A 55,204-nucleotide genomic window follows, 5' to 3' on the forward strand; every position below is an offset into this window, starting at 1 on the left:
GAGGTCGCGCCGCGCCTGCTGGCCGGGGCGGCGCTGGCGCTCAGCCAGGACCGCGTGGCGGCGGTGGCGCGCATGGTGATCGGTGAGGCCCGCACCTTCCCGGACCTGGCGCGCGTCTGGCACGACCAGGTCGTCGGGCCGCTGCTCTCGGCGGTCGCCGCCCGCATCGCCCGCGCCCAGGCGGCCGGCGAGGTGCGTCCCGGGAGCCCACGCACCCATGCCTTCTCCCTGGTCGGCCCGCTCTTGATGGCGACCCTCTACCGCCAGGTGTTCGCCGGCGTCGACGCCGACCCGCCGGACCTCGCCCAGGTCGCCGCCCAGCATGCCCAGAGCCTGCTTCAGGGCCTCATTCTCCCCGCAACGCCGCCCGCCAAGGAGCTTCCGGATGACTGACAAACAGGTGCTGATCGCCGGCGCCGGCCCCACGGGCCTGGTCCTGGCCCTGTGGCTCACCAAGCTGGGCGTTCCAGTGCGGATCGTCGACAAGCTGCCGGCCCCCTCGACCACCTCGCGGGCGCTGGCCGTGCACGCCCGCACGCTGGAGCTCTACCGCCAGTTGGACCTCACCGACGCCGTGATCGCCAAGGGCTACAAGACCCCGGGGGTGCGCTTGTGGGTCGCCGGCGAGGAGCGGACCTCGCTGTCGTTCGACCGCGTGGGCGATGGCTTGACGCCCTATCCCTTCATGCACTGCTACCCGCAGGACGAGCACGAGCGCCTGCTGATCTCGCGGCTGGAGGCGATGGGCGTGCGCGTCGAACGCGGAGCCGAGGTGATCGGCTTCGCCGAGACGGTAGAGGGCCTGACCGTGCGGCTCAGGGGACCGGACGGCGCGGAGACGACAAGCGGCGCCGCCTACCTGTGCGGCTGCGACGGCGCGCGCTCGGCGGTGCGCCACGGCATGGACGCCGGCTATCCGGGCGGAACCTACCGCCAGGTGTTCTACGTCGCCGATGTGGAGGCCAAGGGCCCGCCGATGAACGGCGACCTCAACATCGACCTGGAATCGGCCGACTTCCTGGCGGTCTTTCCCCTGGACGGCGGGCGCCGCGCGCGGCTCATCGGCACTGTGCGCGAAGGCGAGGGGACCGATCCCGACAACCTGAAGTTCGAGGACGTCAGCGACCGGGCGATCCGTGACTTGAAGATCGAGGTCGAGGCGGTCAACTGGTTCTCCACCTACCGGGTGCACCACCGGGTGACTGACCGCTTCCGCAGCGGCCGCGCTTTCCTGCTGGGCGACGCCGCCCACATCCACAGCCCGGCCGGCGGCCAGGGGATGAACACCGGCATCGGCGACGCCATCAACCTGGCCTGGAAACTGGCGGTGGTGCTGGACGGGCGCGCGCCCGACGCCCTCTTGAACAGCTACGAGGCCGAGCGGCGGGCCTTCGCGCTTCGCCTGGTGGAGTCCACCGATCGGGGCTTCTCATTCGTCACGGCCGAGGGACCGGTCGCTGACCTGGTGCGCACCCGCCTGGTCCCGCTGCTGCTGCCGGCGGCCGCGCACGTCGAGGCCTTCCGTGAGTTCGCCTTCCGCACGGTGTCGCAGATCACGCTCAACTACCGCGACATGCCGATCAGCGTGGGCAAGGCCGGCGAGGTCTGCGGCGGCGACCGGCTGCCGTGGATCGCCGCGGACGGGCGCGATAACTACGATAGCCTCAGCCGCATCGGCTGGCAGGTCCACGTCTACGGCGAGGCGCACCCCGGGCTCGTCGCCTGGTGTGTGGATCGCGGCCTGCCGCTGGAAGTCTTCGCCTGGTCACAGGCCTGCGCCGAGCGGGGGCTGCAGTCGGGCGCGGCCTATCTGCTGCGTCCGGACACCTATGTGGCGCTGGCCGATCCGTCGGGGTCGCCGCAGGCGCTGGAGGCCTATTTCGCGCGGACCGGCGTTACGCCCTGAGACGCGTCCTTCGGTCGTGAGGCCGTCCTACTTGGCGGGCGGGCCGCCGGCCTTGGTGTCGGTCTTTTCCTGCGCCGCGCCTGGGCCGTTGCCGGCCGGGCCGCCCGCGCCCGTCGCCGGGGTGGCGGTCGAGCCGGTGGCGGCGGGCTTGGCCGCGCCGGCCGCGCCAGGCGCCGCCGTCGAGCCGCCGACGCCGGGCGCCACGGTGGGTGCGGTCGGGGCCGGAGCCGCCGCCGCGGCGGCCGCCTTCGGGTTCGGCGCCGGGATCGGCAGGGTCGCGCCCTGGGTGTGCAGGTAGGCGATCAGGTTGATCCGGTCCTGCGGCTGCTTCAGGCCGACGAAGGTCATCTTGGTGCCGTTGATGTAGGCCTGCGGACCCTTCAGGAACATGTAGATGTGGTCGTAGTCCCACACCGATTGCTTCGCGCCGAAGGCCTTCATGGCGTCGGAATAGGCGAAACCGGCCTCGGTGGCGGGGTGGCGGCCCTCGACGCCCATCAGGTCCGGGCCGGTGCCGTTGGCGGTCAGGCTGTGGCAGGACTGACACTTGGCGAAGACAGCCTGGCCGGCGGCGACGTCGGCCTTGGGCAGCACGGTGCCCCAGTCGGGCGGCACGTCGGCCGCCGCGGCCGCGCCCCCGGTGTCCTCGACCACATCGACCTTGAAGCCGGGCTTGGCGACCTTTTCCTCGCCGAAGATCATGCCGGAAGCATTGACGAGCAGGGCGATGGTGAAGCCCGTGGCGAGCACGGCGGCGGCATACTTATTGAAGGTCAGGTCGCTCATCGTCCCGAAATCGGCCCTCTTCACAGCCAGCGCACAGGCCGGCGCGAGCGCGGGAATCCCGCCCCTTGTTGCGTCCGGCTCTCTTACACGCTACCGCCGCCCGCGCAACCGCCCAAGCATCGCCCTGGACAACTCCGCGACCGCCGCCGTGAATCCCATCGTCCTGATCCCCGCGCGGATGGCCGCGACCCGCCTGCCGGGCAAGCCGTTGGCCGATATCGGCGGTCTGCCAATGATCGTCCGCGTGCTGAGGCAAGCCGAGGCGGCGGGCGTGGGGCCCGCGGCCGTGGCGGCGGGCGATCCGGAGATCGTCGAGGCCGTGCGCGCGGCCGGCGAGACGGCGGTGCTCACCGATCCGGACCTGCCCTCCGGCTCCGACCGGATCGTGGCGGCGCTGGCCGTGCTGGACCCGGACCGGCGCCACGACGTGGTGATCAACCTGCAGGGCGACATCCCCTTCGTGAGGCCGGCGGCGGTGAGGGCCGTGGCCGACCTCCTGGCCGCCGAACCCGCCTGCGACCTCTCCACTGTCATGGTGGCGGAGGCCGACCCAGCCGAGCGGAGCAATCCCGACATCCCCAAGGTGGTGGCCGCGATGCAGCCCGGCGGGCGGACAGCGCGCGCGCTCTACTTCACCCGCTCGGTGCTCTATGGCGAGGGGCCGGTCTGGCTGCATCACGGCATCTACGGCTATCGCCGCGCGGCGCTGGAGCGGTTCTGCGCCGCTCCGCCGTCGCCGCTGGAGACGCGCGAGCGGCTGGAGCAGTTGCGGGCGTTGGAGTTGGGTATGTCGATCTGGGCGGCGGTGATCGACGAGGCGCCGATCTCGGTGGACAACCCCGCCGACCTGGAACGCGCGCGGGCGTTCGCCCAAAGCCTGGGAAGGACGGACTGACGTGACCAAGACCAACCGCATCGCCTTCCAGGGCGAGCTGGGCGCCAACAGCCACGAGGCCTGCGCCGCGGCCTATCCGGACATGGAGCCTGCGCCCTATCCGACCTTCGAGGAGGCCTTCGAGGCGGTGAAGTCGGGCGAGTGCCGGCTGGGCATGATCCCGGTGGAGAACTCCATCGCCGGCCGGGTCGCCGACGTGCACCACCTGCTGCCGTCGTCCGGCCTGAAGATCATCGGCGAGCGGTTCAAGCCCATCCACTTCCAGCTGATGGCCAACCCGGGCGCGAAGCTGGAGGACATCCAGACCGCCGTCTCCATGCCGATCGCGCTGGCGCAGTGCCGCAAGACGCTGCGGCGCATGGCGCTAAAGACCGAGTCGGTCGGCGACACCGCCGGGGCGGCGCGGATGCTGTCACAGGCGCCGGACCTCACCAAGGCCGCCGTCTCGCCGGCCCTGGCTGCGGAGATCTACGGCCTGGAGATCCTGGCCCGCGACATCGAGGACGAGCACCACAACACCACCCGCTTCCTGATCATGACCGCCGAGAAGGACCCGGCCCCGCCGCCCTTCACCGAGCCCTGCATCACCAGCTTCGTGTTCCGGGTCCGGAACCTGCCGGCGGCGCTCTACAAGGCGTTGGGCGGCTTCGCGACCAACGGCGTCAACATCTCCAAGCTCGAGAGCTACATGGAGAACGGCGCCTGGACGGCCACCTTCTTCTACGCCGAGGCCGACGGCCGCCCGGAGGACCGCGGCCTGGCGCTGGCCTTCGACGAGATGCGCTTCTTCTGCGAGAAGTTCGAACTGCTGGGCGTGTATCCCGCCGACCCGTTCCGGACGCGGGGCTAGTTTCAAGTTGCTCGCCCGCCGGGGGGCTGTCGGCGAAGCCGACCGAGGGGGTTGTCCGCGGGTTTGGAGCAGACCCCCACCGGCGCTTCGCGCACCTCCCCCAAGAGCGGCGGAACTTGCTCAGCCTTCCTCCGCCCAGGCCTTGATGAGCTGGTGGGCGATGGCGAGGCGCTGGGGGGCGAAGGTCCCGTCGAGCTTGCCGGCGATCAGGTCGCGGGCCTCGGCGCGGGTGAACCAGCGGATCTCGGAAAGCTCGGTCTGGTCGGGCGCGCCCTCCTCGTCCTCCACCTCGGCGATCAGGCCGATCATCAGGGACGACGGATAGGGCCAGGGCTGGGTGGAGTGGTAGCGGACCTTCAGGGCGTGCAGGCCGGCCTCTTCGTTGAGCTCGCGGGCGCAGGCCTCCTCGATGCTCTCGCCGGGCTCCAGGAAGCCCGCCAGGGCGGAGAACATGCCGGGCGGCCAGCGCTCCTGGCGGCCCAGGAGGCAGCGCTCACCATGCACCGCCAGCATGATCACCACCGGGTCGGTGCGCGGGAAGTGCTCGGTCTGGCAGGCGGGGCACTGACGTTTCCAGCCGCCCTCGCGGACCTCGGTCTTCTGGCCGCAGACCGAGCAGTAGGGGTGCTTGCGCCGCCACTCGAACATCGACTTGGCGGTGGCCAGGATAGCGGCCTCGGTGGCGGGTACGCGGAGGGCTATGCCGCGCAGGTCCTCGAACTTGCCCATGCCCTGCAGCGGGCCGCCGTCGGCGGGGTTGGCGGTCCCTTCGAAGTCCATGGCGAAGACCGGGGTCTCCTTCCATAGGCCGAGGAACAGCAGGCGTTCCGGCCCCTCCGAGAGCTCGCCCAGCAGCTTGGCGGGCAGGTAGGCGATCTGCACGCCGCCATTTCGTCCATCGGCGTCTGGGGCCGGCTCGACGAAGGGCTGGCCGTTCCACATCGCCAGACCGAGGGCCTCGGGAGAGGCGAGCTGGGCGGAGATCCAGTCGGGGTCGCTGCGCCGGTCGCTGGCGCGGTCCAGCGGGTTGCCGGCGAAGATGTTGAGGAAGCTGTCCAGGGCCATGGCCTTCCTCTTAGCGCGCCATCCCGGTGATCGTCATCCTCCGCGCGCCATGGCGAATTGGGGGGTGGCCAAGCCCGTGCGCATCCCCCACATCGCAGGGGCGGCCGACGCGGGCCGCGCCGGAGAGCCTAAACGCCATGTCCGAAGCCCCCGCCAACCAGCCGCCGACCTACACGCCGCCGAAGGTATGGACCTGGAACAAGGAAAGCGGCGGCCGCTTCGCCAGCATCAACCGCCCGATCGCCGGTCCGACCCACGACAAGGACCTGCCGGTCGGCAAGCACCCCTTGCAGCTCTACTCCCTGGCCACGCCCAACGGGGTGAAGGTGACGGTGATGCTGGAGGAGCTGCTGGAGGCCGGCCACAAGGGCGCGGAGTACGACGCCTGGCTGATCAACATCGGCAATGGCGACCAGTTCGGCTCCGGCTTCGTGGAGGTGAACCCCAACTCTAAGATCCCGGCGCTCATGGACCGCAGCGGCCCCAAGCCCATCCGGGTCTTCGAGTCCGGCGCGATCCTGATCCATCTGGCGGAGAAGTTCGGGAACGCCTTCCTGCCGACCGAGCCGGCGTCGCGGGCCGAGACCCTGTCTTGGCTGATGTGGCTGATGGGATCGGCGCCCTTCCTGGGCGGCGGCTTCGGCCACTTCTACGCCTATGCGCCGTTCAGGATCGAATACGCCATCGACCGCTACGCCATGGAGGTGAAGCGCCAGCTCGACGTGCTGGACCGCCGCCTGGGCGAGGCGGAATATCTGGCGGGCGATCAGTACACCATCGCCGACATGGCCACTTGGCCCTGGTACGGCGCCCTGGTGAAGGGGCTGGTCTACGAGGCCGGCGAGTTCTTGTCGGTCGCCGATTACAAGAACGTGCAGCGCTGGACCGACCAGATCGCCGAGCGGCCGGCGGTGAAGCGTGGCCGCATGGTCAACCGCGCCTTCGGCGAACTCTCCAGCCAGCTGCGCGAGCGCCACGACGCCAGCGACTTCGAGACCAGGACCCAGGACAAGATCGAGGCGGCGGAGACGGCGAAGGCCTAGCCCGGCCGGCGGTCAGCCCTCGGCGACGGCGCGCGCCGCCTCGGCGTCCGCCAGGCGGAAGGACCTTGCCTGCCAGGCCTCGACGCCGTGGAGGGTCTCCAGGGGCCAGTCGAGGCTTATGGGAGCCATCCCAAAGCCGAGCGCCAGCGCGGGCGCGGCGTGGAGCGGCGGCGTCATCGCGGGCGCCGGCCGCGCCGTCTCCGCCCACGCCAGTTGCAGGTCGGTGAGCGCATTGCGCCAGCCGATGAAGCGGGAGAAGGCGAAGGCCAGCAGGGCGAAGTTCACCCCCGACATCGCCGCATGGGTCCAGCGGTGCGCGGCCAAGTCGAGGGTCAGGCAGGCCAGCAGGCCGCTCAGCCCCAGAGCCTCGAGCGCCAGGAACAGCAGGGGCGTCGCGGTGCGGCCCTCAATCTTGGGCGTGCGGGCGAAGGGCGCCTTTCGCCCGCTGACCAGCTGGCGCACCGAGTCCAGCACGCCGGCGATGTTCACCGGCACCAACAGGAGGTTGAGGGCGTAGACGCCCACAAGGTCGCGCCAGCGGTAGCCCGTGAGCTTCAGGTCGCGGGCGGAGACCAGGGCGTAGGGCGCCGCCGCAAGCGAGAGCCAGAGGCTGGCCGCCGGGGCCTCGAAGGGGACCACGATCAGCAGCAAGAGGCCGAAATTGGCCAGGGTCGGCGACAGCAGGTAGTGCAGCCGGATGAAGCCCTCGCCGGCCCGTACGCCAGAATCGCGGCCGGACAGGTAGCGGAAGAGGCTGGGCAGGATGATCAGGCCGCCGTTCGCCCAGCGCCGGCGCTGCACCACCAGGGAGCCGAAGTCCGGCGGGGTCGCGCTATAGGCCAGCCGTTCCGGGTGGTTGTGCACCCGCCAGCCGCGGGCGACGAGGTCGACGGTCGAGCCGGTGTCCTCGATCACCGTGCGGTCCTGGATGAACACCGGCACAGTGTGGCCGCGCTCGACGGCCTCCTGGCGAATCTCGGCCAGGGCCTTGCGCCGCAACAGCGCATTGGCGCCGACCCAATAGGCCGCCTGGAAAAGGGAAGACCCCTGGTGGACCATGTACTGCAGGTCGGTCGTCGCGCCGGCGATGCGCTCCAGCCGGCCGGGCGCGCCGGGGAAGGCGGAATAGGGCGTCTGGGCCACGGCGACGCGCTCGTCGCGCTCCATGACCGCCATCAGCTTGCGGGCATAGTCCGGCAGGACGACGCTGTCGGCGTCGAGGGTCAGGAGATAGTCCTCCGCCGCGACCTGGAACGTCGCCGCGCCGCGCCCGCAGGCCGCCAGCACCAGGCCTTCGGGCCCCGACTCCTCGCGGTAGCCGCCGCCGAGCAGGCCCATATAGGCGTTCAGGTTCATCGCCTTGTTCGGGGCATGCGAGAGGTTGGCGTAGCGCTTGCGCTCGAAGCTCTCGATCCGGACGTCGAACAGCCGGGAGAGCCGCTGATATTCCGCCTCGATCTCGGCCGGAGCGAGGGCCGAGCGTTGCAGCCGCTCGGCGCGGCCCCGGTGTTCGGCGACCAGGCGGCGGAGCACCTCGGTCTCGAAGAAGCGGTCGGCGTGGCCGCCGGCGCCTTGGCCCACCCAGGCCGGCGCCTGCGCCTCGATCCAGTCGGCGGCCTGGCAGTAGAGGCGCGCGAGCCCTTGCGCCTCGGCGGCCGGCGCCAGGGGGCCGAGCCGGGCGCGGGCCAGGAAGTCCCAATGGGCGCGCATGAAGCCGGCGGCGCAGACGGCGAACTGGGTGTCCAGGCCGCGGACCAGCCGTCGGGCCGCCTCAAGCGCGCCCATCTCCGCGGGCGTGCCCGTCGGCGGGTCGTCGAGCAGGGCCACGACGCGCCGGCGCGGATAATCCATCAGGGCGGCCGACAGCAGGGTCTGACGCAGGACCTTCAGCTCTTCGCGATAGGACGGAACCAACACCAGCAGCGGCTTCTCACAGGGTTTCGCCGCGCCGCCCGAGGGGGCCTCGGCCTCGGCCTGGCTCCGTCGGCTGAGGCGGCGATAGTAGCCGGCGCGGGCCAGCTGATAGACGAGACCGCCGTACAGCATGAGGCCGACGACGAGGGCGAAGGCTACGAGCTGCGCCAATTGCCCCGGACGTTCGAAGCCCAGGCGCGCACCCTGGCGGACGAACTCCAGACCCGCCATCGCGGCCATGGCGACTGTGAGGGCGATGGCGGCGACCGTGAATGCGAGTTCGCCCTTCAAGGTCTTCATTGTGCAGTACATCCCGCTGAAACGCCTTGGGAGGCGACCATTTCAGAGATCATTGTTCCATCGGCTTGAGACGTGCGTCTCATCCGGGCAGGAAGATCGATTTTATAGACAGATTAGGAGACGATGATGGGAGATCGATACAGCTTAGTCGGCGTCGGAATTACGGAAGTAACCACAAGTTTGCGGCGACATGTCCGTTAGAAAGCAATTATGGTGTTAAGTTGGCGAGGAAGGACATTCCTCAGCTTGGCCACGTCTCGATGCGGCTGATGATCGAGCCTAACGCACCACGCGGCGGGAATTGCGGCGCCGCGGGCCACGGCCGTGGGAATCGCCTATTTCTCGCGAACCAGCGGACCTGCCGCGGAACGGTCGAAAACCTTGATTAGCAAGCCTGCCTCATGATGACCCGGCTGGCCCTGCTGTTCGCCCTGCTGTTCGCCCTGCTGCTGGCGCTTGCGCCGGCGGCGGCTCTCGCCGACGCCGCGCCCTTCGACCTGGCCGGTCCCGGCCTGGAGATCAAGGTGACGCGCGCCGGCGCGACCCTGCCGATCGCCCAGGCGCCCAACCTGGAGCCCGGCGACCAGCTGTGGATCAAGGCCGACCTGCCGCCCGGCCAGTCGGCCCACTACCTCCTGGTGGCGGCCTTCCTGCGCGGGGCGACCAATCCGCCGCCCAAGAGCTGGTTTTCGAAGTCCAGCACCTGGGACAAGAAGGGCGCCGGCGGGATGACCGTGACGGTGCCGCAGGGCGCCCAGCAGGCGCTGCTGTTCCTGGCGCCGGAGACCGGCGGCGACTTCGGCACCCTGGTCAACGCCGTGCGCAGCCGGCCCGGCGCCTTCGTGCGCGCCTCGCAGGACCTGCACCAGGCCACCCTCGACCGCTCGCGCCTTGACGCCTTCCTGGCGGCCATCCGGCGGATCAATGAGACCGAGCCCACCCGCCTGAAGGACGCCTCGCCGCTGCTGGCGCGCAGCCTGACCATCAAGCTCGACGCCGACTGTCTGCAGAAGACCACGGAGCTGCAGGCGCCTTGCCTGGTGCAGGGGCGCGATTCCCTGGTGCTGAACGACGGCCACACCAATTCGATGGTGCAGACCCTGACCTCCGGCCAGACAGCCGATCTGGTGCAGCAGCTCAGCTACACGCCGCGCGCCGGGGCCGGCTACTACAGCCCCTACGTCACCTCGGTGATGGACATCGCCCACATCATGGATTCGATCCGCACGGCGCACTACCAGTACATTCCGACGCTGGCGACCTCGACGCTGGCGAACGCGCGGGGCGACCAGCTGGCGCTGCTGCTGAATGCCCCGCCGTCGTTCCAGGACCCCAAGTCGGTGCTGGTGGTGGCCCTGCCGGAGGTCGAGCCGCCGGACCCGCCGCCGCTGCATCCCGTCGACGAGCATGAGGCCTATTGCGCCCAGAAGCCCGGCCTGATCCTGGCGGTGGAGGGCGCGCCCCTGGTGTTCTCCACCCGCTACGCCCACGACCTGACCCTGCGCCTGACGGCCAAGGATGGCCACGCCGTCGACCTGCCGGTCAAGGCCGACCCGGAGAAGGGCGGCCTGGCGGTCGACACCTCGGGCCTCGATCCCAACCGCTTCGGCGACGCGGTCCAGGCGACGCTGGTGGGCCACTGGGGCTTCGCCGCCTACAAGGGCCCGCAGTTCACCATCCAGATGGCCAAGCCGCAGCGCTGGCAGCCGCAGCACGACGACCAGCAGGCCTTGCTGGCCGGCGGCGACGTGGCCGTCCACCTGCGCGGCCCAGGCGCGGCCTGCGTGGAAAGCGTCACCCTGAAGCCGGGCGCGGCCAAGCCTCGGCCCGTCGCCTGGACGGCGTCCTCCCCCGACGAGCTGACGGTGAAGGCGCCGCTCGGCAGGGCCCGGCTCGCCTCGCTGAGCCTGGCGGTCAAGCAGTACGGCGTGGCCCAGCCTGACGATGTGAAGCTGCTGCCGGCCGATCCTCAGGGCCGCGTCGACAGCCTGGAGGTCCACGCCGGCGACACCACCGGCGTGCTCAAGGGCTTCCAGTTGGCGCAGGTGACCGGGGTCACCCTGGGCGGCGCCCACTTCTCGCCCGGCGCGCTCGCGTCCGGCGGCGCGGAGGAAGAGCTGTCGCTGAAGGCCGAGGGGGGCGTCCTGCCCGCGGCGGGCGAGGCGGTGGAAGCCATCGTGGCCTTCGAGGACGGGCGCACCAGCAACCTGGACGTGACGGTGGCCGCGCCCAGGCCCAGCGTCAGCCTGATCGAGAAGAGCTTCCACTTCGACGACCCGGCCGGCTTCGAGGCCATCCAACTCGCCGACAAGGACCTGGCGCCCCTGGGCTCCAAGCTGACCTTTTCCCTGCGGGCCGAGGCGCCGGCCAGCTTCCGCGGCGACGAGAAGGTCGAGGTGGGTGGCCCGGACGGCCGCACCCTGGCGACGCTGACGCCGGCGAGCGGCCTGGTCTTCGCCGACAGCCAGGTGGCCATCGCCACGGTGGACACCGCCAAGATGTTCAACGCCTCGACGGCGGGGCCCTTGCGGTTCCGCATCCTGCGGGGCGACACGCCGGGGGGCTGGACGCCGCTGGCGACGCTGGTGCGCCTGCCGCGCCTGGGGGCGATCAAGTGCCCGCCCGATCCGAAGAAGCCTTGCGCGCTGGCCGGCTCCGACCTCTTCCTGATCGACGCGGTGGCTAACACCCCGGATTTCCGGACCCCGACGGCTGTGCCGGAGGGCTTCACCGGCTCGTCCCTGGACACGCCGCGCCCGGCGGCCGGCAAGCTCTACATGAAGCTCCATGACGATCCGGCGGTGGTCAATGTGGTGACCCTGACGCCGGCCGAACGCGCCCGCTAGCTGCGCCATGGCGGGCGTTCGCGCACCGGTCTACGGTGCCTCCAAAATGGGGGAGGCGACATCATGAAGCGTTTTCAAGGGACGGTTGTGGCCCTGGCGATGGCCTTGGGCGTAGCCGCGGTCGGCGGCGCGGCGCTCGCCCAGCCGCCGAAGTTCGACATCCACTCGCCCACCGACCCGTCGCGCGGCGATGCCCTCAACAACCCGGTCTACAAGGGCCCCGAGGTGCTGAAGTTCATCGGCCTCAAGAAAGGTGACCGGATCGCCGACATCTTCGGCGGCCGTTTCACCACCGCCTTCGCCGCGACCGTGGGGCCGAAGGGCCGCGTCTACGCCGTGGCGCCGGAGGAGGCGGTCAAGATCCACCCGGAGCTGCGCGAGATGATCACCGCGCGCGCCAAGGACCCGGCCTACGCCAACGTCGAGACCACGACGCCCGCCATCGACGCCATGGTCCTGCCCGACAAGCTGGACGCGGTGTTCATCCGCCAGAACTACCACGACCTGCACGTGCGCTTCATGGGCCCGGCCGACGTGCCGGCCTTCAACAGGAAGGTCTTCGCCGCGCTCAAGCCCGGCGGCGTCTACGTGATCCTGGACCACGTGGCCCTGCCCGGCGGCGAGGTGGCCGCCGTGGCCAACCGCCTGCACCGCATCGATCCCGCCGTGGTCAAGGCCGAGGTCGAGGCCGCGGGCTTCAAGTTCGACGGCGAGAGCAAGGTCCTGGCGAACCCGGCGGATGCGCACGACAAGATGGTGCTGGAGACCACCATCCTCGGCCAGACCGACCAGTTCCTCTACCGGTTCCGCAAGCCGAAGTAGGGCGGCCACTAGGCCGGGGCGCGGCCGAAGCGCTGGGCGTTGCGGGCCCTGGCGCGCGCCGCCTCGACCGCGCGGTCGCGGGGCGGCGCCTGGGTCTCCAGCGACGAGAGCAGTCGCTTGCCGGCCTCGAACACCTCATCGATGGCGGCCTCGAAGGCGGCGGTGTTGGCCTTCGACGGCGCATTGAAGCCCGAGAGCTTGCGCACGAATTGGAGCGAGGCGGCGCGGACTTCCTCGTCGGTGGCCGGCGGCTCGAAGTTGAACAGCGTCTTGATGTTGCGGCACATGCCAAACCTCCGTGCGAGCGCGGGACGGCGGCAGGATAGGTCAAGAACGCGATGCGCGGGAGCCCGCAGCCCCTATTGGCCGAAGTCTCCGGGGTTCGGCGGACCCTGCGCCCCGCGTCGGAGCTTGGCCATAGATGGGGGCCGCAAAGACCCGCTAAGCTGCGCCCATGGAAATCCACAAGCCCAAGGCCGCGCACAGTTGGCGCGAGTTCGCCACCGAGATCGGCACCATCGTCATCGGCGTGCTGATCGCACTCGCCGCCGAGCAGGCTGTCGAGGCGATCCATGAGCACCACGTCGCCGAGGAAGCTCGCCGCAACGTCCGCGCCGAGGCGGCGCTGGACGTCGGGTTTGTCCAGGGGCGGCTGGCGGCGAACGCGTGCGTCGATCAGCGGATCGAGGACCTGCAAGGTCTGCTGGCCCGGGCCGGCGACGGCGCGCCGCAGCCGCGGATCGGCTGGGTCGGCCACCCGCCGACCACGCCGATGTTCACCACCCGCTGGGCTTCAGCCACCGCCAGCGGCCGCAACAGCCTGTTCTCCGCCGACGAGCAGGACCGGTACGGCAACCTCTACGGCCTGTTCGCCCGCTTCGACGAGCACCAGTCGCGCGAACAGGCGGCGTGGGCGCGCCTGCGGATCCTGGAGACCTGGCCAGGGCCGCTCGGCCCAGCCCTGCGTCTGGAGTTGGCCAAGGCGCTGCAGGAGGCGCGCTACGAGGCCTGGGACCTGCGGTTCGGCGGCTCGGTGGTCCTGCAGCAGGCGAAGGCGCTGGGAATCATGTCGGCGGAAGACCCGAGCGACCCGAGTCTGGCGGCAATCTGCCTGCCCTTGTCGACCCCCCGCGCCGAGGCCCTGGCCCGGCTGAAGCGGCCGATGGGTGAACCCTAGGGCGGGCGTTCGGGCGCCGCCGCCGGGGCCAGGGCCTTGTCCGGTGACGTCAGGGCGCGGCGTCGCCGGCCTTCTGAGCGATCGGGCGGGCGTAGCGAACCAGGGAGAGCAGGAACTTGCCCGGCTCCTCCGACTCCGGTTCGTGCGCCGAGTGCTCGAACCACACGAAGGTCTTCTGCGGCGCCGTCACCCGCCTGAACCAGTCGTGGGCGACGTCGGAGTTGACCGTGCGGTCGTGGCGGCCCTCCAGCAGGATCAGCGGGACCTTCAGCTGCGTCCCGCCGCTCAGGTCCGTGCCGAGGAGCTCGGCCAGCAGATATTGCTCGGAAAAGCCGTTGCCGTCGAAGACGTGCGCCGCCTCGGCGTCGGTGTAGTCCGGCGACAGCCGCGTCGCGTGGCTCTCGTCCTCCTGGTCGTGGCGATAGGCCATGACGCCGCCGAAATAGTCGCCCCACTTGTGGGCGACCATGATGTCCTTGAGCTCCGGCGGCCGGCCCGGCTTCGGATAGGGGGCGATGGCCTGCAGCTCGCGCACCGCCTGGCCGTTGTGCTGGGCGCGCGCCTGGGCCATCGAATAGACCCAGCCGCGCCGTTCGCTCTCCGGCGCGTTGGTGACCTGGCCGGTGGCGATATAGGCATAGAGCCATTCCGGGCGCCGCCTGGCCAGCTCCAGCCCCAGGTAGCTGCCCCAGGAATGGCCCCAGACGAAGATCTTGCGCTTGCCGAGGTCCTTGCGCAGCCAGGCCGCGATCTCCTCGGTGTCCTGCAGCATGCGCTCGCGGGTCATGGTCGGCGCGACCGCCTTGGGGTCGTTGATCAGATAGGTCTTGCCGGCGCCCCGCTGGTCCCATTCGACGACGGTGAAGTACTCCTCCCAGCCGCGGGCGTACCACCAGTTCAAGGGGGTCTCGACGTAGCCTGGACCGCCGTGCAGGACCAGCAGGACCGGGTTGCGGCGGTCGTCGCCGCGGATGGTCACCCACTGATCGATGCCGCCGATCCGCACGGCCTCGGCCCGGTCGATCCCGTTGGGGGTCACGATCCGCCGCAGGCCGCGCACGATCTCCGTGGCCTCGGCGCGGCTGGTCGGCTTGGGCGGCGGGTTCGCAGGCGCATCGGCGGCCTGGGCCGCGCCGGCGAGGCCAAAGGTCAGGGCGGCGAAGGCGAGGGCTCTCATGGCTCCAGCTCCAACTCCCGACGACGGCGACGGTTTCTAGAACGCCGCGGCGGTCCCGTCTTCGCCTGAGCCGAAACCGCGATGACACCGGAGGCCGGCCTGTCGCACTTGCGTCATCCGCGCCCTTCCGCCATATCCCCGCGCGGAGATCGGCGGCGGGCGGACGCTTCGCCAACCTGGTCAGGGCCGGAAGGCAGCAGCCACAACGAATTCCGTTCCGGGTCGCCGTTCGGTCTCCACTCTCTCCCTATTTTCCTGTGAGCGTTCGAGAGCGCGCGGGCTTTCCGCTTTGCGGCGGGTGCGGCGTCCTCTTACATGAGACCCATGGCCGACGAGGATCGCAGCCTTCCCGACGACGGGGCGCTTGAGGACGGGCCGCCCGCCATCGACATGTTCGGCGGCGCCCCCGCGGCGCCGGCCGCCGACGCCTCGGCCGCCTATACCGTCATCGCGCGCAAGTACCGGCCCCGCACCTTCGACGACCTCTATGGCCAGGAGGCCATGGTCCGGACGCTGAAGAACGCCTTCGCCACCGGCCGCATCGCGCACGCCTTCATGCTCACCGGCGTCCGCGGAGTGGGCAAGACCACCACCGCGCGCCTGCTGGCCCGGGCGCTGAACTACGAGAGCGACACCATCCACGCGCCGACGCTGGACCTCTCGGTGGAGGGCATCCACTGCAAGTCGATCATCGAGGGGCGGCACATGGACGTGCTGGAACTCGACGCCGCCAGCCGCACCAAGGTCGACGAGATGCGCGAGCTGCTGGACGGGGTGCGCTACGCGCCCACCTCGGCGCGCTACAAGGTCTACATCATCGACGAAGTGCACATGCTCTCGACCCAGTCGTTCAACGCCCTGTTGAAGACGCTGGAAGAGCCGCCGCCGCACGCCAAGTTCATCTTCGCCACCACCGAGATCCGCAAGGTGCCGGTGACCATCCTGTCGCGCACCCAGCGCTTCGACCTGCGCCGCGTCGAGCCGGAGGTGATCGTCAAGAACCTGGAGATGATCTCCGAAGCCGAGGGCGCGCGCGTCGAGGCCGACGGGCTGATGCTGATCGCCCGCGCCGCCGAGGGCAGCGTGCGCGACGCCCAGTCGATGCTGGACCAGGCCATCGTCCAGGCCGAGGCCGGCCAGACGGTGACCGCGGCCACCATCCGCGACATGCTGGGCCTGGCCGACCGCGCCCAGACGATCTCCCTGTTCGAACAGGTGATGAAGGGTGAGGCCGGGCCAGCCATCGAGACCTTCCGCACCCTCTATGGCTATGGCGCCAATCCCGACCAGGTGATGCTGGACCTGCTCGACCACTGCCACGGCGCCGCGGTGGCCAAGGCAGTCGGTCCTCAAGCGCTGATAATGCCGAAGGAGCAGGCGCAGCGCCTGGCGGCGGTGGGCGCGGCGGTCTCGGCCGGGACGCTGTCGCGCCTGTGGCAGCTGACGCTGAAGGCCTACGAGGAGGTGCGCCGCGCGCCGGACGCCGCCGCCGCCGCCGACATGGCGATCATCCGCCTGGCCTACGCCGCCGACCTGCCGGGGCCGGAAGAGGCGCTGAAGCGTCTGCAGTCCGGCGACCCTGCTTCGCTGGCGGGATCGGCTTCGCAGGGCGGGCCCTCCGGCGGCGCGGTCGCCTCGGGCGGCGGATCCACCGTCGCGCGCGGGTTCGCCTCGCCGCAGGCCCAGGGGCGTCCGCAGGCCTCTTCGGAGCCGGTGGCCCAGCTCGCCACCTTCGAGGACATGCTGCGGCTGATCGACAAGAAGCGGGACATCTCGCTGAAGCTGGACGTTGAGCGCTTTGTGCGCCCGATCAGCTTCCGCCCCGGCGCCATCGAGTACGAGGCCGCCCCCGGCGCGCCGGCCAACCTGGCCCAACGCCTGGTCGGCCGCCTGAAGGAATGGACCGGCGAGCGCTGGCTGATCGCGGCCCAGGGCGGCGGCGGCGCGGAGAGCCTCTGGGAACGCCAGAAGCGCGAGGAGCGCGAGGTCCGCGCCGAGGTGGAACGGGACCCCTTCATCGTCTCGGTGATGCAGAGCTTCCCGGGCGCCGAGATCGTCGACGTCCGCACCCTGGCCCAGCCGGAACCGGCTGCGCCGACCGAGACCTCCGAAGACGACAACGACGAGGACTGACGTGAAAGACCTTTCGTCCCTGATGAAGCAGGCCCAGGCCATGCAGGAGAAGCTGGGCCAGGCGCAGGCGGAGCTGGAGCAGCTCATCCTGCTGGGCCAGGCCGGCGATGGCATGGTCAAGGTGACCCTGAAGGGCACCGGCCAGATCGAGCGCGTCGACATCGACGACAGCCTGATGGTCCCCGGCGAGGCCGACATGGTGGGCGACCTGGTCACCGCCGCCCACGCCGACGCCAAGCGCCAGCTCGACCAGCGCCAGGCTGAGCTGATGCAGAAGGCCGCGGGGCCGCTGGCCGGCATGCCCGGCATGCCGAAGTTCTGACTTGGCCCAATCCGCCGGACCCGAGATCGAGCGGCTGATCGGCCTGCTGGCCAAGCTGCCGGGCCTGGGCCCGCGCTCGGCCCGGCGCGCCGCCTTGGCGCTGCTGAAACGCCGCGACCAGCTCCTGACCCCGCTCGCCGATGCGCTCTCCGAAGCGGCGGCGCGGGTGAAGGTCTGCACAATCTGCGGGTCGCTGGACACCCAGGACCCCTGCGCCATCTGTTCCGACCACCACCGCGACGCCAGCCTGATCTGCGTGGTCGAGGAGGTGGGCGCGCTCTGGGCCATGGAGCGGGCCGCCGCCTTCCGCGGCCGCTATCACGTGCTGGGCGGCCTGCTCTCGGCGCTGGACGGCGTGGGGCCGGAGGCGCTCAGGGTCGGCGGCCTGACCGCGCGGGCCGCCGATGGGGTGGTGCGCGAGGTGGTGCTGGCCCTGCCGGCCACCGTCGATGGTCAGACGACAGCCCACTACCTGGCTGAGCGCCTGGCGGCGTCGGGGGTCTCGGTCACCATGCTCGCCCGCGGCGTGCCGGTCGGCGGCGAACTCGACTGGCTCGACGACGGCACCATCGCTCAGGCCATGCGGGCGCGGCGGCCGGCGTAACCACAAAGCCCGTCATCCTCCGGTCGCCCGAAGAGGCGATCCGGAGGACCCAAACGGCTCGCCATCCCCTGCAACTCAGCTTGGGTCCCTCGGATCAGCCTGCGGCTGGCCGGAGGACGACGGTCGTGGGGGTGGTTGCGACTCGTTCGATAAGCTAAGAACGCAACATGAACGGGTATCTGATCGCCGCCGTCGTGCTTGCGCTGGCCGCCGCCGGAACCTTCGTCTGGGCCCTGCGGCAGCGGGACCGGGCGATCCGGGCTGAGGCCCACGCCCAGGCGCTGGAGGATCAGGGCGAACTCCTGCGGGCCCAACTGACCCAGTCGGCCACCGGCGTCGCCGAGGCGATCCTCAAGCGCAACGAGGAGGCGGTCCACAACCGCGAGCAACTGGCGCAGGCTCGGCTGGAAGCGCAGCTGAAGCCGGTCGCCGAGAGCCTGCAGAAGTTCCAGGAGCACGTCGCCGCCGTCGAGAAGGTCCGCGCCGAGGAGACCGGCGGCCTGAAGGAACAGATCGCGGCCCTTCTGCTGGCCTCCACGGCCACCCAGGACGAGGCGCGCAAGCTCTCCGCCGCCCTGCGCCGCGGGGCCGGCGTCCAGGGGCGCTGGGGCGAGCAGACCCTGCGCAACGTGCTGGAGGCCGCGGGCCTGACGCACCGCTACGACTTCCAGGAACAGGCCTCCACCGACACCGAGGAAGGCCGCCGACGCCCCGACGTGATCATCCGCCTGCCCGGCGGCGGGGTCTTCGTGATCGACGCCAAATGCTCGCTGAACGCCTTCCTGGAGCTGCAGGAGGCGGCGGACGAGGCGAGCCGCGAGGCCTGCGGCGTGCGCCATGTGCAGAGCGTGCGCAGCCATGTGGCCGGCCTGTCGGCCAAGGCCTACTGGGACCAGTTCCAGGACTCGCCGGACTTCGTGGCCATGTTCGTGCCGCTGGACTCCGCGCTCGCCGCCGCCCTGGACCGCGCACCCGACCTGATGACCGAGGCCATGGACCGCAAGGTGGTGATCGTCACGCCGACGACGCTCTTCGCGCTCTGCAAGGCCGTGGCCTACGGCTGGCGGGCGGAGGAGCAGGCGGCCAACGCCCAGAAGATCGCCGAGCTGGGCCGCGAGCTCTACAAGCGCATCGCCGTGATGGGCGCCCACGCGGGCTCGGTCGGCAAGGCGCTGGAGGCGGCGGTGGCGCGCTACAACCAGTTCGTGGGCAGCCTGGAGACCCAGGTCCTGACCCAGGCCCGCCGCTTCGAGGAGCTGAAGGTCGACCACGAGGGCAAGAAGGTCGAGGTGCTGGAGCCGCTCGACACCGCCGTACGCCCGCTCGCCAAGCTGTCAGGCGATCCGGCGCCGCAGGTGCGGCTGGTGGCGGGCGATGACGCCTGAGGCCGTAGCTGCGCCATTCGCCCACCTTGACGCTCGGGTATCGCGCCCCTAATTGCGCCCCATGGCGCTGCGCGAGATCCTCATCGTTCCTGACCCGATCCTGAAGAAGGTCTCGGCGCGCGTCGACGTGGTCGACGACGAGCTGCGCGCCCTGATGGACGACATGCTGGAGACCATGTACGCGGCCCCCGGCATCGGCCTGGCCGCCATCCAGGTCGGCGTGCCCAAGCGCGTCATCGTCATGGACATCGCCAAGCAGGACGAGGAGCCGGCGCCGCGCTTCTTCGTCAATCCCGAAATCCTCTGGGCCTCCGAAGAGACCGCGCCCTACGAGGAGGGTTGCCTGTCGGTGCCGGAGATCTACGACGAGGTCGAACGCCCGGCGCGGGTGAAGCTGCGCTACCAGAACTACGAGGGCGAGACGATCGAGGAGGACGCCGAGGGCCTGTTCGCCGTCTGCATTCAGCACGAGATGGACCACCTGGAAGGCGTCCTGTTCATCGACCACCTCTCGCGCCTGAAGCGCGAGCAGGCGGTGAAGAAGGTCAAGAAGCAGGCCAAGGCGGCTTAGGCTCCGCCAGGTTCCTCCCCCGAAGGGGAACAATTCCTCAGTGCTGGTCGACCTTGTCCTTGGCCTTGTCGACGGCGGCGTCGGTCTTGGCGGCGGCCTTGTCCGTGCCCGCCTTCAGCTTGTCGCCGGCCTCGACGGTTCCGGCCTTCAGCTTGTCGCCCGCTTCGTCGGCGGCGACCTTGGCCTTGGCGGCGGCTTCCTGGGTGCCAGCCTTGAGGTCGGCGCCGAGGTCCTTGGCGGCGGGCGCGTTGGCCACGTCCTTGACGGCGGCCGCGGTGTCGTGGCCGACGGCCTTCAGGTCGGCGTCGGTCTTCTCCTGGGTGGACTTCGAGCAGGCGGCGAGCGCCAACCAGACGCCCAGGATGACAGCGAGGTGGGAATTGCGCATCGGGTGCTCCATGGCAGGCTTGGTTAACCAACGGTTAAGCTTTGCCGCCGGTTCCCCTTAGCCCAGTCGCTCGGCCTTTGCGCGGGTCCTCCCCCACAGGTAGAACCGGCCGCCATGCGCATCGCCTTCCTGGGGACTCCTGACTTCGCGCTCGCTGTCCTGCGCCGGCTGGCCGCCGCGGGGCATGAGATCGCCTGTGTCTACTCCCAGCCGCCGGCGCCGCGCGGCCGGGGCCAGACGCTGAAGCCGTCGCCGGTGCACGCCTTTGCGGACGAACAGGGCCTGATGGTGCGCACGCCCGCCTCCATGCGCGACCCCGCCGAGATCGCGGCCTTCCAGGCGCTGGAGCTGGACGCGGCCTGCGTGGTGGCCTTCGGCCAGATCCTGCCGGGCGCGGTGCTGGACGCGCCCCGGCTGGGGTCCTTCAACCTGCACGGCTCCCTGTTGCCCCGGTGGCGCGGGGCGGCGCCGATCCAGCGGGCGATCATGGCCGGCGACCCGTTGACAGGTGTCGACGTGATGCGCATGACCGAGGGCCTGGATGAGGGGCCGGTGCTGGCCAGCGAGACCCTGTGCATCGGCCCCCTGGACACCGCCGGGACGCTGTACGACCGCATGGCCGCGGTGGGCGCCGAACTGTTCGCCCGCACCCTGGTCGACATCGAGGCGGGCGAGGCGGTCGAGACCCCGCAGCCGGAGGAAGGCGTCACCTACGCCAAGAAGATCGGCCCGAAGGTGGCGCGGATCGACTGGGCGAAGCCAGGCCGGCAGGTGGACTGGAAGATCCGCGGCCTGTCGCCCTCGCCGGGCGCCTGGTTCCTGCTGCCCACCGACAAGGGCCCGGTGCGGATGAAGGCCCTGCTCTCGGCCTTCGAGGATGCCGACGGCGCGCCGGGCCAGGTGCTGGACGACCGCCTGCTGGTGGCCTGCGGCGAGGGCGCGGTGCGCCTCCTGCGGGTGCAGCGCGAAGGGCGCGGGCCGCAGGACGCCGAGACCTTCCTGAACGGCGCGCCGGTCGCGGCCGGGACCCAGCTCGGCTGATGCCGCGCTACCGGCTCCTCATCGAATACGACGGCGGGCCCTACAACGGCTTTCAGGCCCAGGCGGACCAACCGACGGTACAGGGTTCGCTGGAGCGGGCTGTGACGGCCTTCTGCGGCCAGGCCGTGCGGGTTTCGGCGGCCGGGCGCACCGACACCGGCGTCCACGCCACCGGCCAGGTCGCCCAGATCGACCTCGACAAGGACTGGCCGGCAGAGACCGTGCGCAACGCCCTGAACGCCCACCTGCGCGGCGAGCCCATCGTGGTGCTGGCGGCCGAGGTCGCGGCGGAGGGCTGGCATGCGCGGTTCTCAGCGACCGAGCGGCGCTACCGCTACCGCATCCTCAACCGCACAGCCCCGCCCGGGCTGGACCACGGCCGCGTCTGGCACATGAAGGCGCCCCTGGACGCCCAGGCGATGCACGCCGCCGCCCAGGCCCTGGTCGGCCAGCACGACTTCACCACCTTCCGCGACGCCGCCTGCCAGGCGAAGTCGCCGGTGAAGACCCTGGATGTGGCCGCCGTCGAACGGCTCGGCGAGGAGGTGGTGCTGGTGTTCGAGGCCCGCTCCTTCCTGCACCGCCAGGTCCGCTCCATGACCGGCTCGCTGGCCGAGGTCGGCCAGGGCCGCTGGACCGCCGTCGACTTCAAGGCCGCCCTCGACGCCGCCGACCGCAAGGCCTGCGGCCCTGTGGCGCCGGCCGATGGGCTGTACCTGACGGGGGTGAGCTACGAGGGGGAATGAGCGCGATGGCTTTTCTCCCTTGGGAGAAGGCCGCTACTCTCCCGGGAACGCCTCGAAATACCGCGCGATCAGACGCTCGTAGACCGCCTGCAGTTGCAGGATCTCGGCGACGGGCGCGCGTTCGTCGACCTGGTGCATGGTCTTGCCGACCAGGCCCAGCTCCACCACCGGGCAGAGCGCGCGGATGAAGCGGGCGTCGGAAGTGCCGCCGGAGGTGGAGAGTTCCGGATCGCGCCCCGCCACGTCGCGCACGGCGGCGGCCACCAGGTCGGTGAAGGGGCCGGGCTTGGTCAGGAAGGCCTCGCCGCTGATCTGCGGGGTGACGGCGATCGAGCCCGAGAAGTCGCGGCCCTCGGCCTCGGCCTCGCTGGCGATCCACTCGGCGAGCGAGGCGCCGCTGTGGTTGGGGTTGAAGCGGATGTTGAGCCGGGCGCTGGCCACGCCGGGGATGACATTGGTCGCCTCGTTGGGCACGTCGATCCTGGTGATCTCCAGGTTCGACGGCTGGAACTCCGGATAGCCGTCGTCGAGCTTGCGCGTCTGCAGCCGCAGCAGCAGCCGCAGCAGGACCGGAACCGGATTGGCCGCGCGGTGCGGATAGGCCACGTGGCCCTGCACGCCGGTGACGGTGATCTCGGCGTTGATCGAGCCGCGGCGGCCCACCTTGATCATGTCGCCGAACGCTTCGCTGGAGGTGGGTTCGCCCACCACGCAGTGGTCCAGGGTCTCGTCATCGACCTCCAGGGCTTCCACCACCATCTTGGTGCCGTGGGTGGCCACGCCCTCCTCGTCGCCGGTGATCAGGAAGGAGAGCGAGCCCGTGACCTGGCCGGCTTCGATCGCCTGGGCGGCGGCGGCGGCGAAGGCGGCGATGGCGGACTTCATGTCCACGGCGCCGCGGCCCACCAGCACGCCATCGACCACGCGGGCGGCGAAGGCGTCCTCGCTCCAGGCGGCGGCGTCACCCACCGGCACCACGTCGGTATGGCCGGCGAAACAGAGGTTGGGGTTGGCGGTCCCGTAGCGGGCGTAGAGGTTTTCGATCTCGCCGAACTTCATGCGCTGGCAGGCGAAGCCCAGGCCGGCCAGGGTGCGCTCCACAATGTCCATGGCGCCGGCGTCGGCGGGTGTCACCGAGGGCGCGCGGATCAGCGCCTTCGTCAGCTCGACCGCGTCGATCACTTTCGCCCTCGCCATCGCGTCTGTCATAACGAGGGCTCTTAGACCGGATGGACCCCATGCCCAAGATCGACATCGAGGCTGTGCCGCTCGCCAAGGGCTCCCTCTACCCCGCGCCCTATGACGAGCCCTGCCGCGAACGCCAGCGCCAGCGGCTGGGCAACGCCGTGGGCCTCGATCAGTTCGGGGTCAATCTCCTGACCCTGCCGCCGGGCGCCTGGTCGGCGCAGCGCCATTGGCACGCGGCGGAGGACGAGTTCGTCTACATCCTCGAGGGCGAGGTCGTGCTGGTGGACGACGGCGGCGAACAGGTGCTGCGGGCCGGCGACTGCGCGGGCTTCAAGGCCGGCGTCGCCAACGGCCACCACCTGGTCAACCGCTCCGACCGCGACGCGCGCCTGCTGGAGGTCGGCACGCGGTCCGCCGACGGGGCGGACCCGGTCGACTATCCCGACATCGACATGATCGTGCCCCTGGGCAGCGACGACTATCACCACCGCGACGGAACGCCCTATCCGGTCAAGCCGCGCTGATGCCGTCGTCCACGCTCGCCCGGTTCATCGACCTGCCGGTGATCCACGACCCGCGCGGCAACCTGTCGTTCGCCGAGGGCGGGGTGCATGTGCCCTTCGAGATCGCCCGGGTCTACTACCTCTACGACGTGCCCTCGGGCTCGGTGCGCGCCGGCCATGCGCACAAGGCGCTGCAGCAGCTGCTGCTGCCCATCTCCGGCAGCTTCGACGTCAAGCTGTTCGACGGGCGGACCTGGGAGACGGTGACCCTGAACCGGCCGAACCGCGGCCTCTACATCGGTCCCGGGATTTGGCGGGAGATCGACAACTTCTCCTCCGGCGCCTTCTGCGTCGCCCTGGCGTCCCTGCGCTATGACGAGGGCGACTACTACCGCGAGATGGACGACTTCCTGGCCTCCCGTCCCTGGGCGGCCGCGGCGGGGGCGGAGACCACGTGATCCGGTTCTACGACCTCGGCCTCTCCGACCCCGGCCTGCGCGCCGAGCTGGACGCGGCCTGGGCGCGGGTGGCCGATAGCGGCTGGATGATCCTGGGGCCGGAACTGGAGGCTTTCGAAGCGGAGTTCGCGGCTTTCTGCGGGGCGGGCCATGCGGTGGGCGTCGGCAACGGCCTGGACGCCCTGGTGCTGGCCCTGCGCGCCGCGGGCGTCGGCCCCGGCGACGAGGTGATCGTGCCGTCCCACACCTTCGCCGCGACCTGGCTGGCGGCGGCGGCGGTGGGCGCGCGTCCCGCGCCCGTGGAAGTCGACCCGAAGACCTACACGCTCGACCCGGCCGGCGCGGCGGCGGCGGTCACCGCCCGCACCAAGGCGATCGTCCCGGTGTCGCTCTACGGCCATCCGGCCGACATGGACCCGCTGATGGCGCTGGCCGCGAAGCACGGCCTGTTCGTGCTGGAGGACGCCGCCCAGAGCCACGGGGCGACCTACCGCGGACGGCGCACCGGCGGCCTGGCCCACGCCACCGCCTTCAGCTTCTACCCGACCAAGACCCTGGGCGCCCTGGGCGATGGGGGCTGCGTGACCACCGACGATCCGGCCCTGGCCGAACGGCTGCGAAGCTTGCGCAACTACGGCTCCTCGGAGAAGTACCGCCATGAGGTCGCCGGGGTGAACTCGCGGCTGGACGAGCTGCAGGCGGCCTTCCTGCGGGTGCGCCTGGCACGGCTGGACGTCCAGATCGGCCAGCGGCGGGCGCTGGCGGCGGACTATGGCCGCGCCCTGGCCGGCGCGCCCGACCTGACGCTCCCCTATGCGGCCAAGTGGGCCGATCCGGCCTACCACCTCTACGTGGTGCGCTCGCCGCGGCGCGATGCGCTGCAGGCCGGGCTTAAGGCCGCCGGCGTCGAGACCCTGATCCACTATCCGATCCCCTGCCACCTACAGGGCGCCTTCGCGGACCTGGGTTTCCGCAAGGGCGACTTCCCGCTGGCCGAGCGCCTGGCCGAGGAGGTGCTCTCCCTGCCGTTCTGGCCGGGGATGGACGAGGCGGATGCTGCGGTGGTGGCGAAAGCGATCCGTGAGGCCGCCTAACCGGCGCAGGTCCTGCGGGTGTTGCCGCTGGGAGGGCGTCCCTGTACTCCCACAAGAGCTTTGCGCCATGAGCCGCGGATAGAGGACGTGACAGCAGACCCCGAAGCCGTGGACGGTCGGCGCGAGACGGAGCGTTTTGCGCGGATGGACTTCGAGCGGTTCAGGGCGCTCGCGGTCGATCCGAGCCTTTCCGAACATGAGCGGATCGGTTTCCCCGATGCCTTCCGTGAAGGCTATGCGGACGCGATCTGGCGCGACATCGTCTACAAGCTTCCAGCGCTCGCCCGCCGGGACGCCCGGGTCCTGGACGTCGGATGCGGCTGTGGCCCCTTGCCCAAGATGTTGATCGCGTCGGCCGAGTCCCTCGGGCAACAGGTGACGTTGATCGACCATGCCGAGATGTTGGACCAGCTGCCGACCTCAGAGGCGGCGACGAAACTTGCCGGACGGTTTCCGCAGGTGCTGACGGACGAAGAGGTCGGCGACGGTTTCGATGCGATCCTGATCTACAGCGTCCTGCAGATTGTGATCCTCGACGATAACCCCTTCGCCTTCCTCGACGGCGCGCTTCGGGGCTTGCGGCCCGGCGGGCGGCTGCTGATCGGCGACATTCCCAACGCGTCCAAGCTTCGGCGATTCCTCTCTAGCGCGGCGGGACGAGCCTTTCACCGCGCCTATATGCGCACCGATTCCGATCCCGAGCCGCAAGTCTTCGGATTGCTGGCGGACCGCATAGACGACGCCATGGTGCTGGGCCTGATGATGCGCGCGCGCGCGGCGGGGTTCGACGCGTATGTCACGCCGCAACCGGACGATTTGCCCTTGTCGAACCGGCGGGAAGACCTCTTGATCCTGAGGCCCTGACGCCGCCGCTGCTCGCCCCTCCCTTCGTCTCGCTGATCGGCGGCCAAGCCGGGATTCCGCTTGAACCCGTAGTTCTCCCCGTTCAGTTAGGCCCATCGAAACAATGGGCCGTCCCGCGTGACTGACGCCGCCATCAACGAAGCCTATCAGGCGATCCTGGACACCATCGTCTCCAAGGATCTGCAATCGGCCGAAAGGACGCTGGGCCAGCGCATCCGTTCCGCGTCGATCCCCGACGAGGAACTGGGTGAAAACGTCCAGCTGTTTCAGACGGTTCGGGCCATGAAGCGCTTGCTCTACATGAACGAACTCTATCGTCAGATCCTGCCGGTGCATGGCGTGGTTATGCAGTTCGGCGTGCGTTGGGGGCGCGACATCGCCGCCTTCGAGGCCTTCCGCACGATCTATGAGCCGTTCAACATTTCGCGGCTGGTGATCGGTTTCGACACCTTCGAGGGGTTTCCGTCGGTGGACGTCAAGGACGGCGGCCATGGCATGATGGTCGAGCAGGGCCTGGCGCTGACCCAGGGCTATCTCGACAGCCTGAAAGGGCTGTTGACCGATCGGCGGGGGCTCGACCCTCTGCCGAATCTTGAGCGCACGCAGCTTGTGCAGGGTGACGTGAGCGAGACCCTGCCGGCATACTTCGCCGCCAATCCCGGCACGGTCGTCGCCCTGGCTCACTTCGACCTGGACCTCTATGCGCCGACCAAGGCGGGCCTGGAGGCCATCCGGCCCTACCTGACCAAGGGCTCCATCGTCGCGTTCGACGAGCTCAACAGCACCCTTGCGCCCGGTGAGACCGAAGCGCTGCGCGAAGCCTGGGGGCTGGACCGTTACGCCATCCGCCGGTCTGCGCTGCACTCCGGCCAGTCATCGTACATCGTGATCGAGTGATCGAGGTCGTCCACAGCCAGGCGCCGCCTGCGCTGGGCGGCCATCTGTTCGTCGACCCGGAATTCCTGTCCTACCAGGCCGGCGCGCAAGGCAAGGCCCTGGAGGTCTTCACCGCTCTCGGCGGCCGTGGCGAGCCCATGGCGAGCCTCACGTTCGCGGGGAAGGACGGGATGTGGACGTCTCCGATCACCGGAGCCTTCGGCGGCGTCGCGGCGGCGCCGGGCTGCGGGACCCAGGCCGCCGCCGCCGCTGTGGAGGCTGCCAGCGCCTGGCTTCACGCCCAGGGGCTGCGAGCGGTGTTGCGCCTCGCCCCCGACGGCTTCGCCGACCGCGGATCGGCGGCGGTGGAGAACGCGCTTTTCCGCGGAGGATGGCGGCTCGCCCAGGTCGACCTCAACTACCACCTTGACGTCCCGGTCGGGCGCGATGTTCTGGCCGGACTGGGCGAGACCAAGCAGAAGGAAATCCGCCGCCTGAAGCGATCGGGCGCCGCCTTCGTGCGGTTGTCCCTCGAAGACGGCGAGCGGGCCTATGCGGTGATCGCCGCGAACCGCATGGCGCGCGGCTATCCCATGACCATGACCTGGCCCCAAGTGCGCGCCCTGGCCGCGGCGTTTCCGGAGCGCGCCGGCTTCGCCATCGTCGAGCGCGACGGCCGGGCGATGGCGGGCGCTATCTGCCTGGAGCTGACCGCCGCCTGGACCTATGTCTTCTACTGGGGGGAATCTACCGAGAGCCGCCGGGAATCGCCCATAATGCTGTTGGCCGAAGGGCTTGTGGCCGAGCGATCCGTCCGGGGCGGTGTGCTGGACCTGGGCGTCTCGACCGATGAGTCCGCGCCGAATCCAGGCCTCATCGGCTTCAAGGAAGGGCTGGGGTGCCGCGCCACCAGCAAACGGACCTACCGCTTTGGACCGACGTGAGTCGCCTGCGACGACTAGGCGCCTTCCAGGGCCTCGCCCGCGACCCATCTGGCGAAGCGTCCGATCTCGCGTTCGCGCCGGTTGACCTGATCCCTCGATTGCAGCGACGGGGCCAGGGCGAGCGCCTCCGCCGCCGCCGCCGGAAACGCCTCCGGGTCGGAGACGTGGACCCAACCCGGAAGCGGCAGGCTGAAGCGCAGCAGGGGCGGAAGGTCCGGATCTTCCGGGGCCACCAAGGGCAGCCCGAGCAACATCGCTTCCAGGTTCGCCTTGCCGCCGTTGAAGGGATAGCTGCTCACGTAGAGATCGATCCCGTGCTCTAGGAGATCGGCGGGCAGACTGGGGGCGAGGCCGGCGAACACATAGCGGGCGGGGTCGATCCCGGCGCCCGCGAGCGCTTTGTGCACGTCCTGCTGGAAGTCGGGGGCCATCACGCCGATGTGCCGCATCTCCGCGCCCGGCGCGCGTAACGCCGCCACCGCCCAGTCGGCCCAGCGGAAGCGGCCTTCGCCGACGTATTTCCGCTGGTCGCCGCAGGTCGCCATCCGCAGACGGCCGGATTCAGGGATATGAGGCGGCGCTTCGGTAACCGTCGAGGTCATGCCGGCGTAGACGGGGTTCACACCCGCGCCTCGGCAGGCGCCATAGCAGCTGTAGGTCAGGTCCACGTGCGCCGACCAGGCCATGGAGGCGCCCAGCGCCGGCACGTGGTCGGCGTGGTGTGCGAACTCGACGATGTCGCGGAACGGCCAGCAGCCGACGATCGCTGGGGCGTCGAAGGGGTGGCACATCAGGATGATGCGGGTCGGGCGCACGGCCTGCAGGACTTGGAAGAGCTCGATCGCCTTCTCGGCGTAGGTGCGCGCGCCGAGGATCAGCTGGGCGCGCTCGCCCATGGGCGTGGTCAGGCGCGCGCCGGCGATCTGGTCGCGGTAGGCGAGCCCGCCGTCGCCCATGTTGGTCATCACCAGCAGCGGCTGGCGGTCTGGGCCGAGGCCACGGACGATATCGGCCGCCACCCGGGTGTGGCCGCCGGTGCTGTAGAACTGGCTGGCGACGATGACGAGGTTGTCGTTGGACTTCGCGAGCGGCTCGGCCTGCATCTGCAGGGCGCGCGAGACCCGCGCCAGGCCCGCGTCCAGCCCGCGGGTGAAGAGGCGGCGGCCGAAGTTCTCTCCATCGCGGATGCGCGGGGTGAGCCGCGAGACCTGGCTGAGCGCGGCCTCCAGGGCGTCGAGGGTCTTCGCCTCCACCAGGGCCTGGGCGAGCACAGGCAGCCGGAAATCGAGGTCGTCCGTCTGCGGAGTCACGCGAGGTACCCGTGCTCCCGCATCCAGCCGCCGAGTTCGGTCTCGATGAGCTGGACAACCGGCTTGCCCAGGCTCTCCTCATAACCTCCGGAATGGGCCCGCTCGTTGAAGAACAGGTCGCCGTTGAAGCGTTTTTCCACACCCAGGAAGTCCGCGATCCCGCCGAGGGTCTCCGCCTTGTGGGACGAGATGTCCTCCATCCGGACCTCTTTGAGGTTCGCCGACGGCACGTGGCGTTTGATGGCCTCATAGGCCGCGAACTGGGCCTTGAACATCGCCACGACGACGCGCGGATCGGAGGGCGCCCAGACCTGCTTGACGTAGGATCCCACCACATCGCGGGGGTCGCGGATCATGTGGATGAACCGCATGCCGGGGTAGAGTTCGTGCAGGAAGTCGAAATAGAGCCAGTTGCTCGGGGTGTCGTCGCACCAGCGCGAGGCCTGCGCCCGGCGCATGGGCTCCGCGTAGAGCTCGTCCAGGAACACCCGGCATTCCCGCAGGAGCGCGTCGCGGCCGGTGATGTCCGGGAAGATGAAAGGCTTGATCAGCCCCTCGGTGTCGACCAGGCCATCCTCGATGACCGTGCCGCAGACCTTGCGGAGGAACCGGTTGGCGCAGCCGTCGTAGTGCTCGAGCCCAAAGCCCTGGCCGATGGCGTGGATGCTGAGGTCGGCCGCCGGGTTCGCCCGGGCGACGGCTTCGCTGGCCTGCTGGAAGTTCATCCCCTTGTCGGTCCGAAGGGCCGTGACCTGAGCGTTCAGCGCCGGATCGCGGAAGCCGAAGCTGCGCAGCTTCCGGGCCCACCGCAGGAAGTCGGCCACCGCATAGTGGCGCCGCTTCATGTCGAACCGGCCGCTCAGCCGGTCGACGAGGTCCTTCAGGCCGCCGGCCTCGACGATCAGCTTGTTCTCGTGGGCCGGCAGGACGATCTGCGGATGGGAGTCCAGCAGGCTGCCCATCACCGAGGTTCCGGACCGGCCGGTTCCACCGATGAAGATCGGGCCTGGCTCGTCCGCGCTGGGCGCCATCTCAGTCCCTGAGCAGCTCGTTGATGCTGGTTTTCGACCGCGTGCGCTCGTCGACAGTCTTCATGATCACCGCGCAGTAGGTGGCGGGCAGGGTCGGGTCGTGGGGGTTCGGGCGCGAGCCGGACATGATCACCGAATAGGGCGGCACCTCGCCAGTGGTCACCGCGCCGGTCTTGCGGTCGACGATGGGGGTGGTCGAGGTCAGGTAGACGCCCATGGAGATCACGCTGCCCTCGCGCACGATGACGCCCTCGGCCACTTCCGAGCGGGCGCCGATGAAGCAGTTGTCCTCGATGATGGTCGGGTTGGCCTGCAGGGGCTCCAGGACGCCGCCGATGCCGACGCCGCCGGAGAGGTGGCAGTGCTTGCCGATCTGAGCGCAGGAGCCGACCGTAGCCCAGGTGTCGACCATGGTCCCTTCGTCCACATAAGCGCCGATGTTGACGAAGGAGGGCGTCAGGACCGCGCCCTTGGCGATGAAGCTGCCCTTGCGGATGATCGTGCCGGGCAGGGCGCGAAAGCCCGCAGCCTCGAACGTTGCGGCGTCCCAGCCGGCGCACTTCAGCGGGATCTTGTCCCAGTAGGGGCCGGGCGCGTCGGCCTCGACCAGATGGTTTGGCGTCAGGCGGAAGTAGAGCAGGATCGCCTGCTTGGCCCATTGGTGGGTGACCCAGGCGCCGTCGGCCTGGCGTTCGGCGACCCTGAGGGCCCCGGCGTCCAGCCGCTCGAGGGTCTCCAGCACCGCGTCGCGCACCGGGCCGGTGGTGGCCTGGTTGACCGCCTCGCGCTCGGCCCAGGCGGCTTCGATGACGCGCTCAAGCTCGGCGTGGTCGTTCATTCAGGCGGCCTCGTCCAGAAGGGCGTCCTCCAGGAAGGCCGCCAGGTTGTCGGTCTTGTAGCGCACGAAGGGGGCGTCTGACGCCGGCGCGTGCGGCCCCACCAGAACCGTGGTCATGCCCAGGTCGAAGGCGGGCTTCAAATTGTCGGCGCGGTCTTCGAAGAAGGCCGCCTTGGCGGGGTCGATCTCGTGCAGGGCGTTCATCCGCACGAAGGTCTCCGGCGCGGGCTTCGGCAGATAGTTGGCCGAGCCGATGTGGAAGACCTCGTCGAACAGGTGCGACAGGCCCAAGCGCCCCAGCACCCGGCGCGCGTGGGTCTCGTCGGCGTTGGTGAAGATCAGCCGCCGTCCCGGCAGCCGCTCCAGGGCCGCCACCAGCCGCGGGTCGCGCGCCAGGCTCTCCAGCGACAGGTCGTGGAAGATGGCGTGGAACTCGGCGGGGTCGACCCCGTGGTGCGCCATCAGCCCGCCCAGCGTCAGGCCGTAGTCGGCCAGATACTGCTTCTGCAGCCGGTAGGCGTCCTCGCGGGCCAGGCCGGTGACCTTCTGGACGTAGTCGGTCATGCGGCCCTCGATCTGCCCCATGAACCCCGACTCCATCGGATAGAGGGTGTTGTCGAGGTCGAAGAGCCAGGTGTCGATGTGGGTGAGGTCGGCTTGGCCCGGGTTGTTTGGGGGCTCGCTCATTCGCTGATCAGCGTGCCCGCCCCGTGCTCGGTGAACAGCTCGACCAGCATGGCGTGCGGCTTGCGCCCGTCCAGGATGACCACGGCCTCGACGCCCTGCTCGACGGCGGCGATGGCGGTCTCCAGCTTGGGGATCATGCCGCCGGTGGCGACGCCGTCGACGATGGCCATGCGCGCCTCGGAGATGGTCATCTGGCGCACCAGCTCGCCCTTGGCGTCGAGCACGCCGGCCACGTCGGTGAGCAGCAGCATGCGCTTGGCGTTCAGCGCCCCGGCGAGCGCGCCGGCCACGGTGTCGGCGTTGATGTTGTAGGTCTGGCCGTCCTCGGCCACGCCGATGGGCGCGATCACCGGGATATAGTCCTCGTCGGCGTAGATCAGCGCCTCGATCAGCTTGGGGTCGACGCGCTTGGGTTCGCCCACGAAGCCCAGGTCGACCTCGCGTTCGATGCGGCTGTCGGGGTCCTTCTTGGTGCGGACCGCCTTCTCCACGGTGATCAGCCGGGCGTCCTTGCCCGACAGGCCCACGCCGCGCACGTCGGCCTCGGCGCCGGCCAGCGTGATCCAGTTGGCGATCTCCTTGTTGATCGCGCCGGAGAGGACCATCTCGGCCACCTCCATGGTGGGCGCGTCGGTGACCCGAAGGCCATCGATAAAGGTCGACTTCACGCCCGCGCGCTCCAGCATGGCGCTGATCTGCGGCCCGCCGCCGTGCACGATCACCGGATGCAGGCCCAGCATCTTCAGCAGCACCGCATCGGCGGCGAACTGCTTGGCGACCTGTTCCTCCCCCATGGCGTGGCCGCCGTACTTGATGACCACGGTCTCGCGGTCATAGCGCTGGATGTAGGGCAGGGCCTCGGCCAGGGTCCTGGCGGTCGCCCATCCTTGAGCATCGTCGGTCACGGGCGCGCCTTGTCTGGGCCTGACGGTTCGGAGGGCTCCGATAGCGGACGGCGCGCCCCCTGTCACCTTCGCCGGGCCATGCTAAGCCTTGGCCGATCGGGCGGGGAGGGACGCATGCGGATGACAAGGATCGTGGCGGCGGCGCTGGCGGGTTGCGCGCTGGCGGCGGCGACGGGCGTTCAGGCGAAGACCGTGGCGGTCAGCGCCGACCGGCTGCTGGACGTGGCCACCGGCAAGTACGTGGAAAAGCCGCTGGTGGTGATCGTCGATGGGCGGATCAGCGCGGTCGAGCATCAGGGCGAGGCGGTCCCGGCGGGCGCCGAGCGGATCGACCTGCCGGGGGTGACCTTGCTGCCCGGCCTGATCGACATGCATGTGCACCTGACGTCGTCGCCACTGTTCGGCGGCTACAACCACCTGCAGTACACCGACAGCTTCTGGCCGATCCTGGCCACCACCCACGCCAAGGCGACCGTCGAGGCGGGCTTCACGACGGTGCGCAACGTGGGCTCGCGCAACTTCGAGGACGTGGGCCTGAAGCAGGCGATCGACGCCGGCTTCATCCCAGGCCCGCGGATCGTGCCGGCCGGCTACGCCATCGGCTCGACCGGCGGCCACTGCGACTCGAATTCCTTCCCGCCGTCGATGCACCAGAAGGGCGACGCGGTGATCGACAGCCCCGACGAGGGCCGCCGGCGGGTGCGCGAGATGCACAAGTACGGCGCCGAGGTGATCAAGATCTGCGCCACCGGCGGCGTCTTCAGCCACGGCGACACGCCCGGCGCCCAGCAGCTCAGCCTGGAAGAGATCAAGGCCATGGTGGACGAGGCCCACCGCGCCGGGATGAAGGTCGCCGCCCACGCCCACGGCGCCGACGGCATCAAGGCCGCCATCCTGGGCGGGGTCGACACCATCGAGCACGCCAGCCTGGTGGACGACGAGGGCATCAAGCTCGCCCTGCAGCACGGCAGCTACTTCGGCATGGACATCTACAACACCGACTACACCCAGGCCGAGGGCAAGAAGAACGGCGTCCTGGAGGAGAACCTGCAGAAGGACCGGGACATCGGCGAGATCCAGCGGCAGAACTTCAAGAAGGCCCTGAAGGCGGGGGTGAAGATGATCTTCTCCACCGACGCCGGCATCTATCCGCACGGGACCAACGCCAAGCAGTTCGCGGTGATGGTGCGCTATGGCGCGACGCCGCTGCAGGCGATCCAGACCGCGACGCTTACCGCCGCCCAGGCGCTGGACCGGGTGAAGGACGTGGGCCAGGCGACGCCCGGCCACTACGGCGACCTAGTAGGGGTGACCGGCGACCCGCTCGCCGACGTCACCGTGCTGGAGCGGCCGGTGTTCGTGATGAAGGGCGGCGAGGTGGTGGTGAAGCGGTGAGCCGAGGGCGCGGGCTCGCCTATGCCTTCCTGACGCTGGCGAGCCTGCTCCCGGCCTGGGTGGCCTTCCTGAGCGCCAACCAGTTGATGGTCTTCACCACCTTAGCGACCCAGGCCGACGACTCCGCGCCGCTGATGGGCTGGGCCTATCTGGCGCGCGACGCCGCGCGGGTCATCGCCGTCTGCGTCGCCCTGCTGATCGCCTGGCGCGCGGCCGGCCAGGCGCGATGGCGCGCAAGCTGGATCGCCGTTGCAGGCGCGTGGGCCGCGGCGATCGCGCTGAGCGGCGGCCTGCGCGGCTTCGTGCTCTGACGGCCCTCAGATCGAGCGGGCGACGACTTCCTTCATGATCTCGGACGTGCCGCCGTAGATGCGCTGGACGCGGGCGTCGCGCCACAGGCGGGCGATGGGGTACTCGTTCATGTAGCCGGCGCCGCCGTGCAACTGCAGGGCCGCGTCGCAGACTTCCCATTGCAGCTCGGTGTGGAAGAGCTTGGCGGCGCTGGCTTCGGCGGCGGTGAGCTTCCGCTCCAGGTGCCGGGCCATGGCCCAGTCCAGGTGCGCCCAGCCGGCCTGCAGCTTGGCTTTCAGGCCCGCGAGCGTGAAGCGGGTGTTCTGGAAGTCGAAGACCGTCTGCTTGAACGCCTTGCGCTCCTTGGTGAACTTCACCGCCTCGTCGAAGGCGCGCTGGGCGCCGGCCTGGGCGGCGATGGCGATCTGCAGCCGCTCCTGCGGCAGCTGGTTCATCAGGTAGGCGAAGCCCTTGCCTTCCTCGCCCAGGGCGTTGGTGATCGGCACGCGCACGTCCTCGAAGAACAGCTCCGAGGTGTCGGCGGAGTTCTGGCCCACCTTGTCGAGGTTGCGGCCGCGCTTGAAGCCGGACCGGTCGGCCTCCACCAGGATCAGCGAGATGCCCTTCGACCCCAGGGTCGGGTCGGTCTTGGCCACCACCACGATGACGTCGGCGCTCTGGCCGTTGGTGATGTAGGTCTTCGACCCGTTGACGACGTAGTGGTTGCCGTCGCGCACGGCGGTGGTGCGCACGCCCTGCAGGTCGGACCCCGCGCCCGGCTCTGTCATGGCGATGGCGGTGATCACCTCGCCGGAGACCATGCCCGGGAGCCAGCGCTGCTTCTGCTCCTCGGAGCCGTAGTTGATGATGTAGTCGACGACGATGTCGGACTGCAGCGTGATGCCGGCGCTGGAGCCCGCGTATGAGAGCTCCTCGCCGATCACGGCGTTGAAGCGGTAGTCGAGGCCCAGGCCGCCGTACTCCGCCGGGACCTGCGGGCAGAGGATGCCCGCCTCGCCGGCCGCCAGCCAGAAGCCGCGGTCGACCACGCCGTCCTCTTCCCAGCGGTCGAGGTTGGGGATCAGGGCCTTGTCGAAGAACTTGCGGACCTGGTCGCGGAACAGGTTGAGGTCTTCGTCGTAGACGGTGCGGGTGTCGGTGGTGAGCATGAGGTCCTCGTCTTGCGCGGGGTCTTAGCCGGATGACGCGGGGTCCGGCTAGCCGCCTTCGCCCGTGTCGCGTCAGGTCTTGCGGCCGGTCGCCGCGGCGGTGCGGGCCAGCGTCGCGCGCCACTCGTCGGCGTAGTCGCTGTCCTCATAGCCGGCGAAATAGGGACCGCCGCGGGTGAAGTGCGCCAGGCGGGCGCCGGGGCTGTAGTCGTACTCGCCCACCAGCCAGTTCCATTCCAACGGCAGGGCGCCGATCTCGGCCTCATCGGCGAGCCAGCGGAACTGGTGCAGGTCGAGGCCGGAGGCAGTCTGCACATAGCTGGGCGTTAGCGCGCGGCAACGGGCGTTGTTGAGCAGCATGACGCTTGACCAGTTCTTCTTGGCGTAGCGGGTCTGCACGCGGTCGAGGAACTTCACCTCGTCTCGGGGCGCATAGTCGTGCTGGCAGACCATCACCGCGAACTGCTCGTCGGCCAGGGCGAACAGCTCGGCCACGTCGCCGCGCATGAGCATGTCGCAGTCCATGAACAGCGACCACCCGGCGTACCCGGCGAGATAGGGCGTCAGGAACCTGGAGAAGGAGAATTCCGTCGACTGAACGCCCACCGGCGCGCGGTCGAACACCGGCTTCAGGCTGGCCAGGTTGAGCGGCGTGAAGCGGACGGGCCGCGAGCTGTGCTCCACGATGCTCTGGCACAGCACGTGGTAGGCCACGACCTCGTGGCTGTCGTAGCCGATGCAGATATCGAGGACGGGCGGCGGGGACACGTCAGGTTCAGGGCGCGGGGCGTCCGCGGTCACGTCATCCAAGTCCCATGGCTCCGGCTAGGCGGGGGCAATAAGACAGGTTCGCGATGGACGGTCAAAGGCTGTCCAGAGCTGCCGCCGCCTGGGCGACGACCTGGGCCCAGGCGCCGGGCTCGGCCTGGCGGATAAGGCGGACGGACCCGTACCACGGCATGGTCTCGCCACTCGCGGTGTAGCGCCAGTTCGCGCGGTGCGGCAGCAGGGCGAACGTGGTCTGCCCCAGCGCGCCGGCCAGGTGGACAAGGGAGGTCTGCACCGAAACCACGGCGTCGAGATTGGCCACGAGGCCGGCCAGGTCCTCGAAATCGTCGATCTCGGCGCGCGGAAACAGACGGATCGGGTTGGCGCGGCCGGCGTTCGCGGCGGCGACCTCCTGGCCCACATCGCCGTACTGCAGGTTGACGAACTCGCAATCGCCTCGGTCGAGCACCGGCGCCAATTGATCGAGGGTCAGGGAGCGGCTGTGCTGGCCCGTGCCCGCCGTGCCGCCGCGCCAGGATATTCCCACGCGCAGGCGGGTGCGGCGCGGGCCCAGCCGTTCGGCCCAGCGGGCGCGCACCTCGGGCCGGGGCCGCAGATAGGCCGCGCCCGGAAAATCCGCGGCCTCGCGCCGGAACGCGCCGCCCAGGCTGCCCATGGCGATCGCGATGTCCGCGTCGACGCTGCCGCCGCTGGGGTCCGTCACCGTGACATTGTCGAAGGACGCGCTCAGCAGGCGCACCAAGCGCGGTTCGGTGACGCAGACGACGCTGGCGGCGATCCTGGCGAGGTCTGGGATCATGCTGGAGAACATCAGCTCGTCGCCGACGCCCTGCTCGCCGATCACGAGGACCCGGCGGCCGGCGAGGTCCGCCGGCGTGACGCGGGTGGCCAGCAGCGGAGCCATGCCCGCCGGGACCACGCCACGGCAGCCCGCGACGAAGACCTCCGAGCGCCAGCGGTCCTCATAGTCATCCCAGCCGGCCGCGAACGCCCGCCGATACAGCCTGAGGAGGGCCAGGCCGAAGCGCGGGAGCGGCGCGTCGGGCCGCAGGGCCAGCGCCGCCTCGAAGGCCATGGACGCCTCATCGAGGCGCCCAAGGTCGTCGAACGCCAGGGCGCGGCCGTAGTGGGCGTCGAAGGCGGTCTGCGGGCTTGCAATGGCCTTCCCGTAGGCCTCGAGCGCCGCCTCAAGCCGGTCCTGGCCTTTCAGGGCGTCGCCGCGGAGCAGCCAGGCCTCGCCCATGTGCGGCCGGGTCTTCAGCAGGTCATCGGCCAGGGCGAGCATCTCGTCGTAGCGGCCCTCCAGCCCGAGGCGGTCGCCCTGCGCCCTCAGCCGTTGGCCGTCGGTTTCGGGGCGGTCTGCGCCGAACATGCGGGCGGTCTCTCTCGCCTCAGACCGCGCAGGCGGCGACGATCTCGGCGCGCAGGTCGGGGATGCCGGCGCCGGTTTCCGAGGAGGTGGCGAGCACGCGCGGGAAGGCGGCGGGGCGCTTGGCGATGGCGGCCAGCGTCCTGGCGGTGACCTCGGCGACCTCGGCGGGCTTCAGCTTGTCGGCCTTGGTCAGCACGATCTGGTAGGAGACCGCGGCCAGGTCGAAGGCGTCGAGGGCCTCCTTGTCCACGTCCTTCAGCCCATGGCGGGCGTCGATCAGGAGGTAAGCCCGCTTCAGGTTCGGGCGGCCGCGCAGGTAGTCGCGGCCGAGGTTCTGGAACTTGCGCACGTCCTTGCGCCCGGCGCGGGCGAAGCCGTAGCCCGGCAGGTCGACCAGCCTGAGCTTCTCGTCGGCCAGGAAGAAGTTCACCTCGCGGGTGCGGCCAGGTTCATTGGAGGCGCGCGCCAGGTGCAGGCGGCCGGCCACCGCGTTGATCAGCGTCGATTTGCCCACGTTGGAGCGGCCGGCGAAGGCCACCTCCGGCAGGTCTGAGGGCGGCAGGCCGTCGATATTCACGGCCCCCATCATGAAGGTCACCTCGTGGGCGAAGAGGACGCGGGCGGCCTCCAGGTCCTCAGGGGTGAAGACCTCGGTCAACTGGGCGCCTTGCCGGTCAGCCGCGCGATGGTGCGGTCGATGGGGTTGTCCACCTTGAAGCGGCGCATCATCACGTACTGCTGCAGCGTGGTCAGCACGTTGGACCAGGTCCAGTAGATCAGGAGGCCCAGGGCGAACGGCGCCATGATGAACATGAAGAACAGCGGCATCAGCTGGAAGATGCGCTGCTGGGCCGGATCGATCCCGGTCTGCGGCGACATCGAGGTCGTCAGCCACATGGTGAAGCCATAGCAGAGCGGCAGGATGCCCAGGTGCAGGCTGGTGTCGAGCAGGGTGCCGATCAGCGGCGCGTGCGCGGGGTTCCAGGGGATCAGGCCGAACAGGTTCCAAATGGTGGTCGGATCGCGGGCCGACAGGTCCCGGAACCACAGGAAGGGTGCGTGGCGCATCTCGATGGAGATGTTGAGCACCTTGTAGAGCGAATAGAACACCGGGATCTGCAGCGCGATCGGCAGGCAGCCGGCCAGCGGATTGACCTTCTCCCGCTGGTAGAGCGCCATGATCTCCTGCTGCTGCTTGGCCGGGTCGTCCTTATAGCGCTTGCGCAGGTCCTCCATCATCGGCTGGACCTTCTTCATCTTGGTCATCGACTCGTACTGCTTGTTGGCGATCGGGAAGAAGGCCAGCCGCACGCAGACGGTGAGCAGCAGGATGGCGACACCGAAGGTGCCGACGTGCTGGTAGATGAAGGTCAGGAACAGGAAGATCGGCCGGGTCAGGAACCAGAACATCCCCCAGTCGATGGCGTCGTCGAAGTGGGCGATGCCGAGGCTCTGCTCATAGCCGCGCAGGATCGGCACGCTCTTGGCGCCGGCGAAGACGTGCTGGATCGCGGTGACCTGGCGGCCGGGCGCGATGGTGCGGGCGGCGCCGGTGTAGTTGGCCTCGTAGACGTCGAGCTTGCCGGCCTTGGCGTCGCGGTAGACCGCGTGCACCGCCTCGCCGGCGCTGGGGATCAGGGCGGCCAGCCAGTACCTGTCGGTGATGCCGGTCCAGGCGGCCGAGGAGTTGAACTCCTGCGGCGGCGCGCCGTCCTTGGCGAGGTCCTTGTAGGTGAAGGCCCGCACGCGCCCGTCGAGGAAGCCGATGGAGCCCTGGTGGACGACGCTGGACTTGCCGGGGTCAGGCGGCACGCCCTGGCGCTGCACCGAGCCGTAGGGGGCAAGCGTCACCGCGCCCGCGCCGGTGTTGGCCACCGTGTCGGTGAGGGTGAACATGAAGTGGTCGTCCACCTCGACCTTGCGGGTGAAGGTCAGGCCGGCGCCGTTCGCGTAGGTCAGCACGATGGGTTGGCCGGGGGCGAGCGTCGAGCCCTGCGCCAGGGTCCATTGGGTGAGCGGCCCCGGCAGGCCCGGCACGTTCTGGCCCACCCAGCCGAAATCGACGAACCACGGGAAGGGCGCGCCTTCGGGGCGCAGCATCTCCACCGGCGGCGAGCCTTTCTCGACCGTCTGGGCGTACTGGGTGAGGAAGAGGTCGTCGAGGCGGCCGCCGCGGAGCGAGATCGAGCCCTTCAGCGCCGGCGTCGCCACCGGGACCCGCGGGCTCGCGGCCAGGGCCGCGGCGCGGGTGACGGCGACCGGGGCGTTCAGCCCGGGCGCGCCGGACAGGGTCTGCGCGGCCGCGGCGGGCGGGTGGGCCCTCAGCTGTGCGGCGCGCCGCTTCTGCGCCGGGTCGAGCACGAACATCTGATAGACGATGAACAGCACGAGCGCGCAGACCATGAAGATGATCGTGTTGCGGCTGGAGTCGTCATTCATGGAGCGGGCGCGGTCCGTTTGGAGGAGGGGGCCCTTACGTCGCAGGGCGGTCGCGATCGGCGGCGAGCCTTATCAGCGCGCTTTTCATATCGTCAAGCAAACGCGCCCAGGGGCGGGACGTCACACCGCCGCGGGCGACGAAAACATAGTCGAAACCTGGGGACGCCAAGCCCGGAAGCAAGAGGCGCGCGGCTTCGCGCAGGCGCCGCTTGGCGCGGTTGCGCTCCACGGCCCCGCCGATCCGCTTGGTGGCGGTGAAGCCGGCTCGGACCAGGGGCAGGGCGTCCCGTACGGACTCGGGCCGCGCGCGCGCCTGCACCAGCACCACGCCGCGGGCGCAGTGAGGGCCTTTGGCGCAAGCCAGGAAATCCGGGCGCTTCTTGAGGCGTTCAATTTTGAAGAAGGCGTCGGACACACCGACACCATACCGCAGCCGGCTATTAAGCGCTCAGGCGCTTGCGGCCCTTGGCGCGGCGGCGGGCCAGAACCTTCTGGCCGTTCTTCGTCGACATGCGCAGGCGGAAGCCGTGGCGGCGGGCGCGAACGAGACGCGACGGTTGAAAGGTCCGCTTCACGGGGAGGCTCCGGGGTCGAAAATCGAGCGGCGGTGGATAGTGGAAGGCGGAGGTGGTGTCAACCACGCGGCGCCGTCCCTCAGGGCGTGGTGTGCAGGTTCGTGACCACGCCGGAGCGCGAAACCTGGACATAGGCCATGCCGCCGGCGCCATTCGGGCCGTAGACCACCCAGCCTCCGGGGATCTGTTTCGCCGCGAACCCGGCGCAGGTGATGGCGGACGAGGCGGCGTGAAGGGCGGGGCAGCCGATGCGCATGGCGCTGGGCGCATCCACCACGACGATGGTCGAGCCGGCCGCGAACATGGTGAGGATCGCCAGGGCCGCCGGATCTTGAGAACGCATCGCGGTCACTCCTCTTGCCCTTGAATCTGGAGGCCGATGCGGCCCGGAGGTCAACCGGCGCCGCGCGGCTAGAGGTCCGGGCGCACCACCGTCTTGCCGATCACCTTGCGGTTGGCCAGGGAATCGAAAGCCGCGCGCCAGTCGCTGAGCGCATATTCGGCGTCGACGCGCGGGCGCACCTTGCCCTCGTCGGCCAGTTTCCAGATCGCCGAATGGTTCTCGCGGCCTTTTTCGGGGAACTGCCGCCCGTATTCGCCGGCGCGCACGCCGATGACGCTGAAGCCCTTGATGAGGGCGATATTGACCGGCAGCACCGGCAGGCGGCCAGAGGTGAAGCCGATAGAGAGGATTCGGCCGCCGAAGGCGATGCAGCGCAGGCTCTCGTCGAAAACGTCGCCGCCGACCGGATCGTAGATCACGTCCGCGCCGCGGCCGCCGGTGATCTCCTTCACCCGCTCGCGGAAGCCCGCGGTGACGTTGACCGTGGCGTCCGGGGCGTATTCGTCGGAGATCACCGCCAGCTTGTGGTCGGAGGCCGAGGCGGCGATGACCTTGGCGCCCATGATCTGGGCCAGGTCGACAGCGGCCAGGCCCACGCCGCCGGCCGCGCCGTGCGCCAGCACCCACTCGCCGGCCTGCAGGCGCGCGCAGCGTTCGAAGGCGACGTAGGCCGTGAGGTAGGCCACCGCATAGCCCGCCGCCTGGCTGAAGCTCAGGGTCTCGGGCTTGCGGCGCAGGCCCGAGGCCGGCAGCACGGCGTACTCGGCCATCCCGCCGCGCCCGCCGCCGCAGACCGGATCGTCCGGCGCGAAGTCGGTGACGCCCTCGCCCACCGCCTCGACCTCGCCGGCCAGCTCCATGCCGGGGACGAAGGGGACGGGCGGCTTGTGCTGGTGCTCGCCCCGCGTCTGCATCAGGTCGGGGAAGTTCACCGCCGCGGCGCGGACGCGGATCAGCACCTCGCCTGGCCCAGGCGCGGGGGTCGGGATCTCCTTCACCACGCAGCCGGCGTAGTCCGGGGCGAGCTGTTCGACGACGAGGGCGCGCATGGGGCTCCTTAAGCGATGCGCCCTTCGAAGCCCTCGCGCACCAGGCCCGCCACCTCGCGGCAGGCGATGTCGGCGCCCGGCACCGCGCCGGTGAAGGCGGTGAAGCCGTGCGCCAGGGCGTCGTAGCAGCGGTAGATGACCGGCGCCCCCGCCTCCTTCAGCCGCCGCGCATAGGCCTCGCCCTGGTCGAGCAGGGGGTCGAAGCCGGCTGTGACGATCACGGCGGGCGCGAGACCCGAGAGGTCCTCGGCGCGGATCGGCGATAAGCGCGGATCGGCCGGGCTGTCCGCGGGACCCATGTAGTGGCCCATGAACCATTCCATCATCGCCCGCGTCAGCGGAAAGGCCTCGGCGTAGGTGGTCATGGACGCGCTGTCGCAGGCCACCTCGACGCAAGGGTAGATCAGGAGCTGCAGGGCCGGCTGCGGCTCGCCCAGGCGCTTGAGCTCCTGGCAGATCACCGCGGCGAAGTTGCCGCCCATGGAATCGCCGCCGATCGCCGCCTGGGCCAGGGGCGCGCCGAACCGCTCGGCGTTGTCGCGGCCCCAGCGGTAGGCGGCCAGGACGTCCTCAAGCCCGGCCGGGAAGCGGTGCTCGGGCGCCAGGCGATAGTCCACCGACAGCACCGGCCCGCGGGTGGTCTTGGCCAGGATCGAGCAGAAGGCGTGGCAGGTGTCGAGGTCGCCGATCACGCCCCCGCCGAAGTGGGCGAAGACCATCAGGGGGGCCTCGGCGTCCTGCACCGGCGGGCGGTAGAGGCGGGCGGGGATCGCGCCGTCAGGGCCCGGGATCGCCAGGGCCTCGATGTGGACGTCCGGCTCTGGGTCGCCGGTCATCATGGCCAGGGCCGCGGTGTTGGCGCGCCGGGCGGCGTCCGGCGACAGGGTGGTCATCGGCGGGCCATGGCGCGCCTGGGCGGCCAGGTACTGCAGCCGCGGGTCCAGGGTGCGGCCGCCCTGGTAGATCACGCCGCCGCCCGCCATCAGCCGCAGCATCGGGGTCGGCAAGCTGAGCAGCTTGCGGAACACCATGCGCTGGGTGGCGGGGGTCGGCATGGGCTAGCCCGAGGCCTTGGGCAGGCCCTTCAGCCCGCCCAGGATCATGGTGACAGCGAACTCGGTGGCGCCGGCGGTGTCCACCGGGCGGCGCTCCAACATCTTGTCGCCGACGTCGCGGGCGATGGCGATGCAGGCGGCAGCCATGTAGTCCGGATCGGCGAAGGGCCCTTTGCGCTCGGCGATGTCCTCGGCCAGCGCGTCGCGAATCTCGGCGAACACCGCCGCCATCTCCGGAGTCTCGCCGCGCACGTGCGGCTGCGGCTCGCCGGCCGGGCGGCCGGAGACCCAGTTGTGGTGCTCGTCGGCGATGAAGTTGAAATAGGCGCTGATCGCGCGGTGGACGAAGTCCTCGAAGGAATAGCCCTTGCCGCGCAGGCTCTTCAGGATCGGGGCGAAGCGCTTGGCGCCGTCGTCGGCGAGGGCGGCGAACACCTCCTCCTTGGACCGGTAGTAGTTGTAGAAGGTGCCGGCCGCGAGGCCCGTGCGGCGGATGATGTCGCGCACGGTGGCCGTCTCATAGCCCAGCTCGCCGAACACCTCGCGCGCGGCGTCGAGGATCGCCTGGCGGTTGGCGACCTTGGTCTGCTCACGCTTGCCGGGATTGAGAAAGGCGACCTGGGACATAACGCTCTTCGGACAGACTCAAAAAGTGACGGGTGTCACTGTAGGGTTCCCGGCGTTTAAATCAAACCTGCGTCACTTCCTTACCCATCAAGCGGGAAAGGAAATCAGACCGTCCGCTGCGCGCGGTCCTTCTCGTTGGCCGAGCGGATGGAGTCGCGGGCGGCCGCCCACTCGGCGTCGCCCCACTCGGCCAGGCGCGAGAAGCCGCCGCCGCGCAGGTGCGAGCCGCCGTCGATGGCGATGGTCTGGCCGTTCACATAGGCCGAGCCGGGATCGAGCAGGTAGACCGCGAGATTGCCGAGTTCGCGCATCTCGCCGTTGCGGTTGAGCGGGATCGTCGGGTCGGCGCCGTCGTGGCCGCGGCCGTCGCTGCCGGGGGTCAGGCGCGCGTTCATGCCCTCGGTCGGGAAGGGTCCGGGCGCGATGGCGTTGAAGCGGATGCCCCGGTTGCCCCACTCCACGGCCAGCGACTGGGTCATGACGTTCAGCCCCGCCTTGGACATCGCCGAGGGCACGGTGAACGGCCCGCCGTTCCAGACCCAGGTGGTCAGGATCGAGACCACCGAGGCGTGCTGGCCAGTCTCCAGCCAACGCTTGCCGCACTCCAGCGTCACGAAGAACGAGCCGCGGAAGACGATGTTGGCGATGGCGTCGAAGCCGCGGGGCGAGAGGTCCTCGGTGCGGCTGATGAAGTTGCCGGCGGCGTTGTTGACCAGGCCGGTCAGCGCCCCGCCGTCGGCCCAGATGGTCTCGATCATCTCGCCGATCGCCTCGGGCACGCGGATGTCGCAGGCCAGGCCCACGCATTTTCCACCGTGGGCGTCAGTGAGGTCCTTGGCGGCCGCCTCGACCACCCCGCCACGCCGGCCGCAGATATAGACCTCCGCGCCGAGCATCAGGCAGGCCTCGGCCATCACCTTGCCCAGGCCCGTGCCGCCGCCGGTGATCAGGATGCGCTGACCCTTCATCAGGCCGGGGCGGAACATCAGGTCGTCCATGGAAAGTTCGGCCATCTAAGGGCTCCTGCGGCGGTGTGACGCGGTCAGCCAAGACCCCTGACGCGGGGTCGGTCAAGCCGGCCGGTCCGGCGCTTGCAACCGGGAGGGCCAGTCACCCAGTGGGAGTAGTTCAGTGTTTCGGATTGGTACGAAGATCGGCGGCGCCCTGGCCGCGGCGGCGCTCGGCGCGGCGATGGGCCTGGCAGGCGCGGCGCAGGCCGGGGACCTGACCCTGGTCAGCGACAGCATGAACACCAACTACACTGCCCAGATCACCGGGCCGGCCTCGCCGTTCACCGGCGGCGGCCTCGACGTCTATGAGGGTCCGATCACCTTCCAGGTCACCCAGGGCGGCAAGCCCGCGACTATCACCGCCTTCTGCGTCGACCTGTTCGACGACATCGGCCTGGGCGGGCTGAACCTGAACTACGAGACCTCGCCGCTGGGCACCACCCGCGACACCGACGGCCAGCACCTGGGGACCACGCTCTCCGGCGGGACGCTCACCGAGATCGACAAGCTGCTCACCCTGGCCTCGAGCCTCGAGACCAACATGAACGGCAATGCGGCGGACCTGGCGGCGATCCAAGGCGCCATCTGGGAGGTGGAGAATCCCGGCTACACCGTCGCCTCGCACAACGGCGGCATCGACGCGCTCACCGCCCAGTTCGTGGCGGAGGCGGCGATCACCAACCCGGGCGCGGCGGGCTATCTGCCCATCGGCGGCATGGAGACGATCATCTCCAAGGGCAGCGACAACCAGGCCTTCGCCTTCGCGGTCCCGGGCGGCGTCCCGGAGCCGGCGACCTGGACGATCATGATCATGGGCTTCGGCGCGATGGGGGCGGCGTTACGTAGACGCCGTGCGACGGCCGCCTTTGCCTGAGGGCGGCGGACGCAGCGCGCCAAGCGGCGGCGCCCTTCGGGGCGCCGTTTGCTTTTCGGGGCTAGGCTTTGGCCCGCTCGATCATCGCCATGGCGGCGGCGGGCGCGCGGACTTTGCCCTCGTGGATGACGAAGGCGTAGACGTCGCGGGGCTTCACCGGCGCGGGATGGGCGGCGTCGGCCATGGCCAGGTCGCTGGGCGCCCCGCCCGCGGCGTAGGCCTTCAGCCGCTCGACCCAGGCGTCGAGGTCCTTGGGCTTGTAGGCGGTGGGCTCGTCGTCGCTGCCGGTCTGCAGGCGGGCGTAGACCAGGTCGCCGGTGACGTCGGCGATCATCGGATAGGTGAAGTGGTCGGCCAGGCAGACGGTGGCGCCGTGCTTGCGGGCGAGCGCGATGAAGGCCGGGTCGCAGAAGCTCGCGTGGCGCACCTCCAGCACATGGGCCAGCGGCAAGCCGTCCTGCTTGTCCGGCAGCAGCTTGAGGAAGCCCTCGAAGTCGGCCGCGTCGAATTTCTTGGTCGGCGCGAACTGCCAGAGGATTGGGCCCAGGCGGTCGCCGAGCTCGGAGAGGCCCTGGTTCAGGAACTTCGCAACGCTCTCGCCGCCCTCGGCCAGGAGCTTGCGGTTGGTGCAGAACCGGGACGCCTTGACTGCGAACTTGAAGCCTTCCGGCGTGGCTTCGCGCCATTTGGCCCAGCTGTCGGGCTTGAAGCTGGAATAGTAGGTGCCGTTGATCTCGATGGCGGTGAGCTTGGAGGCGGCGTAGCCGAGCTCGTCAGCCTGGCGCAGGCCCTCCGGATAAAAGACCCCGCGCCACGGCTCGAAGGTCCAGCCGCCGATACCGAAGCGGAGTTTGCCGGACATGGTCATGAGGTCCTCCCGCGCGAGGGGCGCACCCTAACGGGGTGGGTGGTTGTTCTCAAGATGTTCCGTCGGCGAGGTCAGTTCCGCGCCACCAGCCAGCGGCGAAGCGCCACGAACCCCCAGATCGCCTCGACGAGGCCGAACGGCCAGGCGCCCTGCAGGAACCCGTAGGCCGACCCCAGCCAGCAGGCGACGGCGAAGCCCGCGATCCACCCGGGACCGCGGCGCTCCATCGCGTAGCAGACCAGCATCGCCGTGACGGCGAAGAGGCCGAAGGCGGTCAGCGCGCTCATGACGCCGCCGCGGTTATTTCCGTTCGGCCGCGGTCTTGTCGCGGGCGGCCTTGAACTCCGAGCCGGCTTTCCAGGTCGGCCACTCGCGGGAGTTCGCCAGGTCCGTGCCGAGGTCGTAGAGGATCGACAGGTCCTGGGCCATGCCGGTCAGGTCCCAGTTCGGATCCCATTCGTCGGCGGGCTGGTGGTACTTGTCGCGGGTGTAGGCCTCGGCGGCGGCCTTGCCGGCGGCGGTCCCGCCCTTCACCAGGTCCTGGCCGGAGTGGAAGCTGATCGCCGGCACGCCCTGCTTGGCGAAGGAGAAATGGTCGGAGCGGAAGAAGCCGCCGGCCTCGGGCCGGGCGTCGGGGGTGAAGTAGCGGCCGTGCTGCTTGGCGACCTTGATCAGGTCGTCCTGCAGGGTGAGGCCGCCGTCGCCGGAGACGCTGACGTCCTTGGCAGGGCCGTTCACCGCCGCGCCGTCGGTGTTGATGTTGGCGACCGTGGTGGCCAGCGGATAGAGCGGGGTGGTGGCGTAGTACTCAGAGCCCAGCAGGCCTTTTTCCTCCGCCGTCACCGCCATGAACTGGACGGTGCGGTCGGTGCGCGGCGACTTGGCGAAGGCCCGGGCCAACTCGATCAGGCTGGAGACGCCGGAGGCGTTGTCGACGGCGCCGTTGTAGATCCGGTCGCCGCGCGCGTCGGGCAGGCCCACGCCCAGGTGGTCCCAGTGGGCGGTGTAGATGATCCGCTCGTTCGGGTGCTTGGTCCCCGGCAGCACGCCCACGACGTTGTGCGAAATGACGTGCTTGGCCTCGACGTCGAAGGCGGTGGAGAAGGTCACGCCCTTCAGGGTCACCGGGCGGAAGTCGCGGGTCTGGGCCTGCTTCTTCAGAGCCTCGAAGTCGAGGCCCGCCTTCTTGAAGAGGTCGATGGTTTGGTCGCGCTGGACCCAGGCCTCGATGGGCGCATGCGCCTTGGACGGGTCCTTGCGGATGATGTCGAAGACCGCGTTGGTGTTGGAGTTCTTGACGGTGTTCCAGCCATAGCTGGCCGGGCCGGTCTCGTGGATGACGATGAAGCCCAGCGCGCCCTGCCGCGCGGCCTCTTCGTACTTGTAGGTCCAGCGGCCGTAGTAGGTCATGGCCTTGCCGCCGAAGTCGCAAGGCGTTTTGCATTCGGGGGCCGTCTCGTAGTCCGGGTCGTTGACCAGGACGAGGGCCAGCTTGCCGTGCAGGTCGACGCCCTTGAAGTCGTCCCAGTTGCGCTCCGGCGCCTTGACGCCGTAGCCCACGAAGACGACCGGAGCGTCCTTGATGTCGATGTGGCTGACGCCGGTCTCCGGGGCGCGGATGGCGATCTGCTCGCCCTGCTTCCAGCTCTCCGTGGCGCCGGCGGTCTTCACGGTGAAGGCGACGGGGCCCTTGATGTCGAACTCGGCCAGCGGCACAGCCTGGGTCCAGGCTCGGCCGGACCCGGTCTTGTCGCCGCCGGGCTGCAGGCCCACGGCCTTGAACTGCTGGGTGATGTAGGCGACCGACTTGACCTCGCCCGGCGTCGCAGGTCCGCGGCCCTCGAAGGCGTCGGAGGCCAGCACCTTGATGTGCTCGGACAGCAGCTTGGGGTCGAACTTCGAATCGCTGGGCGAGGCGGCCCATGTCACCGAGGTAAGGGCGACAGTGGCAAGGGCGCAAACGGCGGCGGCGCCCAGGAGAAGCTTTTTCATCGATCTCTCGGTTCAGGGGAAAGCTGGCCGCGACCCTAGCCGTGCAGGGACGATCCCGCCAGCACCCCTCGCAGCTAGGGCTTCCGGCGCCCGGCGATGAAGGCGTCGATGCCGTCCAGCACCCGCTGCAGGCCGAATTCGAAGTTCCGCTCGTGGTCCGGCGGGGGCATGGCGCCCGACTTATAGGCCTCGCCGATCCGCACCATGGTCGGGTAGCGGTCGGGGTCCATCAGCCCGGCCAGCAGCGGCGTCGACTGCGACCACCACTGCTCGTCGGTGATGCCGCTCTCGCGCTCCACCTCGCGGGCGTCGAGGGCCGCGCGGATGGCGCCGCGCACATAGTCGGCCACCAGCGAGGTGATCTGATCCATCTCGGTCTCGGTCAGGCCCAGGCCGTCGATGGCGCGCAGGGTCGCCTCGGCCTTGGCCAGCACATTGGGGCCGAGGGGCGGGCGGTGCATCCCCACGTGGGTCAGCCAGGGATGGCGCTGCGACATGGCCCAGCGCTGGCGCGAGAGATGGGTGATCTGGGCGCGCCAGTCGCCGTCGGCGGGATCCGGCTCGGCGATCTCGCCGGCCACGTGGTCGAGCATCAGGTCCATCAGCTCGGCCTTGGACGGCACATAGGTGTAGAGCGACATGGGCGAGAGTTGCAGCACCTCGGCCACCCGCCGCATGGAAAGCGCGGCCAGGCCCTCGGCGTCGGCGAGCGCGACGGCGGCCTGCACGACGGCCTCCACGGAGTGCCGCGGCTTCGGCCCCCGCTTGCCGGTGACGGGGCGGCCGTCGGGCGTGCGGCTGTCCACGCCCCACAGCAGCGCAATGCTGCGCGCCTGGTCGCCGCCGCCTGAAAACTCTGCCGCCATGCGACCAAACTACACGGCGAATAACACTTTACAACATACGGAGTTTAGCTCAGAGAAGCGCCCGCGAGACGCTCGGCAAGAAGCGTTCGCGGCTGGGGCGGATTCGGGGTCGGAATTTCCTCTGGGCGTCGCCATCACTGGGCTTGTGTGTTCATGTCGCTAGACGTCCGTTTCGCGCCGCTGCATCCAAGGGCAGGACGGGCGGCGACTAGGGGCAGCAGCCGCTCCGTCCGCGCTTCCGCGCCCTCGCCACGGTCCCAGACATCGTCTTCCATGCGTTACGCCGCACCCGCCCTACTGGCCTGTCTGGCGCTCGGCGCCTGCGCGCACGTGCGCCCGGCCGACAAGAGCCTGCCGCCCGCCTTCGAGACCGTCGAGGTCAATGGGGCCAGCCGCGCGCCGGCCGGATCCATCGACCTCGACCGCTGGTGGCTGGCGTTCAACGACCCGGAGCTGACCGGCCTGATCGAACAGGCGCTGGCGCACAATCCAGACGCCAGGACCGCGGCGGCCAAGCTGACCGAGGCCCGCGCCGACCGCACCGAGGACCTGGTGCAGTTCGCGCCGCAGGGCGACATCACCGCCTCGGCGACGCGCACCAAGGACATCCAGCTGGCCGGCACGGTCTTCGACTTCCCCGGCTTCTCGACCAGCGGCGTGACCCAGGCGAACGCGGCCAATTTCAACGTCAGCTGGGAACTGGACATCTTCAAGTTCCTGGCCGCGCGCAACGCGGTCGGCGGCGACCTGGCCGCGGCGCGCTTCGACTACGAGGGCACCCGCGCGACGTTGGCGGCCAATGTGGCCGACGCCTACTTCCAGGCCCGGGGTCTGGCGATCCAGCTCGAGGACGCCCGGGAGAGCGCGCGGATCGAGCGCAATCTCTACGATTCGGCGACCAAGCGGGCGCAGGCGGGCCTGGCGGCCACCTCCGACGCCGACCGCGTGGCCGGCGACCTCGCCCAGGCCGACGCCCAGGCCGCGGGGCTGGAGGCCGAGCTGCAGGCCCAGCGCCGCACCATCCTGATCCTGGCCGGGCGCACCATCGAGCCGACCGCCAACCTGGCCGTCGACGCCAGCATCGGCGCCCTGCCGCCGGTGCCGGAGAGCCTGCCCAGCGAGCTCCTGAAGCGTCGCCCCGACGTGCGCGAGGCGGCCGCGCGGATCACCTCGGCCTACGGCCAGGGCCAGATCGACGCGCTCTCGCTGCTGCCCACCTTCAGCTACAAGCCGGGCCTCGGCTGGGCGCAGCAGACGCAGCCCGGCTTCTCCGTGACGATCCAGAGCATCGTCAGCGGCCTCGCGGTGACCCAGCCGGTGCTGTCCATCCCCAAGCTGCTGGCCGAACTGCGGGCGCAGAACGCCCGCACCGAGCAGGCGGTCGACGCCTACGAGAAGACCCTTCAGACCGCCTTCACCGATTCCGAGGGCGCGCTGGTGCGGCTCGACGCCGACCGCAAGCGCGTGGCCCTGCTGACCGATGGCGAGGCGCGCGCCGAGCGCGGCTACAAGGCCACCAAGCTCGGCTATGACCGGGGGCTCAACGACCTGCAGACGGCGCTGAGCGCCGAGCAGTCGTGGCGCAGCACCCGCTCGCAATTGACCGCCGCCCAGGTGCAGGCCGCCCGGCGCACGGTCCAGGTCTACAAAGCGCTCGGCGGCGGCTGGCCCGCAGAGCGCTTTCCCTCCGACAAGCAGGCCCGCTGAGACGTGACCCGCATGAGACGCTTTCTTCCTGTCCTGCCGCTGATGGCGGCGCTGGTTCTGGCCGGCTGCCATAAGCCCGCGCCCAAGTCGACCGAGGCGCAGAACGCCCGCGCGGTGCGCGTGGTGACGCTGGCCAGCGTGCCGATCACCGGGGCCCTGGCCGCCTCCGGGGACCTCGTCCCGCGCGAGGAGGCCGCCGTCCTGCCGGAGGTCACCGGCTACCGCGTCTCCAAGGTGCTGGTCGACGTGGGCGACACGGTGAAACAGGGCCAGACCCTGGTCACCCTCGACCCCGCCCTGATCCAGGCCCAGCTCGCCCAGGCCGAGGCGGTGGCCGCCCAGGCGCAGGTGCAGGCCCAGCAGGCCACGGACCAGGCCGACCGGGTGAAGGACCTCGACAACGCCGGGGTGCTCTCCCAGGAGCAGATCGACCAGCGGCGCTTCCAGGCCAAGGCCGCCCTGGCGACGGCGGCGGCCCAGGCCGCGGCGCTGAAGGACCTGCGCACCCGCATCGGCAAGCTGTCGGTGACCGCTCCGGTCGCGGGCCTGGTGCTGGAACGCACCGTCAGGCCCGGCGACATGTCGGCGGCGGCGGGAACCACGCCCTGGTTCCGGCTGGCCCGCGACAGCGAGGTCGAGCTCGCCGCCCAGCTCTCCGAGGACGACCTGGCCAAGATCCGCCCCGGCCAGCACGCCACGGTCACCCTGCCGAGCGGCGTGACCGTGCAGGGCGTCGTGCGCCTGGTCAGCCCGCAGATCGACAACACCAGCAAACTGGGCGTGGTGCGCGTGCACCTGCCGGTCAGCCGCGACATCCGCGCCGGCGGCTATGGCCGGGCGGTGTTCAACGAGGTGTCCGGCAACGCCCTGGCCGCGCCGGAAACGGCGGTGCGCTATGACGCCGACGGCGCCAGCGTGATGGTGGTGGGGCCCGACAACAGGGTGAAGCACTATCCGGTGCAGACCGGCCAGCGGGGCGGCGGCTATGTGCAGCTGGTCAAGGGCCCGCCGGCCGGATCGCGCATCGTCCAGAACGCCGCGGCCTTCCTGCTCGACGGGGACCTGGTGAAGACCGCCGACGCCAACGCGCCCGTGGGCGCGCCGGCCCCGGCGGCGCTGCGGACCGCCGGCAAATGAGCGAGCAGCAGGGCCGCCATTTCGCGATCTCCGCCTGGGCGATCCGCAACCCGGTTCCGGTCGCGGTGCTGTTCCTCGGCCTGATCATGGCCGGGCTGATTTCCTACATGGGCCTGCCCATCAAGCAGTACCCCAACATCGAGCTGCCGGTGATCGCGGTCACCGTGACCCAGAACGGCGCCGACCCGGGCGAGATGGAGACCCAGATCACCCGTCCCGTCGAGGACGCGGTGGCCGGCGTCAGCGGTATCAAGAACCTGCAGTCGGTGGTCACCGACGGCGTCTCCACGACCTCAATGGAATTCGAGATCGGCGAGGACCTGCAGAAGAAGACCGACGAGATCCGCACCAAGATCGCCTCGGCGCGCGCCATCCTGCCGCGCGACATCGACGAGCCGATCGTCCAGCGCATCGAGATCGACTCCGCCGCGCCGATCCTGACCTACGCGGTCTCCGCGCCGAACATGAGCGACGACGAGGTCTCGTGGTTCATCGACGACACGGTCTCGCGCACCCTGCAGGCCGCCAACGGCGTCTCGCAGATCAACCGCGTCGGCGGGGTGGCGCGCGAGATCAATGTGATCATCGACCCCGACCGCCTGGCGGCCCGCGGCCTGACGGGCACCCAGGTCAGCAACGCCCTGCGCGGCTTCGTCACCGACTCGCCCGGCGGGCGGGTGAACATCGGCGGCCGCGAGCAGACGCTCAGGGTCTATTCCAACCCGGCCTCGATCAACCAGATCCGCGGCATGACCATCCCCACGGGGAACGGCCGGTTCGTGACGCTGTCGGATGTGGCCGACGTGGGCGACGGCGCCTCCGAGGTGCGCGGCTTCGCGCGCCTGAACGGCCAGCCGGTGGTGGGCTTCCAGGTCTCCAAGACCAAGGAGGCCTCCGACGTCGCCACCGAGGACGCGGTTGAAAAGGCCATCGCCCAGCTGGAGAAGAAGAACCCCGGCGTGAAGGTCACCAAGATCTTCTCCTCGGTGACCAACACCCGCGACGGCTTCCACGCCACCCAGCACGTCCTGACCGAGGGCATGCTTCTGGCCGCCCTGGTGGTGCTGTTCTTCCTGCGCGACTGGCGCGCCACGGCGATCACCGCGGTGGCCATGCCGATCTCGCTGATCCCGACCTTCTTCGTGATGAAGCTCCTGGGCTTCTCGCTCAACATGGTGACGCTGCTGGCGCTCACCCTGGTGATCGGCATCCTGGTCGATGACGCCATCGTCGAGATCGAGAACATCGAGAAACGCGTGGCCCGGGGCCTGCGTCCCTACCAGGCCGCCATGGAAGGCGCCGACGCCATCGGCCTGGCTGTCGTGGCGACCACCATGTCCATCGTGGTGGTGTTCACCCCGGTCAGCTTCATGCCGGGCATCCCCGGCCAGTTCTTCAAGGAATTCGGCCTCACCGTCTCGGTGGCCGTGCTGTTCTCGCTGGCCGTGGCGCGTCTCGTGACGCCGCTGATGGCGGCCTACATGCTGAAGCCCACGGTCAAGGCGCACGAGCGCAAGCCCTTCAAGGGGGCTTACCGCAATGTCCTGGAGTGGGCGCTGGCCCACCGGATCATCGCCGCCTTCATGGGCTTCGTGCTGTTCGTGCTGTCGCTGATGCTGTTCCCGCTGCTGCCGCAGGGCTTCCAGCCGACCGGCGACCCGGACTTCCTCTATGTCGACATCCAGGGCCCGCCCGGCGCGGCGGTCAGCGACATGGAAGACATCGCCCAACGGATCAACCAGCTGTTCATCAAGCAGCCGGAAGTCACCGGCGTCTTCATCCAGGTCGGCTCCAACGCCAGCGCCGCCTTCGGCCCCAGCTCCGGCTCCGGTGGCGGCGGCGACCTGCGCAACGGCACGGCGACCATCCTGCTGCGCACCGACCACCGGGCGAGCGGCGAGACGATCAAGAACCGCCTGCGCGACCAATTGCGGGCCATCCCCGACGCGCGCCTGACCTTCCTCGACTTCCAGGGCAACGCCGGCTTCCAGCAGATCCTCACCGGCGACAATCCGGAGAACCTGACCCGTGCGGCCCGCGAGCTCGAGGTCGAGATGCGCAAGCTGCCGGAGCTCGCCGACCCGCACCCGTCGAAGCCGCCCGAGGCGCCGCAGATCGTGATCAAGCCCCGCAGCGAGGAGGCGGCGCGGCTGGGCGTCTCGTCCGACACCATCGCCACGCTGGTGCGCGTGGCCACCGTCGGCGACATCGACGCCAATGTGGCGAAGTTCAACGAGGGCGAGCGGCGGATCCCGATCCGCGTGCGCCTGCCCAGCGACGCGCGCGCCAACGTCGAGCGCATCGCCAACCTGCGCGTGCCGACGGGCAGCGGCGGCACGACCACGCTGTCCAGCATCGCCGACATCGACTTCCAGGCGGGTCCGGCGCGCATCGACCGGCTGAACCGCGAACGCCAGCTGACCGTGCTGGCCGAGCTGAACGGCGTGGAGATGGGCCAGGCGCAGAAGGCGGTGAACAACCTGCCGATCATGAAGCATCTGCCGGCCGGCGTGCGGCCCGCCGCCATCGGCAACCAGCAGGCCATGGCGGAGCTGTTCGGCGGCTTCCTCACCGCCTTCGCCGCGGCGGTGTTCCTGATGTACGCGGTGCTCGTGCTGCTGTTCAGGAGCTTCTTCAAGCCGGTGATCATCCTGACCGCGCTGCCGCTATCGTTCGGCGGCGCGTTCTTCGGCCTCCTGCTCTTCGACCTGTCGCTGTCGATCCCCTCGCTGATCGGCTTCCTGATGCTGATGGGCTTGGCGGCGAAGAACTCGATCCTGCTGGTCGAGTACGCCATCGAGCGCGAGCGCGAGGGCATGAGCCAGCACGACGCGATCATCGAAGCCTGCCGCGAACGGGCGCGGCCGATCATCATGACCACGGTGGCCATGGCGGCCGGCATGCTGCCGACGGCGTTCGCGCTGGAGAAGGGCTCCGAGTTCCGCCAGCCGATGGCCGTCGCGGTGATCGGCGGCCT

General features: G+C 70.0%; 55 protein-coding genes and 1 other RNA gene (2 of these 56 running past the window's edge). 28 read left to right on the top strand and 28 right to left on the bottom strand.

Features of this window, described 5'->3' with window-relative positions:
- Positions 1–393: the 3' portion of a TetR/AcrR family transcriptional regulator gene (locus E8A49_RS13725; RefSeq protein WP_293382128.1), read on the top strand. Its footprint begins 282 nt before the window's first position; only the last 393 of its 675 coding nucleotides appear in the window; its start codon lies beyond the left edge, outside the window; the stop codon is at positions 391–393.
- On the top strand, positions 386–1,906 hold the full coding sequence (locus E8A49_RS13730) for an FAD-dependent monooxygenase (RefSeq protein ID WP_293382131.1): 1,521 nt from the start codon (positions 386–388) through the stop codon (positions 1,904–1,906). Before E8A49_RS13725 ends, E8A49_RS13730 begins: the two co-directional genes overlap by 8 nt.
- A gap of 27 nt (positions 1,907–1,933) precedes the next feature.
- Here E8A49_RS13730 and E8A49_RS13735 read toward each other — a convergent pair whose 3' ends face one another.
- Positions 1,934–2,692 (bottom strand): cytochrome c family protein, encoded by a 759-nt coding sequence (locus E8A49_RS13735; protein ID WP_293382134.1) that lies wholly within the window; start codon positions 2,690–2,692, stop codon positions 1,934–1,936.
- A gap of 148 nt (positions 2,693–2,840) precedes the next feature.
- Here E8A49_RS13735 and E8A49_RS13740 point away from each other — a divergent pair, with 148 nt between their 5' ends.
- Together E8A49_RS13740 and E8A49_RS13745 are read left to right on the top strand one after the other, a co-directional pair.
- Entirely contained in the window at positions 2,841–3,587 is a 747-nt protein-coding gene (locus E8A49_RS13740) for a 3-deoxy-manno-octulosonate cytidylyltransferase (protein ID WP_293382137.1), read from the top strand.
- A 1-nt stretch (position 3,588) separates the two neighbouring features.
- Positions 3,589–4,437 carry a prephenate dehydratase gene (locus E8A49_RS13745; RefSeq protein WP_293382140.1) on the top strand — a complete coding sequence of 283 codons (849 nt, stop codon included), beginning with the start codon at positions 3,589–3,591 and terminating at the stop codon, positions 4,435–4,437.
- A 120-nt stretch (positions 4,438–4,557) separates the two neighbouring features.
- Here the strand turns inward: E8A49_RS13745 and nudC are convergent, their stop codons facing one another.
- Positions 4,558–5,502: an NAD(+) diphosphatase gene (nudC, locus tag E8A49_RS13750; RefSeq protein WP_293382143.1), complete on the bottom strand. Its 945-nt coding sequence runs from the start codon at positions 5,500–5,502 to the stop codon at positions 4,558–4,560.
- A 137-nt stretch (positions 5,503–5,639) separates the two neighbouring features.
- Here nudC and yghU point away from each other — a divergent pair, with 137 nt between their 5' ends.
- The gene (gene yghU / locus E8A49_RS13755) at positions 5,640–6,545 is read left to right on the top strand and encodes a glutathione-dependent disulfide-bond oxidoreductase (protein WP_293382146.1); all 906 of its coding nucleotides are present in this window, start codon (positions 5,640–5,642) and stop codon (positions 6,543–6,545) included.
- Between the two features lie 12 nt (positions 6,546–6,557).
- Here yghU and E8A49_RS13760 read toward each other — a convergent pair whose 3' ends face one another.
- Positions 6,558–8,759: a glycosyltransferase family 2 protein gene (locus E8A49_RS13760; protein WP_293382149.1), complete on the bottom strand. Its 2,202-nt coding sequence runs from the start codon at positions 8,757–8,759 to the stop codon at positions 6,558–6,560.
- A gap of 401 nt (positions 8,760–9,160) precedes the next feature.
- On the opposite strand from E8A49_RS13760, the gene E8A49_RS13765 reads away from it, so the two are divergent.
- Together E8A49_RS13765 and E8A49_RS13770 are read left to right on the top strand one after the other, a co-directional pair.
- Entirely contained in the window at positions 9,161–11,605 is a 2,445-nt protein-coding gene (locus E8A49_RS13765; RefSeq protein WP_293382152.1) for a hypothetical protein, read from the top strand.
- Positions 11,606–11,668: 63 nt separating this feature from the next.
- Positions 11,669–12,427 (top strand): methyltransferase, encoded by a 759-nt coding sequence (locus tag E8A49_RS13770; RefSeq protein ID WP_293382155.1) that lies wholly within the window; start codon positions 11,669–11,671, stop codon positions 12,425–12,427.
- An 8-nt stretch (positions 12,428–12,435) separates the two neighbouring features.
- On the opposite strand, the gene E8A49_RS13775 is transcribed toward E8A49_RS13770, so the two are convergent.
- On the bottom strand, positions 12,436–12,714 hold the full coding sequence (locus E8A49_RS13775; protein ID WP_293382158.1) for a DUF2277 domain-containing protein: 279 nt from the start codon (positions 12,712–12,714) through the stop codon (positions 12,436–12,438).
- 167 nt (positions 12,715–12,881) lie between these two features.
- Between E8A49_RS13775 and E8A49_RS13780 the strand changes: the two genes are divergently transcribed.
- A complete protein-coding gene (locus E8A49_RS13780; RefSeq protein WP_293382161.1) occupies positions 12,882–13,604 on the top strand; it encodes a hypothetical protein in 723 nt (240 codons plus the stop codon).
- A 49-nt stretch (positions 13,605–13,653) separates the two neighbouring features.
- Here the strand turns inward: E8A49_RS13780 and E8A49_RS13785 are convergent, their stop codons facing one another.
- Positions 13,654–14,781: an alpha/beta fold hydrolase gene (locus E8A49_RS13785; RefSeq protein ID WP_293382164.1), complete on the bottom strand. Its 1,128-nt coding sequence runs from the start codon at positions 14,779–14,781 to the stop codon at positions 13,654–13,656.
- Between the two features lie 143 nt (positions 14,782–14,924).
- Here E8A49_RS13785 and ffs point away from each other — a divergent pair.
- The 6 genes from ffs (at position 14,925) to E8A49_RS13815 (ending at position 19,796) form a co-directional block, all read left to right on the top strand.
- An RNA gene (ffs, locus tag E8A49_RS13790) (signal recognition particle sRNA small type) lies at positions 14,925–15,023 on the top strand.
- A gap of 148 nt (positions 15,024–15,171) precedes the next feature.
- Positions 15,172–16,914 carry a DNA polymerase III subunit gamma/tau gene (locus E8A49_RS13795; RefSeq protein WP_293382638.1) on the top strand — a complete coding sequence of 581 codons (1,743 nt, stop codon included), beginning with the start codon at positions 15,172–15,174 and terminating at the stop codon, positions 16,912–16,914.
- 1 nt (position 16,915) lies between these two features.
- Positions 16,916–17,236, top strand: coding sequence for a YbaB/EbfC family nucleoid-associated protein (locus tag E8A49_RS13800; protein WP_293382166.1), 321 nt, complete (start codon positions 16,916–16,918; stop codon positions 17,234–17,236).
- A 1-nt stretch (position 17,237) separates the two neighbouring features.
- Positions 17,238–17,840 (top strand): recombination mediator RecR, encoded by a 603-nt coding sequence (gene recR / locus E8A49_RS13805; RefSeq protein WP_293382169.1) that lies wholly within the window; start codon positions 17,238–17,240, stop codon positions 17,838–17,840.
- Between the two features lie 167 nt (positions 17,841–18,007).
- A complete protein-coding gene (locus tag E8A49_RS13810; protein WP_293382172.1) occupies positions 18,008–19,225 on the top strand; it encodes a DNA recombination protein RmuC in 1,218 nt (405 codons plus the stop codon).
- A gap of 61 nt (positions 19,226–19,286) precedes the next feature.
- Complete coding sequence (locus E8A49_RS13815) at positions 19,287–19,796, top strand: peptide deformylase (RefSeq protein ID WP_293382175.1); 510 nt, start codon at positions 19,287–19,289, stop codon at positions 19,794–19,796.
- 37 nt (positions 19,797–19,833) lie between these two features.
- Here E8A49_RS13815 and E8A49_RS13820 read toward each other — a convergent pair whose 3' ends face one another.
- Complete coding sequence (locus E8A49_RS13820; protein ID WP_293382178.1) at positions 19,834–20,184, bottom strand: cell surface protein; 351 nt, start codon at positions 20,182–20,184, stop codon at positions 19,834–19,836.
- A gap of 114 nt (positions 20,185–20,298) precedes the next feature.
- Here E8A49_RS13820 and fmt point away from each other — a divergent pair, with 114 nt between their 5' ends.
- Positions 20,299–21,225, top strand: coding sequence for a methionyl-tRNA formyltransferase (fmt, locus tag E8A49_RS13825; RefSeq protein WP_293382181.1), 927 nt, complete (start codon positions 20,299–20,301; stop codon positions 21,223–21,225).
- Positions 21,225–21,971 (top strand): tRNA pseudouridine(38-40) synthase TruA, encoded by a 747-nt coding sequence (truA, locus tag E8A49_RS13830; protein WP_293382184.1) that lies wholly within the window; start codon positions 21,225–21,227, stop codon positions 21,969–21,971. The genes fmt and truA overlap by 1 nt, the downstream gene beginning before the upstream one ends.
- A 33-nt stretch (positions 21,972–22,004) precedes the next feature.
- Here truA and dapE read toward each other — a convergent pair whose 3' ends face one another.
- Positions 22,005–23,168: a succinyl-diaminopimelate desuccinylase gene (dapE, locus tag E8A49_RS13835; RefSeq protein WP_293382187.1), complete on the bottom strand. Its 1,164-nt coding sequence runs from the start codon at positions 23,166–23,168 to the stop codon at positions 22,005–22,007.
- A 41-nt stretch (positions 23,169–23,209) separates the two neighbouring features.
- Between dapE and E8A49_RS13840 the strand changes: the two genes are divergently transcribed.
- The 6 genes from E8A49_RS13840 to E8A49_RS13865 all read left to right on the top strand — a co-directional run bounded on the left by E8A49_RS13840 (position 23,210) and on the right by E8A49_RS13865 (position 27,898).
- The gene (locus tag E8A49_RS13840) at positions 23,210–23,683 is read left to right on the top strand and encodes a cupin domain-containing protein (RefSeq protein WP_293382190.1); all 474 of its coding nucleotides are present in this window, start codon (positions 23,210–23,212) and stop codon (positions 23,681–23,683) included.
- Positions 23,683–24,120, top strand: a complete 438-nt coding sequence (locus E8A49_RS13845; RefSeq protein WP_293382193.1) for an FdtA/QdtA family cupin domain-containing protein — start codon at positions 23,683–23,685, stop codon at positions 24,118–24,120. The genes E8A49_RS13840 and E8A49_RS13845 overlap by 1 nt, the downstream gene beginning before the upstream one ends.
- On the top strand, positions 24,117–25,214 hold the full coding sequence (locus E8A49_RS13850) for a DegT/DnrJ/EryC1/StrS aminotransferase family protein (RefSeq protein WP_293382196.1): 1,098 nt from the start codon (positions 24,117–24,119) through the stop codon (positions 25,212–25,214). The genes E8A49_RS13845 and E8A49_RS13850 overlap by 4 nt, the downstream gene beginning before the upstream one ends.
- A gap of 87 nt (positions 25,215–25,301) precedes the next feature.
- Positions 25,302–26,078 (top strand): methyltransferase, encoded by a 777-nt coding sequence (locus E8A49_RS13855; RefSeq protein ID WP_293382199.1) that lies wholly within the window; start codon positions 25,302–25,304, stop codon positions 26,076–26,078.
- Positions 26,079–26,195: 117 nt separating this feature from the next.
- On the top strand, positions 26,196–26,975 hold the full coding sequence (locus E8A49_RS13860) for a crotonobetainyl-CoA--carnitine CoA-transferase (protein WP_293382202.1): 780 nt from the start codon (positions 26,196–26,198) through the stop codon (positions 26,973–26,975).
- A complete protein-coding gene (locus E8A49_RS13865) occupies positions 26,972–27,898 on the top strand; it encodes a hypothetical protein (RefSeq protein WP_293382205.1) in 927 nt (308 codons plus the stop codon). The genes E8A49_RS13860 and E8A49_RS13865 overlap by 4 nt, the downstream gene beginning before the upstream one ends.
- A gap of 14 nt (positions 27,899–27,912) precedes the next feature.
- On the opposite strand, the gene E8A49_RS13870 is transcribed toward E8A49_RS13865, so the two are convergent.
- The 5 genes from E8A49_RS13870 to argB are packed head-to-tail and all read right to left on the bottom strand — an operon-like array spanning position 27,913 to position 32,669.
- Positions 27,913–29,208 carry a hypothetical protein gene (locus E8A49_RS13870; protein WP_293382208.1) on the bottom strand — a complete coding sequence of 432 codons (1,296 nt, stop codon included), beginning with the start codon at positions 29,206–29,208 and terminating at the stop codon, positions 27,913–27,915.
- Positions 29,205–30,239 carry a sulfotransferase gene (locus E8A49_RS13875; RefSeq protein ID WP_293382211.1) on the bottom strand — a complete coding sequence of 345 codons (1,035 nt, stop codon included), beginning with the start codon at positions 30,237–30,239 and terminating at the stop codon, positions 29,205–29,207. Before E8A49_RS13875 ends, E8A49_RS13870 begins: the two co-directional genes overlap by 4 nt.
- Before the next feature lies 1 nt (position 30,240).
- Positions 30,241–31,077, bottom strand: a complete 837-nt coding sequence (gene dapD / locus E8A49_RS13880) for a 2,3,4,5-tetrahydropyridine-2,6-dicarboxylate N-succinyltransferase (RefSeq protein WP_293382214.1) — start codon at positions 31,075–31,077, stop codon at positions 30,241–30,243.
- Complete coding sequence (locus tag E8A49_RS13885) at positions 31,078–31,764, bottom strand: pyrimidine 5'-nucleotidase (protein ID WP_293382217.1); 687 nt, start codon at positions 31,762–31,764, stop codon at positions 31,078–31,080.
- Positions 31,761–32,669, bottom strand: coding sequence for an acetylglutamate kinase (argB, locus tag E8A49_RS13890; RefSeq protein WP_293382220.1), 909 nt, complete (start codon positions 32,667–32,669; stop codon positions 31,761–31,763). Before argB ends, E8A49_RS13885 begins: the two co-directional genes overlap by 4 nt.
- A gap of 114 nt (positions 32,670–32,783) precedes the next feature.
- Here argB and E8A49_RS13895 point away from each other — a divergent pair, with 114 nt between their 5' ends.
- Positions 32,784–34,064, top strand: a complete 1,281-nt coding sequence (locus E8A49_RS13895) for an amidohydrolase family protein (protein WP_293382223.1) — start codon at positions 32,784–32,786, stop codon at positions 34,062–34,064.
- Complete coding sequence (locus E8A49_RS13900) at positions 34,061–34,375, top strand: hypothetical protein (RefSeq protein WP_293382226.1); 315 nt, start codon at positions 34,061–34,063, stop codon at positions 34,373–34,375. Before E8A49_RS13895 ends, E8A49_RS13900 begins: the two co-directional genes overlap by 4 nt.
- 6 nt (positions 34,376–34,381) lie before the next feature.
- Here E8A49_RS13900 and E8A49_RS13905 read toward each other — a convergent pair whose 3' ends face one another.
- From E8A49_RS13905 to E8A49_RS13960, 12 genes are all read right to left on the bottom strand, one after another.
- Positions 34,382–35,524 carry an acyl-CoA dehydrogenase family protein gene (locus E8A49_RS13905; RefSeq protein ID WP_293382229.1) on the bottom strand — a complete coding sequence of 381 codons (1,143 nt, stop codon included), beginning with the start codon at positions 35,522–35,524 and terminating at the stop codon, positions 34,382–34,384.
- A gap of 72 nt (positions 35,525–35,596) precedes the next feature.
- Complete coding sequence (locus E8A49_RS13910; RefSeq protein ID WP_293382232.1) at positions 35,597–36,292, bottom strand: hypothetical protein; 696 nt, start codon at positions 36,290–36,292, stop codon at positions 35,597–35,599.
- Positions 36,293–36,386: 94 nt separating this feature from the next.
- Positions 36,387–37,685: a hypothetical protein gene (locus E8A49_RS13915; RefSeq protein WP_293382235.1), complete on the bottom strand. Its 1,299-nt coding sequence runs from the start codon at positions 37,683–37,685 to the stop codon at positions 36,387–36,389.
- 19 nt (positions 37,686–37,704) lie between these two features.
- On the bottom strand, positions 37,705–38,274 hold the full coding sequence (yihA, locus tag E8A49_RS13920; RefSeq protein WP_293382641.1) for a ribosome biogenesis GTP-binding protein YihA/YsxC: 570 nt from the start codon (positions 38,272–38,274) through the stop codon (positions 37,705–37,707).
- Between the two features lie 65 nt (positions 38,275–38,339).
- A complete protein-coding gene (gene yidC / locus E8A49_RS13925; RefSeq protein WP_293382238.1) occupies positions 38,340–40,124 on the bottom strand; it encodes a membrane protein insertase YidC in 1,785 nt (594 codons plus the stop codon).
- A gap of 34 nt (positions 40,125–40,158) precedes the next feature.
- Positions 40,159–40,539 (bottom strand): ribonuclease P protein component, encoded by a 381-nt coding sequence (gene rnpA / locus E8A49_RS13930; RefSeq protein WP_293382241.1) that lies wholly within the window; start codon positions 40,537–40,539, stop codon positions 40,159–40,161.
- Positions 40,540–40,564: 25 nt separating this feature from the next.
- Complete coding sequence (gene rpmH / locus E8A49_RS13935) at positions 40,565–40,699, bottom strand: 50S ribosomal protein L34 (protein ID WP_111457208.1); 135 nt, start codon at positions 40,697–40,699, stop codon at positions 40,565–40,567.
- A 79-nt stretch (positions 40,700–40,778) separates the two neighbouring features.
- Positions 40,779–41,042, bottom strand: coding sequence for a hypothetical protein (locus E8A49_RS13940; RefSeq protein WP_293382244.1), 264 nt, complete (start codon positions 41,040–41,042; stop codon positions 40,779–40,781).
- 68 nt (positions 41,043–41,110) lie between these two features.
- The gene (locus E8A49_RS13945) at positions 41,111–42,091 is read right to left on the bottom strand and encodes an NADPH:quinone oxidoreductase family protein (RefSeq protein ID WP_293382247.1); all 981 of its coding nucleotides are present in this window, start codon (positions 42,089–42,091) and stop codon (positions 41,111–41,113) included.
- 8 nt (positions 42,092–42,099) lie between these two features.
- The gene (locus E8A49_RS13950; protein ID WP_293382250.1) at positions 42,100–43,146 is read right to left on the bottom strand and encodes an alpha/beta hydrolase; all 1,047 of its coding nucleotides are present in this window, start codon (positions 43,144–43,146) and stop codon (positions 42,100–42,102) included.
- A gap of 3 nt (positions 43,147–43,149) precedes the next feature.
- Positions 43,150–43,773, bottom strand: a complete 624-nt coding sequence (locus E8A49_RS13955; protein WP_293382253.1) for a TetR/AcrR family transcriptional regulator — start codon at positions 43,771–43,773, stop codon at positions 43,150–43,152.
- A 104-nt stretch (positions 43,774–43,877) separates the two neighbouring features.
- Entirely contained in the window at positions 43,878–44,786 is a 909-nt protein-coding gene (locus E8A49_RS13960) for an SDR family oxidoreductase (protein WP_293382256.1), read from the bottom strand.
- A gap of 118 nt (positions 44,787–44,904) precedes the next feature.
- Here E8A49_RS13960 and E8A49_RS13965 point away from each other — a divergent pair, with 118 nt between their 5' ends.
- The gene (locus E8A49_RS13965) at positions 44,905–45,657 is read left to right on the top strand and encodes a PEPxxWA-CTERM sorting domain-containing protein (RefSeq protein ID WP_293382259.1); all 753 of its coding nucleotides are present in this window, start codon (positions 44,905–44,907) and stop codon (positions 45,655–45,657) included.
- Between the two features lie 61 nt (positions 45,658–45,718).
- Here the strand turns inward: E8A49_RS13965 and E8A49_RS13970 are convergent, their stop codons facing one another.
- The 4 genes from E8A49_RS13970 to E8A49_RS13985 form a co-directional block, all read right to left on the bottom strand.
- Positions 45,719–46,519, bottom strand: coding sequence for a DUF72 domain-containing protein (locus E8A49_RS13970; protein ID WP_293382262.1), 801 nt, complete (start codon positions 46,517–46,519; stop codon positions 45,719–45,721).
- Between the two features lie 77 nt (positions 46,520–46,596).
- Complete coding sequence (locus E8A49_RS13975; protein WP_293382265.1) at positions 46,597–46,812, bottom strand: hypothetical protein; 216 nt, start codon at positions 46,810–46,812, stop codon at positions 46,597–46,599.
- Positions 46,813–46,825: 13 nt separating this feature from the next.
- Positions 46,826–48,517 (bottom strand): M28 family metallopeptidase, encoded by a 1,692-nt coding sequence (locus E8A49_RS13980; RefSeq protein ID WP_293382268.1) that lies wholly within the window; start codon positions 48,515–48,517, stop codon positions 46,826–46,828.
- 74 nt (positions 48,518–48,591) lie between these two features.
- Positions 48,592–49,383: a TetR/AcrR family transcriptional regulator C-terminal domain-containing protein gene (locus E8A49_RS13985; RefSeq protein ID WP_293382271.1), complete on the bottom strand. Its 792-nt coding sequence runs from the start codon at positions 49,381–49,383 to the stop codon at positions 48,592–48,594.
- 273 nt (positions 49,384–49,656) lie between these two features.
- On the opposite strand from E8A49_RS13985, the gene E8A49_RS13990 reads away from it, so the two are divergent.
- The 3 genes in view from E8A49_RS13990 to E8A49_RS14000 are tightly spaced (at most 12 nt apart) and all read left to right on the top strand, a layout consistent with a single transcriptional unit that may run on beyond the window.
- Complete coding sequence (locus E8A49_RS13990) at positions 49,657–51,090, top strand: efflux transporter outer membrane subunit (RefSeq protein WP_293382274.1); 1,434 nt, start codon at positions 49,657–49,659, stop codon at positions 51,088–51,090.
- A 12-nt stretch (positions 51,091–51,102) separates the two neighbouring features.
- Positions 51,103–52,227 (top strand): efflux RND transporter periplasmic adaptor subunit, encoded by a 1,125-nt coding sequence (locus E8A49_RS13995; RefSeq protein ID WP_293382277.1) that lies wholly within the window; start codon positions 51,103–51,105, stop codon positions 52,225–52,227.
- A protein-coding gene (locus E8A49_RS14000) for an efflux RND transporter permease subunit (RefSeq protein WP_293382280.1) crosses the window boundary here: on the top strand, positions 52,224–55,204 show its 5' portion. It continues 148 nt past the right edge of the window; 2,981 of the gene's 3,129 nt are visible here — the first part of the coding sequence; it begins with the start codon at positions 52,224–52,226; the stop codon falls past the right edge of the window. The genes E8A49_RS13995 and E8A49_RS14000 overlap by 4 nt, the downstream gene beginning before the upstream one ends.

It is taken from the genome of Phenylobacterium sp. (assembly GCF_004799515.1).
Classification (GTDB): domain Bacteria; phylum Pseudomonadota; class Alphaproteobacteria; order Caulobacterales; family Caulobacteraceae; genus Phenylobacterium.

What these genes read in the sequence shown, in the direction of transcription:
- E8A49_RS13990 (WP_293382274.1), top strand. Translation starts at nt 49,657, where the DNA reads ATGCGTTACGCCGCACCCGCCCTACTGGCCTGTCTGGCGCTCGGCGCC.
- dapE (WP_293382187.1), bottom strand. Translation starts at nt 23,168, where the DNA reads ATGGCGAGGGCGAAAGTGATCGACGCGGTCGAGCTGACGAAGGCGCTG.
- E8A49_RS13960 (WP_293382256.1), bottom strand. Translation starts at nt 44,786, where the DNA reads ATGGCCGAACTTTCCATGGACGACCTGATGTTCCGCCCCGGCCTGATG.
- E8A49_RS13945 (WP_293382247.1), bottom strand. Translation starts at nt 42,091, where the DNA reads ATGCGCGCCCTCGTCGTCGAACAGCTCGCCCCGGACTACGCCGGCTGC.
- nudC (WP_293382143.1), bottom strand. Translation starts at nt 5,502, where the DNA reads ATGGCCCTGGACAGCTTCCTCAACATCTTCGCCGGCAACCCGCTGGAC.
- E8A49_RS13915 (WP_293382235.1), bottom strand. Translation starts at nt 37,685, where the DNA reads ATGTTCGGCGCAGACCGCCCCGAAACCGACGGCCAACGGCTGAGGGCG.
- E8A49_RS13840 (WP_293382190.1), top strand. Translation starts at nt 23,210, where the DNA reads ATGCCCAAGATCGACATCGAGGCTGTGCCGCTCGCCAAGGGCTCCCTC.
- E8A49_RS13815 (WP_293382175.1), top strand. Translation starts at nt 19,287, where the DNA reads ATGGCGCTGCGCGAGATCCTCATCGTTCCTGACCCGATCCTGAAGAAG.
- E8A49_RS13905 (WP_293382229.1), bottom strand. Translation starts at nt 35,524, where the DNA reads ATGCTCACCACCGACACCCGCACCGTCTACGACGAAGACCTCAACCTG.
- E8A49_RS13975 (WP_293382265.1), bottom strand. Translation starts at nt 46,812, where the DNA reads ATGAGCGCGCTGACCGCCTTCGGCCTCTTCGCCGTCACGGCGATGCTG.
- E8A49_RS13895 (WP_293382223.1), top strand. Translation starts at nt 32,784, where the DNA reads ATGCGGATGACAAGGATCGTGGCGGCGGCGCTGGCGGGTTGCGCGCTG.
- E8A49_RS13820 (WP_293382178.1), bottom strand. Translation starts at nt 20,184, where the DNA reads ATGCGCAATTCCCACCTCGCTGTCATCCTGGGCGTCTGGTTGGCGCTC.
- dapD (WP_293382214.1), bottom strand. Translation starts at nt 31,077, where the DNA reads ATGAACGACCACGCCGAGCTTGAGCGCGTCATCGAAGCCGCCTGGGCC.
- E8A49_RS13980 (WP_293382268.1), bottom strand. Translation starts at nt 48,517, where the DNA reads ATGAAAAAGCTTCTCCTGGGCGCCGCCGCCGTTTGCGCCCTTGCCACT.
- E8A49_RS13970 (WP_293382262.1), bottom strand. Translation starts at nt 46,519, where the DNA reads ATGTCCGGCAAACTCCGCTTCGGTATCGGCGGCTGGACCTTCGAGCCG.
- E8A49_RS13775 (WP_293382158.1), bottom strand. Translation starts at nt 12,714, where the DNA reads ATGTGCCGCAACATCAAGACGCTGTTCAACTTCGAGCCGCCGGCCACC.
- E8A49_RS13940 (WP_293382244.1), bottom strand. Translation starts at nt 41,042, where the DNA reads ATGCGTTCTCAAGATCCGGCGGCCCTGGCGATCCTCACCATGTTCGCG.
- yghU (WP_293382146.1), top strand. Translation starts at nt 5,640, where the DNA reads ATGTCCGAAGCCCCCGCCAACCAGCCGCCGACCTACACGCCGCCGAAG.
- E8A49_RS13995 (WP_293382277.1), top strand. Translation starts at nt 51,103, where the DNA reads ATGAGACGCTTTCTTCCTGTCCTGCCGCTGATGGCGGCGCTGGTTCTG.
- fmt (WP_293382181.1), top strand. Translation starts at nt 20,299, where the DNA reads ATGCGCATCGCCTTCCTGGGGACTCCTGACTTCGCGCTCGCTGTCCTG.
- E8A49_RS13955 (WP_293382253.1), bottom strand. Translation starts at nt 43,773, where the DNA reads ATGTCCCAGGTCGCCTTTCTCAATCCCGGCAAGCGTGAGCAGACCAAG.
- yihA (WP_293382641.1), bottom strand. Translation starts at nt 38,274, where the DNA reads ATGATGGGGGCCGTGAATATCGACGGCCTGCCGCCCTCAGACCTGCCG.
- E8A49_RS13950 (WP_293382250.1), bottom strand. Translation starts at nt 43,146, where the DNA reads ATGCCGACCCCCGCCACCCAGCGCATGGTGTTCCGCAAGCTGCTCAGC.
- E8A49_RS13765 (WP_293382152.1), top strand. Translation starts at nt 9,161, where the DNA reads ATGATGACCCGGCTGGCCCTGCTGTTCGCCCTGCTGTTCGCCCTGCTG.
- E8A49_RS13985 (WP_293382271.1), bottom strand. Translation starts at nt 49,383, where the DNA reads ATGGCGGCAGAGTTTTCAGGCGGCGGCGACCAGGCGCGCAGCATTGCG.
- E8A49_RS13885 (WP_293382217.1), bottom strand. Translation starts at nt 31,764, where the DNA reads ATGAGCGAGCCCCCAAACAACCCGGGCCAAGCCGACCTCACCCACATC.
- E8A49_RS13785 (WP_293382164.1), bottom strand. Translation starts at nt 14,781, where the DNA reads ATGAGAGCCCTCGCCTTCGCCGCCCTGACCTTTGGCCTCGCCGGCGCG.
- E8A49_RS13845 (WP_293382193.1), top strand. Translation starts at nt 23,683, where the DNA reads ATGCCGTCGTCCACGCTCGCCCGGTTCATCGACCTGCCGGTGATCCAC.
- truA (WP_293382184.1), top strand. Translation starts at nt 21,225, where the DNA reads ATGCCGCGCTACCGGCTCCTCATCGAATACGACGGCGGGCCCTACAAC.
- yidC (WP_293382238.1), bottom strand. Translation starts at nt 40,124, where the DNA reads ATGAATGACGACTCCAGCCGCAACACGATCATCTTCATGGTCTGCGCG.
- E8A49_RS13795 (WP_293382638.1), top strand. Translation starts at nt 15,172, where the DNA reads ATGTTCGGCGGCGCCCCCGCGGCGCCGGCCGCCGACGCCTCGGCCGCC.
- E8A49_RS13730 (WP_293382131.1), top strand. Translation starts at nt 386, where the DNA reads ATGACTGACAAACAGGTGCTGATCGCCGGCGCCGGCCCCACGGGCCTG.
- E8A49_RS13735 (WP_293382134.1), bottom strand. Translation starts at nt 2,692, where the DNA reads ATGAGCGACCTGACCTTCAATAAGTATGCCGCCGCCGTGCTCGCCACG.
- E8A49_RS13760 (WP_293382149.1), bottom strand. Translation starts at nt 8,759, where the DNA reads ATGAAGACCTTGAAGGGCGAACTCGCATTCACGGTCGCCGCCATCGCC.
- E8A49_RS13875 (WP_293382211.1), bottom strand. Translation starts at nt 30,239, where the DNA reads ATGGCGCCCAGCGCGGACGAGCCAGGCCCGATCTTCATCGGTGGAACC.
- E8A49_RS13780 (WP_293382161.1), top strand. Translation starts at nt 12,882, where the DNA reads ATGGAAATCCACAAGCCCAAGGCCGCGCACAGTTGGCGCGAGTTCGCC.
- E8A49_RS13770 (WP_293382155.1), top strand. Translation starts at nt 11,669, where the DNA reads ATGAAGCGTTTTCAAGGGACGGTTGTGGCCCTGGCGATGGCCTTGGGC.
- E8A49_RS13810 (WP_293382172.1), top strand. Translation starts at nt 18,008, where the DNA reads ATGAACGGGTATCTGATCGCCGCCGTCGTGCTTGCGCTGGCCGCCGCC.